At 42.2% G+C, this 56,008-nt stretch carries 61 protein-coding genes and 2 other annotated features (1 of these 63 cut by a window edge); of the genes, 13 read left to right on the top strand and 48 right to left on the bottom strand.

Annotated elements, in window-relative coordinates:
- A protein-coding gene (locus tag D8785_RS07505) for a Fur family transcriptional regulator (RefSeq protein ID WP_048687796.1) crosses the window boundary here: on the bottom strand, nucleotides 1-130 show its 5' portion. The gene continues 329 nt to the left of window position 1, outside the view; 130 of the gene's 459 nt are visible here — the first part of the coding sequence; its start codon is at nucleotides 128-130; its stop codon lies beyond the left edge, outside the window.
- A gap of 149 nt (nucleotides 131-279) precedes the next feature.
- Nucleotides 280-435 (bottom strand): hypothetical protein, encoded by a 156-nt coding sequence (locus D8785_RS09765; RefSeq protein ID WP_185759638.1) that lies wholly within the window; start codon nucleotides 433-435, stop codon nucleotides 280-282.
- A gap of 357 nt (nucleotides 436-792) precedes the next feature.
- Here D8785_RS09765 and D8785_RS07500 point away from each other — a divergent pair, with 357 nt between their 5' ends.
- From D8785_RS07500 to D8785_RS07480, 4 genes are all read left to right on the top strand, one after another.
- Nucleotides 793-1,560 carry a DUF4393 domain-containing protein gene (locus D8785_RS07500; RefSeq protein WP_125375015.1) on the top strand — a complete coding sequence of 256 codons (768 nt, stop codon included), beginning with the start codon at nucleotides 793-795 and terminating at the stop codon, nucleotides 1,558-1,560.
- 140 nt (nucleotides 1,561-1,700) lie between these two features.
- The gene (locus D8785_RS07490) at nucleotides 1,701-2,069 is read left to right on the top strand and encodes a S24 family peptidase (RefSeq protein WP_125375014.1); all 369 of its coding nucleotides are present in this window, start codon (nucleotides 1,701-1,703) and stop codon (nucleotides 2,067-2,069) included.
- A gap of 1 nt (nucleotide 2,070) precedes the next feature.
- On the top strand, nucleotides 2,071-2,781 hold the full coding sequence (locus D8785_RS07485; protein ID WP_125375013.1) for a hypothetical protein: 711 nt from the start codon (nucleotides 2,071-2,073) through the stop codon (nucleotides 2,779-2,781).
- Nucleotides 2,782-2,819: 38 nt separating this feature from the next.
- Nucleotides 2,820-3,275: a hypothetical protein gene (locus D8785_RS07480; protein ID WP_125375012.1), complete on the top strand. Its 456-nt coding sequence runs from the start codon at nucleotides 2,820-2,822 to the stop codon at nucleotides 3,273-3,275.
- A 395-nt stretch (nucleotides 3,276-3,670) separates the two neighbouring features.
- Here D8785_RS07480 and D8785_RS07470 read toward each other — a convergent pair whose 3' ends face one another.
- The 12 genes from D8785_RS07470 to D8785_RS07415 form a co-directional block, all read right to left on the bottom strand.
- Nucleotides 3,671-3,946 carry an HU family DNA-binding protein gene (locus D8785_RS07470; RefSeq protein ID WP_006596762.1) on the bottom strand — a complete coding sequence of 92 codons (276 nt, stop codon included), beginning with the start codon at nucleotides 3,944-3,946 and terminating at the stop codon, nucleotides 3,671-3,673.
- Between the two features lie 134 nt (nucleotides 3,947-4,080).
- Nucleotides 4,081-4,914 carry a DegV family protein gene (locus D8785_RS07465; RefSeq protein ID WP_125375011.1) on the bottom strand — a complete coding sequence of 278 codons (834 nt, stop codon included), beginning with the start codon at nucleotides 4,912-4,914 and terminating at the stop codon, nucleotides 4,081-4,083.
- An 83-nt stretch (nucleotides 4,915-4,997) separates the two neighbouring features.
- A complete protein-coding gene (locus tag D8785_RS07460) occupies nucleotides 4,998-5,729 on the bottom strand; it encodes a metallophosphoesterase (RefSeq protein ID WP_125375010.1) in 732 nt (243 codons plus the stop codon).
- 16 nt (nucleotides 5,730-5,745) lie between these two features.
- Nucleotides 5,746-7,410 (bottom strand): DNA repair protein RecN, encoded by a 1,665-nt coding sequence (recN, locus tag D8785_RS07455; RefSeq protein WP_125375009.1) that lies wholly within the window; start codon nucleotides 7,408-7,410, stop codon nucleotides 5,746-5,748.
- 7 nt (nucleotides 7,411-7,417) lie between these two features.
- Complete coding sequence (locus tag D8785_RS07450) at nucleotides 7,418-7,849, bottom strand: arginine repressor (RefSeq protein WP_048715457.1); 432 nt, start codon at nucleotides 7,847-7,849, stop codon at nucleotides 7,418-7,420.
- Nucleotides 7,842-8,657 carry a TlyA family RNA methyltransferase gene (locus D8785_RS07445; RefSeq protein ID WP_048715455.1) on the bottom strand — a complete coding sequence of 272 codons (816 nt, stop codon included), beginning with the start codon at nucleotides 8,655-8,657 and terminating at the stop codon, nucleotides 7,842-7,844. Before D8785_RS07445 ends, D8785_RS07450 begins: the two co-directional genes overlap by 8 nt.
- The gene (locus tag D8785_RS07440) at nucleotides 8,638-9,525 is read right to left on the bottom strand and encodes a polyprenyl synthetase family protein (protein WP_048715453.1); all 888 of its coding nucleotides are present in this window, start codon (nucleotides 9,523-9,525) and stop codon (nucleotides 8,638-8,640) included. The genes D8785_RS07445 and D8785_RS07440 overlap by 20 nt, the downstream gene beginning before the upstream one ends.
- Entirely contained in the window at nucleotides 9,522-9,734 is a 213-nt protein-coding gene (locus D8785_RS07435) for an exodeoxyribonuclease VII small subunit (protein WP_006596769.1), read from the bottom strand. The genes D8785_RS07440 and D8785_RS07435 overlap by 4 nt, the downstream gene beginning before the upstream one ends.
- Complete coding sequence (gene xseA, locus D8785_RS07430; protein WP_125375008.1) at nucleotides 9,712-11,052, bottom strand: exodeoxyribonuclease VII large subunit; 1,341 nt, start codon at nucleotides 11,050-11,052, stop codon at nucleotides 9,712-9,714. The genes D8785_RS07435 and xseA overlap by 23 nt, the downstream gene beginning before the upstream one ends.
- Nucleotides 11,053-11,164: 112 nt before the next feature.
- Nucleotides 11,165-12,019 (bottom strand): NAD(P)H-hydrate dehydratase, encoded by an 855-nt coding sequence (locus tag D8785_RS07425; RefSeq protein ID WP_125375007.1) that lies wholly within the window; start codon nucleotides 12,017-12,019, stop codon nucleotides 11,165-11,167.
- A gap of 131 nt (nucleotides 12,020-12,150) precedes the next feature.
- Nucleotides 12,151-13,005 (bottom strand): bifunctional methylenetetrahydrofolate dehydrogenase/methenyltetrahydrofolate cyclohydrolase, encoded by an 855-nt coding sequence (locus D8785_RS07420; RefSeq protein ID WP_185759636.1) that lies wholly within the window; start codon nucleotides 13,003-13,005, stop codon nucleotides 12,151-12,153.
- Between the two features lie 156 nt (nucleotides 13,006-13,161).
- On the bottom strand, nucleotides 13,162-13,392 hold the full coding sequence (locus tag D8785_RS07415; protein WP_006596773.1) for a DUF1797 family protein: 231 nt from the start codon (nucleotides 13,390-13,392) through the stop codon (nucleotides 13,162-13,164).
- Nucleotides 13,393-13,621: 229 nt separating this feature from the next.
- On the opposite strand from D8785_RS07415, the gene D8785_RS07410 reads away from it, so the two are divergent.
- From D8785_RS07410 to D8785_RS07395, 3 genes are all read left to right on the top strand, one after another.
- Nucleotides 13,622-15,889: an ATP-dependent Clp protease ATP-binding subunit gene (locus D8785_RS07410; protein ID WP_125375005.1), complete on the top strand. Its 2,268-nt coding sequence runs from the start codon at nucleotides 13,622-13,624 to the stop codon at nucleotides 15,887-15,889.
- A gap of 260 nt (nucleotides 15,890-16,149) precedes the next feature.
- Complete coding sequence (locus D8785_RS07400; RefSeq protein WP_006596775.1) at nucleotides 16,150-16,599, top strand: NUDIX hydrolase; 450 nt, start codon at nucleotides 16,150-16,152, stop codon at nucleotides 16,597-16,599.
- 67 nt (nucleotides 16,600-16,666) lie between these two features.
- Nucleotides 16,667-16,969, top strand: coding sequence for a DUF1827 family protein (locus D8785_RS07395; RefSeq protein ID WP_006596776.1), 303 nt, complete (start codon nucleotides 16,667-16,669; stop codon nucleotides 16,967-16,969).
- 83 nt (nucleotides 16,970-17,052) lie between these two features.
- Here D8785_RS07395 and D8785_RS07390 read toward each other — a convergent pair whose 3' ends face one another.
- From D8785_RS07390 to typA, 14 genes are all read right to left on the bottom strand, one after another.
- Complete coding sequence (locus D8785_RS07390; RefSeq protein ID WP_125375004.1) at nucleotides 17,053-17,487, bottom strand: GNAT family N-acetyltransferase; 435 nt, start codon at nucleotides 17,485-17,487, stop codon at nucleotides 17,053-17,055.
- A gap of 61 nt (nucleotides 17,488-17,548) precedes the next feature.
- Nucleotides 17,549-20,341 carry an isoleucine--tRNA ligase gene (gene ileS, locus D8785_RS07385; protein WP_125375003.1) on the bottom strand — a complete coding sequence of 931 codons (2,793 nt, stop codon included), beginning with the start codon at nucleotides 20,339-20,341 and terminating at the stop codon, nucleotides 17,549-17,551.
- A 51-nt stretch (nucleotides 20,342-20,392) separates the two neighbouring features.
- Nucleotides 20,393-20,609 (bottom strand) — a binding site (T-box leader).
- Nucleotides 20,600-21,445 (bottom strand): DivIVA domain-containing protein, encoded by an 846-nt coding sequence (locus D8785_RS07380; RefSeq protein ID WP_125375002.1) that lies wholly within the window; start codon nucleotides 21,443-21,445, stop codon nucleotides 20,600-20,602. It overlaps the preceding feature by 10 nt.
- A gap of 9 nt (nucleotides 21,446-21,454) precedes the next feature.
- Nucleotides 21,455-22,243 (bottom strand): YlmH family RNA-binding protein, encoded by a 789-nt coding sequence (locus D8785_RS07375; RefSeq protein WP_125375001.1) that lies wholly within the window; start codon nucleotides 22,241-22,243, stop codon nucleotides 21,455-21,457.
- Complete coding sequence (locus tag D8785_RS07370) at nucleotides 22,240-22,500, bottom strand: YggT family protein (RefSeq protein ID WP_125375000.1); 261 nt, start codon at nucleotides 22,498-22,500, stop codon at nucleotides 22,240-22,242. The genes D8785_RS07375 and D8785_RS07370 overlap by 4 nt, the downstream gene beginning before the upstream one ends.
- A 1-nt stretch (nucleotide 22,501) precedes the next feature.
- A complete protein-coding gene (locus tag D8785_RS07365; protein ID WP_125374999.1) occupies nucleotides 22,502-23,131 on the bottom strand; it encodes a cell division protein SepF in 630 nt (209 codons plus the stop codon).
- 9 nt (nucleotides 23,132-23,140) lie between these two features.
- A complete protein-coding gene (locus tag D8785_RS07360; protein WP_125374998.1) occupies nucleotides 23,141-23,809 on the bottom strand; it encodes a YggS family pyridoxal phosphate-dependent enzyme in 669 nt (222 codons plus the stop codon).
- 2 nt (nucleotides 23,810-23,811) lie between these two features.
- Nucleotides 23,812-25,089 carry a cell division protein FtsZ gene (gene ftsZ, locus D8785_RS07355; RefSeq protein ID WP_120701160.1) on the bottom strand — a complete coding sequence of 426 codons (1,278 nt, stop codon included), beginning with the start codon at nucleotides 25,087-25,089 and terminating at the stop codon, nucleotides 23,812-23,814.
- Nucleotides 25,090-25,104: 15 nt separating this feature from the next.
- On the bottom strand, nucleotides 25,105-26,457 hold the full coding sequence (ftsA, locus tag D8785_RS07350) for a cell division protein FtsA (protein ID WP_125374997.1): 1,353 nt from the start codon (nucleotides 26,455-26,457) through the stop codon (nucleotides 25,105-25,107).
- Between the two features lie 140 nt (nucleotides 26,458-26,597).
- Nucleotides 26,598-27,806 carry a cell division protein FtsQ/DivIB gene (locus tag D8785_RS07345; RefSeq protein WP_125374996.1) on the bottom strand — a complete coding sequence of 403 codons (1,209 nt, stop codon included), beginning with the start codon at nucleotides 27,804-27,806 and terminating at the stop codon, nucleotides 26,598-26,600.
- Nucleotides 27,803-28,873 (bottom strand): UDP-N-acetylglucosamine--N-acetylmuramyl-(pentapeptide) pyrophosphoryl-undecaprenol N-acetylglucosamine transferase, encoded by a 1,071-nt coding sequence (locus D8785_RS07340; protein ID WP_125374995.1) that lies wholly within the window; start codon nucleotides 28,871-28,873, stop codon nucleotides 27,803-27,805. The genes D8785_RS07345 and D8785_RS07340 overlap by 4 nt, the downstream gene beginning before the upstream one ends.
- 1 nt (nucleotide 28,874) lies before the next feature.
- Complete coding sequence (gene murD / locus D8785_RS07335; RefSeq protein WP_125374994.1) at nucleotides 28,875-30,227, bottom strand: UDP-N-acetylmuramoyl-L-alanine--D-glutamate ligase; 1,353 nt, start codon at nucleotides 30,225-30,227, stop codon at nucleotides 28,875-28,877.
- A 178-nt stretch (nucleotides 30,228-30,405) separates the two neighbouring features.
- On the bottom strand, nucleotides 30,406-30,672 hold the full coding sequence (locus tag D8785_RS07330; RefSeq protein ID WP_023026447.1) for a DUF3165 family protein: 267 nt from the start codon (nucleotides 30,670-30,672) through the stop codon (nucleotides 30,406-30,408).
- Nucleotides 30,673-30,694: 22 nt separating this feature from the next.
- The gene (typA, locus tag D8785_RS07325; RefSeq protein WP_125374993.1) at nucleotides 30,695-32,542 is read right to left on the bottom strand and encodes a translational GTPase TypA; all 1,848 of its coding nucleotides are present in this window, start codon (nucleotides 32,540-32,542) and stop codon (nucleotides 30,695-30,697) included.
- A gap of 238 nt (nucleotides 32,543-32,780) precedes the next feature.
- Between typA and D8785_RS07320 the strand changes: the two genes are divergently transcribed.
- The gene (locus D8785_RS07320; RefSeq protein ID WP_125374992.1) at nucleotides 32,781-33,506 is read left to right on the top strand and encodes a pseudouridine synthase; all 726 of its coding nucleotides are present in this window, start codon (nucleotides 32,781-32,783) and stop codon (nucleotides 33,504-33,506) included.
- Between the two features lie 36 nt (nucleotides 33,507-33,542).
- Here the strand turns inward: D8785_RS07320 and D8785_RS07315 are convergent, their stop codons facing one another.
- The 3 genes from D8785_RS07315 to D8785_RS07305 form a co-directional block, all read right to left on the bottom strand.
- A complete protein-coding gene (locus D8785_RS07315) occupies nucleotides 33,543-33,887 on the bottom strand; it encodes a rhodanese-like domain-containing protein (protein WP_125375085.1) in 345 nt (114 codons plus the stop codon).
- Between the two features lie 38 nt (nucleotides 33,888-33,925).
- The gene (locus D8785_RS07310; protein WP_023022447.1) at nucleotides 33,926-34,144 is read right to left on the bottom strand and encodes a YqgQ family protein; all 219 of its coding nucleotides are present in this window, start codon (nucleotides 34,142-34,144) and stop codon (nucleotides 33,926-33,928) included.
- 123 nt (nucleotides 34,145-34,267) lie between these two features.
- Nucleotides 34,268-34,795 (bottom strand): Dps family protein, encoded by a 528-nt coding sequence (locus D8785_RS07305; protein WP_006596795.1) that lies wholly within the window; start codon nucleotides 34,793-34,795, stop codon nucleotides 34,268-34,270.
- Between the two features lie 153 nt (nucleotides 34,796-34,948).
- Between D8785_RS07305 and D8785_RS07300 the strand changes: the two genes are divergently transcribed.
- Nucleotides 34,949-35,608: a prepilin peptidase gene (locus D8785_RS07300; protein WP_125374991.1), complete on the top strand. Its 660-nt coding sequence runs from the start codon at nucleotides 34,949-34,951 to the stop codon at nucleotides 35,606-35,608.
- 6 nt (nucleotides 35,609-35,614) lie between these two features.
- On the opposite strand, the gene trpB is transcribed toward D8785_RS07300, so the two are convergent.
- From trpB to rsmD, 13 genes are all read right to left on the bottom strand, one after another.
- Nucleotides 35,615-36,802, bottom strand: coding sequence for a tryptophan synthase subunit beta (gene trpB, locus D8785_RS07295; RefSeq protein WP_125374990.1), 1,188 nt, complete (start codon nucleotides 36,800-36,802; stop codon nucleotides 35,615-35,617).
- A 121-nt stretch (nucleotides 36,803-36,923) separates the two neighbouring features.
- Nucleotides 36,924-37,164: a binding site (T-box leader), on the bottom strand.
- A 72-nt stretch (nucleotides 37,165-37,236) separates the two neighbouring features.
- Nucleotides 37,237-37,767 carry a VanZ family protein gene (locus tag D8785_RS07290; RefSeq protein WP_125374989.1) on the bottom strand — a complete coding sequence of 177 codons (531 nt, stop codon included), beginning with the start codon at nucleotides 37,765-37,767 and terminating at the stop codon, nucleotides 37,237-37,239.
- Nucleotides 37,748-38,836: a dual-specificity RNA methyltransferase RlmN gene (gene rlmN, locus D8785_RS07285; protein ID WP_125374988.1), complete on the bottom strand. Its 1,089-nt coding sequence runs from the start codon at nucleotides 38,834-38,836 to the stop codon at nucleotides 37,748-37,750. Before rlmN ends, D8785_RS07290 begins: the two co-directional genes overlap by 20 nt.
- An 18-nt stretch (nucleotides 38,837-38,854) precedes the next feature.
- Nucleotides 38,855-39,433 carry a YutD family protein gene (locus tag D8785_RS07280; RefSeq protein ID WP_125374987.1) on the bottom strand — a complete coding sequence of 193 codons (579 nt, stop codon included), beginning with the start codon at nucleotides 39,431-39,433 and terminating at the stop codon, nucleotides 38,855-38,857.
- 585 nt (nucleotides 39,434-40,018) lie between these two features.
- Nucleotides 40,019-41,731, bottom strand: a complete 1,713-nt coding sequence (locus D8785_RS07275; protein WP_125374986.1) for a cache domain-containing sensor histidine kinase — start codon at nucleotides 41,729-41,731, stop codon at nucleotides 40,019-40,021.
- The gene (locus D8785_RS07270) at nucleotides 41,728-42,462 is read right to left on the bottom strand and encodes a response regulator transcription factor (protein ID WP_125374985.1); all 735 of its coding nucleotides are present in this window, start codon (nucleotides 42,460-42,462) and stop codon (nucleotides 41,728-41,730) included. The genes D8785_RS07275 and D8785_RS07270 overlap by 4 nt, the downstream gene beginning before the upstream one ends.
- A 58-nt stretch (nucleotides 42,463-42,520) precedes the next feature.
- Nucleotides 42,521-43,642, bottom strand: a complete 1,122-nt coding sequence (msrB, locus tag D8785_RS07265; protein ID WP_125374984.1) for a peptide-methionine (R)-S-oxide reductase MsrB — start codon at nucleotides 43,640-43,642, stop codon at nucleotides 42,521-42,523.
- Between the two features lie 12 nt (nucleotides 43,643-43,654).
- Nucleotides 43,655-44,215 (bottom strand): TlpA family protein disulfide reductase, encoded by a 561-nt coding sequence (locus tag D8785_RS07260; RefSeq protein WP_125374983.1) that lies wholly within the window; start codon nucleotides 44,213-44,215, stop codon nucleotides 43,655-43,657.
- A 65-nt stretch (nucleotides 44,216-44,280) separates the two neighbouring features.
- Nucleotides 44,281-44,586, bottom strand: a complete 306-nt coding sequence (locus tag D8785_RS07255) for a hypothetical protein (protein WP_125374982.1) — start codon at nucleotides 44,584-44,586, stop codon at nucleotides 44,281-44,283.
- 26 nt (nucleotides 44,587-44,612) lie between these two features.
- Nucleotides 44,613-45,323, bottom strand: a complete 711-nt coding sequence (gene ccdA2 / locus D8785_RS07250; protein ID WP_125374981.1) for a thiol-disulfide oxidoreductase-associated membrane protein CcdA2 — start codon at nucleotides 45,321-45,323, stop codon at nucleotides 44,613-44,615.
- Nucleotides 45,324-45,636: 313 nt separating this feature from the next.
- A complete protein-coding gene (locus D8785_RS07240; protein WP_125374980.1) occupies nucleotides 45,637-46,743 on the bottom strand; it encodes a SepM family pheromone-processing serine protease in 1,107 nt (368 codons plus the stop codon).
- A gap of 5 nt (nucleotides 46,744-46,748) precedes the next feature.
- Nucleotides 46,749-47,222 carry a pantetheine-phosphate adenylyltransferase gene (gene coaD / locus D8785_RS07235; protein ID WP_125374979.1) on the bottom strand — a complete coding sequence of 158 codons (474 nt, stop codon included), beginning with the start codon at nucleotides 47,220-47,222 and terminating at the stop codon, nucleotides 46,749-46,751.
- Nucleotides 47,212-47,751, bottom strand: coding sequence for a 16S rRNA (guanine(966)-N(2))-methyltransferase RsmD (rsmD, locus tag D8785_RS07230; protein WP_125374978.1), 540 nt, complete (start codon nucleotides 47,749-47,751; stop codon nucleotides 47,212-47,214). The genes coaD and rsmD overlap by 11 nt, the downstream gene beginning before the upstream one ends.
- Nucleotides 47,752-47,933: 182 nt before the next feature.
- Between rsmD and D8785_RS07225 the strand changes: the two genes are divergently transcribed.
- Genes D8785_RS07225 through D8785_RS07210 form a run of 4 tightly spaced genes read left to right on the top strand, consistent with a single transcriptional unit; the run spans nucleotide 47,934 to nucleotide 50,680 of the window.
- Entirely contained in the window at nucleotides 47,934-48,611 is a 678-nt protein-coding gene (locus D8785_RS07225) for a helix-turn-helix domain-containing protein (RefSeq protein WP_125374977.1), read from the top strand.
- 2 nt (nucleotides 48,612-48,613) lie between these two features.
- The gene (locus D8785_RS07220; RefSeq protein ID WP_125374976.1) at nucleotides 48,614-50,026 is read left to right on the top strand and encodes a Y-family DNA polymerase; all 1,413 of its coding nucleotides are present in this window, start codon (nucleotides 48,614-48,616) and stop codon (nucleotides 50,024-50,026) included.
- A complete protein-coding gene (locus D8785_RS07215; RefSeq protein ID WP_125374975.1) occupies nucleotides 50,023-50,394 on the top strand; it encodes a hypothetical protein in 372 nt (123 codons plus the stop codon). The genes D8785_RS07220 and D8785_RS07215 overlap by 4 nt, the downstream gene beginning before the upstream one ends.
- Complete coding sequence (locus D8785_RS07210) at nucleotides 50,375-50,680, top strand: DUF5960 family protein (RefSeq protein WP_123160002.1); 306 nt, start codon at nucleotides 50,375-50,377, stop codon at nucleotides 50,678-50,680. Before D8785_RS07215 ends, D8785_RS07210 begins: the two co-directional genes overlap by 20 nt.
- Nucleotides 50,681-50,697: 17 nt before the next feature.
- Here D8785_RS07210 and D8785_RS07205 read toward each other — a convergent pair whose 3' ends face one another.
- The 4 genes from D8785_RS07205 to D8785_RS07190 all read right to left on the bottom strand — a co-directional run.
- Nucleotides 50,698-52,290, bottom strand: a complete 1,593-nt coding sequence (locus D8785_RS07205) for a hypothetical protein (RefSeq protein WP_125374974.1) — start codon at nucleotides 52,288-52,290, stop codon at nucleotides 50,698-50,700.
- A gap of 77 nt (nucleotides 52,291-52,367) precedes the next feature.
- Nucleotides 52,368-53,588: a DNA cytosine methyltransferase gene (gene dcm / locus D8785_RS07200; RefSeq protein ID WP_125374973.1), complete on the bottom strand. Its 1,221-nt coding sequence runs from the start codon at nucleotides 53,586-53,588 to the stop codon at nucleotides 52,368-52,370.
- Nucleotides 53,589-53,614: 26 nt separating this feature from the next.
- The gene (locus tag D8785_RS07195; protein ID WP_125374972.1) at nucleotides 53,615-54,478 is read right to left on the bottom strand and encodes a DNA adenine methylase; all 864 of its coding nucleotides are present in this window, start codon (nucleotides 54,476-54,478) and stop codon (nucleotides 53,615-53,617) included.
- A gap of 29 nt (nucleotides 54,479-54,507) precedes the next feature.
- On the bottom strand, nucleotides 54,508-56,008 hold a 1,501-nt coding region (locus D8785_RS07190), incomplete at its 5' end, for an AAA family ATPase (RefSeq protein WP_125374971.1).

The following is a 56,008-nucleotide window of genomic DNA, read 5'->3' as shown; positions in this document are numbered from 1 at the left end:
GACTTTTGACAAGATAGGAAAGGACAGCCCGACGCGTCTCTGTAATCCGTACAGATTTTTTACGCAAGTGTTGCAATACATCTTCCACTTTTTCTTGTTGAACGGAATCGAGCGTTAAACAAGCTAGCATGGTCTTTCCCCTTTCTGTCTCTTCTTTAAAACTATTATATCACGAATACCACATTTTGCCTAATTAGAATGTTTGTAAATAAGAAAAAGTGCAGGATTAAATTAGCTCGAATCAAGCTCCTTTACTCCCACACTTTTTTATATCTAATCTTAACTTCCCCAACTAAAGATCCATCTCATAGTTCCTAGTAAAATTTTAACAAAGAGGAACATAAAGAAGAGTTCCACCATAAACCAGAGACCTTTCAATAGATAAAGAATTGGCTTAATCATGAGCAGAACAAAGATTCCAACAATCCATCTCATGGTCCACCCTCCATTTCTCACTTTTTTCTATTATACTCCTATTTATAGGCCCTGTCTAGAAAGGACTCCAAAACAAAAAAACGATAGATTCCAGCAGGTCCGATATCTGCTTTTAAACAAAGTTTATAAACTGTCCAATTTTCTGAAATTTTTTCCCAAAGCATGGCCTCTAATCCTTATCTAACTTTATTTGTATTATTTCCATTATCGCTCTCCCTGTTATACTATATATTGTGTAACAAAAATCAAAACAATTTTAAGGAATACAATATATTGACATACAATGTTTATTATCGTATAATATATCTTGACCAATGTATCTTACAGTTTTAGTCAATATATGAAGAAAGAAAAATTATGGACCCTAACCAACTTAAAGACTTCCTTCCTCTTTTTACAGGATTTTTAGGAGGAGCTACTTCAGCCGGTGTATTTGCTGGGCCTATTCAAACATTGCAAGATTGGTGGTATGTCAATTATGGCCACGACGTTTCTAATCAAGCAGCGTTATTGCGTGCAAAAAACGAAATTGATGTCGAGAATCTCAGAAATAGCACACTTCAAGAAGTAGCAACTATCCCACCAGAGAATGTCCAAGAACCTCCTCTAAAAATATTAGGCCCTGCATTGGAAGCATCTAAATATTATATTGAAGAAGAAGAGTTGCGTTCTATGTTCGCTAAAATATTAGCTAGTTCATTTGATAATCGAAAGAACTCGATTATACACCCATCTTTCGTTGAAATTATCAAGCAACTAGACGTAACGGATGCACGTATTCTCCAATTTTTAAAAGGACAGAATCCCCTAGCAGGATCCCCAATCCCTATCATGAAAGCTGTTATAAGATCCGATAGTGGCTACAAAATAGTATTCCCAATCATATACTTTATAAATGGCACTGAAGGGATTAATGAATTATCTTCATCTTTAACGAACTTAGAGCGACTAGGTCTGTTAAAAATTGAAGATGATAAATATTCCACAATTGATTCAGACTATGATTTCATCAGAAATAACTTCACTGTTCAACAAGTTCTTCAATACCATCCAGATATTAGTTTTGAAAAAATGTGTTTTTCTATCACTCCCCTTGGGATGAATTTTTTGGAAGTTTGTTTATGATGTCTTCAGCAAATTTCTTAACACTTGATGTTTCGAAATCCATATATTTCTTGTATAGTTCATTTACTTTATAAATGTAGTAATGCATCAGAGTGTATATCACTATTAAAGATATCAGAACTGATCTAATAAATGTTTCCATGATTCCTCCTCGAACTGTGGTTGTTAGAGAACTATCTACACAACGAAGTACAGATAGAGAGACAATTCAGTTGTCTATGAAGGTGGACGATGACTTCGTTACGCCTATTTACGGAGATTCGTTGGAACCAGATTACAAATTTAGGGATTATATGTATGTTAAATTGGCGATAGAGCTTCCAAGTGAAACAGTTGAAGTGTTTGACTACGAGGGAGAGGCTTATATCAAGCAGCTCATTATCGAAAAGGACAAAGCTTATTTAAGAAGCTTTAACAAGAAATACAAAAAAATAACGATTAATTCAAACAGTGATTTTAGTTTCATTGGCAAAGTTGTAGATGTGTATAGAGAAGAAAGTGAGAAATGATATGGGATTTTTTGATTTTCTCTTCAAAAAGAAAAATAAAAGAACCTTGCCGGAAAAAATGAATGTTAAAACAACTATTTCTGCTGGCCCTGACTACTATACGAAAGAATACGTAGAGCTACTTTTGAGAAGGCCGACAATACAAGATTTTTGGGATAGATCTTTTGATTTTCCTCGTTATACCGATAACTTTCAGACATCAGAAGGTTATAAATTGAGAGAGTTGCTTCTGCTTGTATGGTGGGGGAATACTAAAACGGGCAGAAAATCATCAATATCCATCCCGAAATACTTTTTTTCTGACTATAACCTAGATGCAGAAAAATTGACGAAGGAATTCAAAGACAAAGGCTTGTTGTTAGATAATGGAGAGCGAACGAAACCGAGCGAAGAAGTAAAAGAGATAGCTGATAAATATCATGCTCTATGGGAAATTCACTCTGTCAAGAACTTTCCCGTTAATCTTGATGTTGATTTTCCTAGATGGGATAAGCAAAAATTTGAATTAAATATTTTGATTTCAGAGCTTGCATACTACAACGAGCATGCTCATTTTTGTAGAAATATTATCAATTACTTTCAAAACATCAGTGGATACAACAATTACAGCGATATTAGTAACGAGGTTAATTATTACATCAATAATCTAAATAGTGATGTTGCAAAGATAAACGACCTCAATGAAAAGATCCAAATTATAGAAAACAAATAAAAAAGGCACCTCGAAAGATGGCTAGAAAGGAGAACTATATGAAAATAGGTGTTAGAAAGCCGAGCCTTTCAAAAAGTCTAAAAGCCAGAACTACTTCAAAATGGAAAAGGCAAATGAAAAAAGCAGTCATCCCCACATACGGACAGAAAGGCACTGGAATTATCAAAAATCCAAAACGTGCTTTATACAATAAAGTTTACAATCAAACGACTGTAGATGCTTTCGGAAGCATGAAAAAAAGGCAATCGAAGAAACAAGAACAAGCGATTTACACACAAAAAGGTAGAAAAATTCAACCTGCTTCTTCTTGGTATTTTCCCGTGGGTTTGCTTGCGTTCTGTACCATCTTGTATTTCACGATAAATCTAGCTATTGGATTATTTCTTCTGATTTTGACGATTTTCATGTATATCGTAAACATCAAAAATAATCCTTTTAAAACAAAAAAAGACATCCAAGATGCTTTGAATGAACTGCAGGAACATGAAGAATAGGCCTCGTATTGGAGAGATGATGAACAATGTGGATTGAAAAACTCAAAAACGGGAAATACAAATTTTTGAGAGATACGAAAATCCTTATACAGAGAAGTGGAAACGGCTAACGGTCTCCCAAATAACTGCTTGATAGTCGTATAGAAGAAGTTCTGATCGAATCAAGACAACAGATGAGCAATATAGTCAGATTCTTGACGAATGTTAAACCTTTGGGACATTCTGATTCTCGTACCACTAAAAAAATTTACACGCATGTGACGAAGAAGATGGATGACAACATTCTGGATTTGCTGGATAATTTATAATACTTTGTCCCTCATTTGCCCTTCGGACACAAAAAAAGCCTGTCACTAAGCTAAAATGCTTGATACAACAGGCTTTTTAAATCACAATTATTTAACTGCGTCTTTAAGAGCTTTACCAGCTTTGAATGCTGGAACTTTAGAAGCAGCGATTTTGATTTCTTTACCAGTTTGTGGGTTGCGACCTTTACGAGCTGCACGTTCACGAACTTCGAAGTTACCGAAACCGATCAATTGAACTTTTTCACCTTTTGAAAGGTATTCTGAAACAGCTGCAAATACAGCGTCAACTGCTGCTGCTGAGTCTTTTTTAGTCAATTCTGTAGCTTCTGCCACTTTTGCGATCAAATCTTGTTTGTTAGCCATTTAACAAATCCTCCAAATTTTTTTAGGTTTTACCCTTAACATCTCTATCATATCTAAAAAATGCTTTTAGGTCAAGTACTAAACTTGTTTTTATCAACATTTATCTAGGAATAAATTCCTTTATTGACGGGCTTCTATGCAAATCGAACAAGAACTGCCCAGGCATCTTCACCAGTGTGGGTTTGAATGATTGAACCTGTCTCCAAAACAGAGATTGGAGCTGCAACCAAAGGCTGTAATTGTGCCTTCATTTGGTTAGCAAAGTCAGGTCCACCAGCATAGGAAATCCCTATCTCGGCGATTTCTTTACCAGATAAGTCTTGTATCAACTCGTCCAACCATTTTTTAAAGGTCTTCTGTCCGCGTCCTTTGACAATCGGTTGCAGTTCATCGTTCTTCATTTCCATGACAACCCGAATATTCAAAAGGGAACTCAATAAACCAGTTACGCGGCCAATCCGGCCTCCTTTCACCAGGTTTTCCAGAGTAGAAACCCCAATGTAGAGTCTAGATTTTTGCTTGACCTCTTCAATGCGGGCTACAATTTCCTCTACGCTAGCTCCTTCTTGAGCCATTTTCGCTGCTTCTACCACTTGGAACTTCATGGCTTGGTCTGTAAAGCTACTATCAATCACCGTGACATCTGCATTGGCTAAGGTAGCGCCTTGACGTGCAGCTTCCACTGTACCAGATAAGGCATGAGACATATGGATCGCAATAATTTGCGACCCTTCTTCAGCCAAACCTTCGAAGGCTTCCGCAAACACACCTACTGGAGGTTGACTGGTCTTTGGAAGGTTCTTACTGGACTTCATCAACTGAAGGAATTGTCCTTCTGTTAATTCCGCATCTGAATAGAGGACACCGTCCACCATAACAGAGAGGGGAACGATGGTAATTCCGTATTTTTCAACAACTTCAGGCTCAATCGTTACGGATGAGTCTGTAACAATTTTTACTTGTGACATAACATTCCTACAATCTTTTCTTAGATATATCCACTCTATTATATCAAATTTTCTAGGCTTTTGTGGGACAAAGTCCTTTTTACTTAATCATCGATAGCTGCAAAGCCATCATTGACCAAAGCAACATCGGCCTTCATTCCACTTTCATCAAAGAGAATGCCATGGAGGACGCCACCATATACAGCCCCGCCATCCATGCCAATCTTCCCATCTTTGGTCACCCAGAGCTCCTTGGTTCCAATCTTTTGATCCAAGAGATAGTGAACCGGGGTATGGCCGAAAACAATGGTCTTTCCTGTCTGATTCAAAGCTTCATGGAAGGGTTGGCGAATCCAGACCTTTTGGTAATCCGTGGTTTCATGCCAATCAGGCAAGGTCAAGTCAAGGCCAGCATGCACAAAAATATAGTGTTCAGTTTCATAGACAAAAGGAAGCGAACGGATGAAAGCGACGAGATCCCCACAAGTCTCTTGCACGCGCCGAGCATCCTCCACGCCATCTACTGGAGCCGTGAGGGGACGACCAAGTAGAGAGTTGATGGTCGTGTCACCACCATTTCGTCGGTAATGGTCATAGCGCTCTGTTGGGTTATCGATCCAGGCTAGAAACATGTATTCGTGGTTCCCAGAGAGACAGATGGCTCCTTGCTGTTCGACAGCATCTTTGACCAGTTCGATAACCTTACGACTGTCTTCTCCACGGTCTATCAGATCTCCGAGAAAAACCAGCTGGGACTGACCGTCCCAATGGGTCATCAGTTCCTTCAGCATACCGGCTTTCCCGTGAATGTCTCCCACTACGAAATAGCTTTCCATATCGGTTCCTTTCTTCTTAGGACGGCCGTTTTAGCAATTGCTCTGCCTGCATACGGGCTGCTTCTGTCACATCTTCACCAGCAAGCATCTTAGCGACTTCTTCGACTCGCTCTTCATAACTGAGCAAGCGAACGGTCGAAACCGTTGAAAATTCATCGCTCACCTTTTCGATAAAGAATTGGTAATCGGCTACTGCAATGACCTGAGGTAAATGAGAGATGGCTAGCACCTGACCATAACGTCCAATCTTATAAATCTTCGAAGCAATGGCCTGCGCCACCCGACCAGATACCCCTGTATCCACCTCGTCAAAGACAATACTGGTCTTGCCTTCTTTACGTGAAAATGCTGACTTGATGGCCAACATAAGACGGGACAACTCCCCACCTGATGCGACTTTTACCAAAGGTTTAAAGTCCTCTCCAGGGTTGGTTGAAATATAAAACTCAACCGTTTCGTTTCCTTCCCGATTAAACTTAGATGGGGTAAAACGCACTTGGAAACGAGCTTTTTCCATATAGAGATCCGCCAATTCCTGCTGGATCTCTGCTTCCAGCTCTTGGGCCAAGGTATGACGCCCTTGACTCAGTTCTTTAGCCAAGGCAACCAACTGTCCTTCCATAGACTTGAGTTCTTTTTCCAAGTCTTCAGAAGAGGTTCCCCCTCCTGTTAATAGGCTATATTCCTTGCTAATTTGCTCCAGGTAATCAAGGACATCCTTTACCTGACCACCGTACTTACGAGTAATTGAATGGATCAGGTCTAGTCGAGCTTCCACCTGCATCAAACGGTTACCATCAAAGTCCAATCCATCTACCAGATCCTCCAAGCGCTTGGTCAAATCCTCCAGAGTATAGTAGGTCTCGGCCATTTGGTCAGACAAGGTCTTGTATTCTGCATCATACTCTTCGATGCTTTGCAGATCATTCATGGCCGACCGCACATTGCTAAGACTGGAGAAGTCTTCTGCATCCAGCATGGCATAAGCATTGCTTAGGGTATCTGCAATCATCTTATGGTTGAGCAGGCGTTGCCGTTCTTGCTCTAACTGGACATCTTCATCTAGGGACAGGGCTGCCGCCTCGATTTCCGAAATCTGGTATTCCAACATTTCGATCCGAGCTTGGTTTTCCTGGTTATTTTTTTGGATCTGTAAGACCTGCTTGCGCAAGGCCTTGTAATTCTCAAAGGTCTCTCTATAGGCCTTCTTAGTCGCAAAAAAAGTATCCTCCCCAAAGCTATCCAGCATAGCGATATGCAAGGGAGCCCGCATCAGTTCTTCCTGATCGTGCTGGCCATGAATATCCACCAAATGCTGGCCAACAGCCTTGAGAACGGAGAGGTTGACCATCTGCCCATTGATCCGGCTGACACTCCGACCATTCTGGAAAATTTCCCTGCGAATAATCAACTCCTCTGCCCATTCTAAGCCCTGCTCTTCAAATAACTGTTGAAGGGCAGGGTTTTCGTCAATGGCAAAGAGGCCTTCAATCTCAGCCTTAGGAGCACCGTGACGGATGACATCAGTCGTCGCCCGACTCCCCAGCATCATATTCATAGCATCGATAATGATGGATTTTCCTGCTCCAGTTTCACCGGTTAAAACCGTCATCCCTGTTTCAAAATTCAGAGCGATTTCTTCAATGATGGCAAAGTTCTTAATTGAAATTTCTAATAGCATCTCTCTCCTACCATTCCATCAATCGTTGTTCGATAAACTGAGCCTTTTCTTCCGAGCGGGCCACAATCAAAATACTATTGTCGTCTGAAATCATGCTAAAGATGATGTCATCAAAATCTTCTTGTAGATGCCGCTTGACTAGATAGGCTGTCCCTGGGACAAGCTTGAGGGTCAAAAAGCTCCCCATGCGTTCAAAGGATTGAAGATTATTTTCTGCTAATTTTCCACTATGTTGGACGCGTGGCAATTCATAGACATAGGCAGAACCTTTTAAAGGCGTCTTAATAATCCCCAACTCTTTAATATCGCGGGAAACAGTCGCTTGTGTCGCAGAAATTCCAGCTTCCCTCAGATGTTCGACAATGGCATCCTGAGTACCCACTTTATTTTCTCGGATAAAGCGGCGTATTTTTTCTAATCGGTTTTGTTTACTATTCATGTTTAAAATCAGTGTGGGCTTTTTCGACAACTGCCGCAAACTCTTGCAGTTGAAGACGATCTTGCCCAGTATTTTTTTCTAAATAAAGTAAAAATTCAATATTGCCATGGCCCCCTTGGATCGGTGAATAATCCACACCCAAGACGGAGAAGCCATGTTCTAAGGCAAAGCCTTGAACCTGTTCCAGGACGGACAAGTGGACCTTGGCATCCTTGATAATCCCATTTTTCCCAATCTGCTCCCGACCAGCTTCAAACTGGGGTTTGACAAGGGCGACCATCTGGCCTCCCTCTTGTAAAATCCCATGGAGGGCTGGCAAGATGAGGTTGAGGGAAATAAAGCTAACATCAATGCTAGCAAAGCTTGGAGTTTGCTCAAAATCCTCAGACGTCGCATAGCGGAAGTTGAACTGCTCCATCGAGATGACCCGAGGATCCTGACGAAGCTTCCATGCCAACTGATTGGTCCCCACATCCACTGCATAGACCAAGGCGGCTCCATTTTGGAGCATGACATCCGTAAAGCCTCCAGTAGAAGCCCCAATATCCAGCGTGACCTTATCCTTCAGGTCAATCTCAAAAAGGTCCAAAGCCTTTTCTAACTTGAGACCACCACGACTGACATATTTGAGTTTTTCACCCTTGAGTTTTAATTCTGTCGCTTCATCAATTTTTTCGCCTGGTTTATCGAAGCGCTCGCCATTATGGACCGCAACGACCAAACCAGCCATCACACCGCGTTTGGCCTGCTCCCGGGTTTCAAAAAGTCCCTGCTTGTAGGCCAGTACGTCAACTCTTTCCTTCGCCATGAATTCTAAGTCTTTCTATAATCTTTTTGATTCCAGTCCCATCGAAGTCTACCTGCTGTGAGATGCGATCGAGCAAGTCCTCACAGGCATCCAACTCCCGGTCCAAATAAGCCTGAGCTCCATCTAGACCAAGGAGGGCAGGATAGGTCGATTTTTCAGCTTGCAAGTCCTTCTGAGGGGTTTTCCCTAAGGAGGCAAAATCAGCAGTCACATCCAAAATATCATCCCGAATCTGGAAAGCCAAGCCTAAATGGAGGCCAATTTCCTCTAAGAGAGTCGCAACAGCTGGCTCAAGCTCTAAGAGGATCCCCGCAGCTTGGAAAGGATATGCTAGCAGTCGTCCCGTCTTATTGGCATGGATGACTTGCAACTGGTCCAAGGTCAGGCTCGCTCCTTCCCCTTCCATATCCAAGACTTGGCCTGCCACCATCCCAGCTGTCCCTGAAGCATCCGATAATAAGGCGATCAGTTGCACCCGGATAGAAGCTGGAAGATCCGCCTCTGCCACACAGCCAAAGGCATCTAAGAAGAGTGAGTCTCCTGCTAAGATGGCTAGGTCTTCCCCAAACTTTTTATGGTTGGTCAATTGACCACGACGATAATCATCATTATCCATGGCTGGTAAATCATCATGGATCAAGCTTCCCGTATGAATCATTTCAAGAGCGGCTGCCACCTGAAAATGAGCCTCAAGGATTGGAGCATGAAAGGCCTCCAACAACTCCAATAAGAGCAAAGGTCGAATCCGTTTCCCCCCTGCATGGACTGAATAAAGGATGGATTCTACCAAGCGGGGAGCGATTTGTTTAGCCTCGTAGAAGCCTTCTATCGCTTTTTCGACCCCTTGCAGTTTTTCTTCTAGAATCATACTAGTTCCGTTTCTGAGCCATCTGCTTGCATCACCTTGACCAAGGTCTTTTCAGCCTGATCAAGTGTTTCTTGCAAGTCTTTTGATAGCTTCATTCCTTTCTGAAACTCTGAGATGGCCTCTTCGAGGGGCACTTGCCCACTTTCCAACTTTTGGACAATAGCTTCCAAATCAGCTAAATTTTCTTCAAATTTCTTTTCTTTCGACATGCTTTACCTCTACTTCTACTTGCCCATCCCGCATGACTAGCGTCAAGGCATCCTTTTCTTTGATTGTATCCACGCTATCCAAAACCTGATTTCCAGCCTGTACCAAGGCGTAGCCTCTAGCCACGATGCGACTGGTATCCAGCATCAAGAGAGCTTCCGAAAGGCGCTTGGCATCTGCTGCTTTTGTCTGATAGAGCTCCTTGATTTTCAAGGTCAGCAATCGCTCCATCTGGAAAATCTGGTCTCGATAACGCTCGAGCTGATGCTGTGGTGTTTGAGAGGCCAATCGATGACGGAGTTCTTGTAACTGGCGGCTATTTCTGGTAACCGACTCTGACACAGCCTGTTTCAATCGCAACTGAATCTGATCCAGCTTTTGCAGATAAGAATCATACAGCCGCTCTGGCTGACGGAAGATGACCGATTGGCTTAGTTTTTGCAGGCGTTCTCGATGATAGACCAGGCGGTTACGCATAGCGGTTGCCATCCGCCCTTCCTGCTTCTGCAAATGATTGAGCAGGTCCAACTTGGTCACAGGCGTTGCCAACTCAGCCGCAGCTGTAGGAGTTGCTGCCCGGCGATCTGCGACAAAGTCTGCTAGAGTAGTATCTGTCTCATGCCCCACACTGGAAATAATGGGAATTCTAGACTCAAAAATAGCCCGCACAACTGGCTCTTCATTAAAGGCCCATAGGTCCTCGATGGAGCCACCACCACGACCGATGATCAAGACATCTAGGTCCGTCCGATCATTGGCCTTTTGGATATTGGCGACAATTTCTTGGGCAGCTCCCTCTCCTTGTACCTTGGTTGGAAAAAGGAGAATCTCCACGCCCGGAAAGCGTCGCGAAACAGTAGTAATAATATCGCGAATAACGGCCCCACTCTGACTGGTAATAACCCCGATTTTCTTGGAGAACTGAGGAATGGCCTGTTTAAATTTCTCTTGAAAAAGTCCTTCTTCCTGGAGTTTCTTTTTCAACTGCTCAAACTGAATAGCTAAAGCGCCGACGCCATCTGGCTCCGCCTTTTCGATGACAATGGAATAACTGCCACTTGGCTCATAGAGTTGGATCCGACCGATGACATTGATCTTCATGCCTTCTTCTAGCTCAAAGCCGAAACTCTTATAAATCCCTGCCCAGACAGTCGCCTGGATCACAGCTTTTTCATCCTTTAAAGAAAAATACTGGTGATTGGGACGCTTACGGAAATTCGAGACCTGACCTGTCAAATAGACCCGCTCCAGATAGGGGTCCTTATCAAATTTTAACTTGAGGTATTTGGTCAGACTGGATACCGATAAATACTCTGACATAGATCCCCTTTCACACGGAAAATTCTAGTATAAATTATACCAAAAATAAGCGGAAAAAGCTGATTCTACCTACGGAAAAAGCCCCAGATTTCATCATCTGAGACTTGATTGTTTATTGGCAGTTGGAAAGGCAAATTCCCTTCATCCATTTTGGAATTTCTCGACTAATCGCGGTCGGTAAAACCACGTAGGCATTCTTGCTCAAGTCTTCTGCAATAGCTGAGTGAAGGTGACTGGCAACTACCACGCGCTCATAGAGTCCAACTTTCGGAAATTGACCCGCAAAGCCCGCAATCATGCCTGCTAAAGTATCGCCCATACCACCCGTTGCTTGATAGGGGCCACCAACCGATAGTTGGTAATAATCTGTCTGACCTTGTTGCCAGATCTTAGTCTGGGGACCTTTTTGGACTAGAATACTTGCTGGAGGAAGTTGGGACAGAGACTGCCTTGTTGCTTCTTCCCCTTGGTCTCCAATCGCTAGACCTGACATGGCCTCCCATTCTTTTTGATGAGGGGTAAAGACTAATTGAGCTGGAGGAAGAGGAAGTCCTAAGCGAGTATAGAGGCTAATAGCTCCACCATCTAGAATGAGCACTTGATGAGGTTGAACTCTTTCGCAAACTAGCTCTACAAGGTGTGCCCCTAGCTCATTAGCATTGAGTCCTGGTCCCAATAAAATGACGCCTGCTTTTGCGATTTGCTCAACCAACAATTCTTGGTCCGTCACAGCAAAAGACATGGCTTCAGGTAGCTGACTATGGAGGGCAGGGATATTCTCGCGGTCTGTTGCAACCGTGACAAGGCCCGCTCCACTATGAACCGCTGCGAGGGCTGCCATGATGATGGCTCCACCGTAAGGATAAGTCCCTCCTATCAAGAGCAGACGCCCATAGTCTCCCTTATAGGAGTCTGACTGACGGCTAAGGATAACTTGTTGCAGCAATGTTTGGTCAACTCTTAACATAAGCGTCCCTTCTTTCTCCCTCTATTTTACCACGTTTAGGCTAAAAAAAGCAGGAAGCGAAGTTCCTACCTTAAAAATTTTTCTAATCATTCTACAGCTACAAATACTGTCCCGAATCCATCCAAGTTCGCCTATTTTTTCAACGCCCGAACAGCTGCCTCATAGGTCTGAGACATGAGCATGGTAATGGTCATAGGACCAACACCACCTGGAACCGGAGTGATGTGACTAGCCAGAGGAGCTACTTGTTCATAGTCGACGTCTCCACAGAGCTTGCCATTTTCATCACGGTTCATCCCGACATCGATAACGACTGCTCCCTCTTTAACAAAGTCAGCTGTAACAAATTTGGCACGACCGATCGCCACCACTAAGATATCGGCTTTTCTAGCAATTTTTGCCAAATGATGAGTCCGCGAATGGGTCAAAGTCACCGTTGCATTTTTTGCTAGGAGAAGCTGGGCCATCGGTTTTCCAACGATGTTTGAACGGCCAATGACGACTGCATTTTTCCCTTCGACATCGATATCATATTCCCGGAACATCTCCATAATCCCTGCTGGTGTAGAGGGAACCATGACTGGATTTCCTGCCCAAAGATGTCCCATATTGAGAGGGTGGAAGCCGTCGACATCCTTATTAGGATCAATGGCTAACAAAACTGCCTCATCGTCGATATGGGCTGGTAGAGGCAACTGGACTAAAATACCATGCCAGAGTGGATCCTGATTGTAGCGGTCAATGAGGGCCAACAAGTCCTCTTGGGAAATGCTTTCTGGTACTCGAACCACTTCACTTCGAAATCCTGCTGCCAAAGCTGACCGTTCTTTATTGCGGACATAGACCTGGCTAGCTGGGTTTTCTCCCACCAAAATCACTACCAAGCCTGGGACCTGACCAGTCTCAGCCTTTAAGCGAGCGGTTTTTTCAGCCAATTCCCCCTGCAATTTTACTGCCAAGGCCTTCCCATCAATTACATGTGTCATCTCAATCTCTTTTCTATTCAATATCTTCTCTATTATATCAGATTTGTGAACCTGCTCCTAACACTTCTTGATTAGACAAGGTTATAAGAAGAAACTATAACTATTTTCTTCCAACAAAAAAGAGACTAGATGGTCTAGACTCTTGATTGATACTTCTTAGTACAACAATTCGTAGATTTCCATTGCGATTAAGTCAATGCTATCGAATGTATAGGTCTCACGCGCTTCTACATCACGAAGAGTAAATACTGATCCATTTTCTTCATCATAGTTGTAAGCTACTTCAGCAACTACAACTCCTTCACGTTCAAAATTACGTTTTAAGTTTCCACCGTCTTTCGTCATCGCTTCCAAACGGCTGATAATTCGTACCAAATGTGATTCCATTTTGATTCTCCTATTTACTTTCTACTCTCCTATTTTATCATAAAAGAAGGAGGAAATTCCAATAAAAATCAACTTTTCCGCTATTTTCCTCTTTATTCCATGCCTAAAACCGGACTTCATACTAAATTCTTGCAAACTTTTAGAATACTGCTATAATGAAACTATAAAAGTTTGACTATTTCTGACCAATAGTTTTTACACTTTTTACCCTAGAGAAAGAGGTAAGAGAATGCTTTGTCAAAACTGTAAAATCAATGATTCAACCATTCATCTTTATACGAACGTGAATGGCCACCAACAACAAGTAGACCTTTGCCAGAACTGCTATCAAATTATGAAAACGGATCCTAACAATAGTCTGCTCGCAGGATTAAACCAACAAAATCGCGGAGGACGGGATCCTTTTGAAGATTTCTTCAATCAACTAGGAAACTTTCAGACTCCGCAAGAACCCCAAACTCCACCAACTCAATCTGGAGGGGGCTATGGTGGCGGAAATGGCTACGGTTCAAATGGGAACGGTCGTTCTTCAGGACCGAATAGAGCCCAAGCCAAACAACAACCAAAAGGCCTCTTAGAAGAGTTTGGAATTAATGTTACTGAAATTGCTCGCCGTGGGGATATCGATCCGGTCATTGGCCGTGACGATGAAATTCTTCGCGTCATTGAAATCCTCAACCGTCGAACCAAGAACAACCCTGTCCTGATTGGAGAACCTGGTGTCGGAAAAACAGCTGTCGTAGAAGGCCTGGCCCAGAAGATTGTCGATGGCGATGTCCCTTATAAATTACAAGACAAGGAAGTCATTCGTCTAGACGTTGTTAGCCTGGTTCAAGGGACTGGGATTCGTGGACAATTTGAAGAACGGATGCAACAATTAATGGAAGAAATCCGTCGCCGTGAAGATGTCATTTTGTTTATCGATGAAATCCATGAAATTGTAGGAGCAGGATCTGCAGGTGATGGCAACATGGATGCAGGAAATATCCTCAAACCGGCTCTCGCTCGTGGTGAATTGCAATTAGTTGGTGCCACAACACTCAATGAGTATCGTATTATCGAAAAAGATGCTGCTCTTGAACGCCGGATGCAACCAGTCAAGGTGGATGAACCAACGGTTGAAGAAACCATTACCATCCTTAAAGGCATTCAAAAGAAATACGAAGACTACCACCACGTCCACTACACAGATGGTGCAATAGAAGCTGCAGCACTCCTTTCCAATCGCTATATCCAAGACCGCTTCTTGCCAGACAAGGCCATTGACCTCATGGACGAAGCAGGATCTAAGATGAATTTGACCCTCAATTTTGTTGATCCCAAAGTCATTGACCAGCGCTTAATTGAAGCCGAAAATCTCAAAGCCCAAGCGACGCGGGATGAAGACTTCGAAAAAGCAGCCTACTTCCGTGACCAAATCGCTAAGTACAAAGAAATGCAAGGGCAACAGGTCACCGACCAAGATACACCCGTTATTAGCGAAAAGACTATCGAACACATTGTTGAGCAAAAGACCAATATTCCAGTTGGAGATTTGAAAGAAAAAGAACAGTCTCAATTGATTAATTTGGCTGCTGATTTAAAAGCTCATGTCATCGGCCAAGATGAGGCTGTTGAAAAAATTGCTAAGGCTATCCGTCGTAATCGGGTAGGACTTGGAACGCCAAACCGTCCAATCGGTAGCTTCCTCTTTGTTGGACCAACTGGTGTCGGAAAGACAGAGTTATCCAAGCAATTGGCCATCGAACTCTTCGGTTCTGCTGATAGTATGATTCGCTTTGACATGAGTGAATACATGGAGAAACATGCCGTTGCCAAATTGGTCGGTGCTCCTCCAGGTTATGTCGGCTATGAAGAAGCTGGCCAGCTGACTGAAAAGGTACGTCGCAACCCTTACTCTCTTATTCTCTTGGATGAGGTAGAAAAGGCCCATCCTGATGTCATGCATATGTTCCTCCAAGTCTTAGATGATGGTCGCTTGACAGATGGACAAGGCAGAACGGTGAGCTTCAAGGATACCATTATCATCATGACTTCCAATGCGGGAACTGGAAAAGCGGAGGCCAACGTCGGTTTTGGGGCAGCTCGTGAAGGTCGTACCAATTCGATCCTAGGTGAACTTGGAAACTTCTTTAGTCCAGAATTCATGAACCGATTTGATGGTATTATTGAATTCAAAGCCTTGTCTAAAGAAAACCTCCTTCAAATCGTCACTCTAATGCTCGATGATGTCAATCAACGCCTGGCCCACAATGATATTCACCTCGATGTTACCGATAAGGTCAAGGAAAAATTGGTTGATTTGGGCTACGATCCGAAAATGGGAGCTCGTCCTCTTCGACGCACCATTCAAGACTATATCGAAGATGCCATTACAGATTACTACCTAGAAAATCCTAGTGAAAAAGATCTGAAGGCTGTCATGACCAGCAATGGAAAGATTTGCATTAAAGGAAAGAACAAACCAGCTAATGCGACAGAAAAAGTAACTGAATAATTGCATTTAAAAGAGGCTAGGACAGAAGTCCTAGCCTCTCAATTGTCTTTGGATTGTCGAGCAAGACGCAGTGGTTGAGTGGGCTCTACTACACTGATTTCATCAGCTTTTACAGCCCTACTCAACTGTGAGGAGGTGGGACGACGAAATCGAATTCTAACGAATTACCGATTTCTGTCCCACTCTCTTATTTTTATCTCCTACTGCTTTTTATGTCCTTCTATGTTATAATGATAAAAAAATAAGAAGCGAGTTTTAATATGACTGTTGCAACTTTTGGGACAAAAGAAGAAAATGTTGACTATGTCAATCGTTATGGAGTCTATGCGGTGATTCCAAATCCAGCCAAGGATAAAATCATCCTAGTCCAAGCACCAAATGGAGCTTGGTTCCTACCAGGTGGTGAAATCGAGGCAGGAGAAGATCATTTCTTGGCACTCGAGCGCGAACTGATCGAAGAATTGGGCTTCACTGCGACCATCGGCGAGTATTATGGCCAAGCTGACGAGTACTTCTATTCTAGTCACCGCGACACCCACTACTATAATCCTGCCTATATCTATGAAGTAACTGACTTTGTAGAAGCTCAAAAACCGCTAGAGGATTTCAATAACATTGCTTGGTTCCCAATCGACGAAGCCATTGACAGATTAAAAAGAGGAAGTCATAAGTGGGGCATCAAAATGTGGAAATCTGCCCAAAAATTGTAAGCGACTTCTTTCACAAAATAAAAAAAAGTGCTATAATAAATGGAGAAAGAGCTTAGGAGGATCTCACATGAAGCTTATGAATACAACAAATAGTCATGCTACTCTGGTCAAAAGTCAATTAGAAAGTACCGATGCTACCCTTGTTGAGGTCTATTCAGCTGGTAACACCGACGTTATCTTTACCAAAGCTCCTACACATTACGAATTGCTGATTAGTAACAAACACCGGGCCATTCGTGAAACAGAAGTTGAAAAAATTCGTGAGTTCTTTTTAAAACGCAAGATTGATCTTCAAATCATTGACCAATCTGCTATAAAGACCCTCTACTCTGATAAACTGATCGAAATTTCTTTCCCAATTGCTAAGTAAGGTCCTTCTACCTTACTTTTGCTTTGGGATTTTTATTAAAAACAAAACATCCGTTCATCTCATTATCGAGGTGAACGGATGTTTTATTTCTGATAGATCATTTTTACGTGAGGGGTAGAAGCCAAGATAAAGGGCTCGCTCACCCTTTGAAACCCTAACTTTTCATACAAGCCAACCACCTGTTCTTGGGCCTCAATTTCAATGGTCCGTCCAGGAAAGCTCTGTTCACACAGGTCCAAAATCTGCTCCACTATGGCCTTTCCCAGTCCTTGGCCACGACTGTCTTTAGCTACAGCCACACGGCCAAAATGAATCGTAGCCCCCGTCTCAAAGATCCGTGCATAGGCATCTACGCGTCCTTCCTCATCTTGATGAAAAAGATGGATAGATCGATAATCAACATCATCGAGATCATTGTAGATTCTTGTCTGTTCCACGACAAAGGTTTCCAAACGCAATTGAACGATCTCGTAAAACTCTTTCAGTTCTAGTTCCTTAAATTCTTTCTGGTACCACATTAGTTCCTCTTTATTGAAAAGTCGCAAGGAGACTCACTCCCTGCGACTTTTTCATTTCTTATTATTTGGATTCAAATCCTTCTGCTACTGCGTCTGCAAAGTTTTCTTCTACGATGCTTGCACAGTGGTCACAGATGGTTGCGTTGTAGCTACGTTCTGCTGTACTTGGATCGATGCGGCGGCAACGGTCACAAACCTCACCAGCTGCACGTTCAACAGTGAAGGCAACATCTTCGAAGGCCACTGCACCTTCTGGAGCTGGACCTTCTGCAATGGTCAATTCTGAGACAATCAAAAGTTGAGCAACATTGCTATCCACTGCTCCAAGAAGAGTCTTCACTACTTCATTTGGATAAACTGTCAAATGAGCTTCAAGAGATTTACCGATCACTTTTTCGTTCCGTGCTTCTTCTAAAGCTTTTTGAGCTTGGCCACGGAAGTCCATGAAGGCTGACCAGGCATCCAAGATTTCTTCTTGGTTAGCAAATATCTGTGCTTCTGGTAATTCTGACAATTGGACGAAATCTTCAGATTCAAACTCAAGATATGACCAGATTTCTTCCGCAGTGTGAGGAAGGATTGGTGTCAAGAGTTTGGTGATTTTCACAAGAATGTCATAGAAAACAGTCTGCATTTGACGGCGTTCGAGAGATTTTGCACCTTCAATGTAGACAACATCTTTGGCAAAATCTAGGTAGAAGGCAGACAAATCAACATTGATAAAGTTCACTAAAGCCTTGTAGATGGTCAAGAATTCAAAGTTTGCATAAGCATCACGAATGGTCTTAACAAGCTGGTTAAAGCGAATGGTCATGTACTTATCGACTGAACGTAGCTCTTCATAAGCTACTGCATCCTCAGCTGGGTTAAAGTCAGATGTGTTCGCAATCAAGAAACGAAGGGTGTTACGGATCTTACGGTAAGTTTCAGAAACTTGACTCAAGATATCCATAGAGATCCGTACGTCGTTACTTGAGTCTACACTGGTTACCCAGAGACGCAAGATTTCCGCACCAAATTGTTTTTCAACATCGCTTGGAGCAATGGTGTTCCCAAGAGATTTGGACATCTTCTCGCCTTTACCATCCAAGGCGAAACCTTGAGACAAGATTTGTTTGTATGGTGCAACACCATGGTTTGCTACAGATGTGATAAGAGAAGAGTTGAACCAACCACGGTATTGGTCTGAACCTTCAAGGTAAAGATCTGCTGGGTATTTGAGTTCTGGACGGTTAACCACGACCCCATTCCATGATGAACCTGAATCAAACCAGACGTCCATGATATCTGTTTCTTTCTTGAACTCACCATTTGGTGAACCTGGATGGGTAAATCCTTCAGGCAAGAGGTCTTTAGCATCACGTTCCCACCAGATGATGGAACCATGTTCTTCAAAGAGTTGAGCTACATGCTCGATGGTTTCAGCTGTCATGATTGGTGTGCCATCTTCAGCGTAGAAGATTGGGAGTGGCACACCCCAAGCACGTTGACGAGAGATAACCCAATCGCCACGGTCACGGATCATGTTGTACAGACGGACTTTCCCCCACTCTGAGTGGAACTTGACTTTTTCAATTTCGTCCAAGATTTCTTGACGGAATTTAGATACTGAGGCAAACCATTGAGGCACGGCACGCCAGATGATTGGTTTTTTCGTACGCCAGTCAAATGGGTAGGAGTGAGAGATTTCTTCTTGAGCAAGAAGTAAATCACCTAGTTTCTCAATAACTGTTGGCACAACCTTGTCGTAAAATTGACCTTCGAACTCTGCACCAGCATTGGCCATCATGATCCCGCGTTCGTTAACAGTGACTGCAACTTCGAGACCATTGGCAACACCGACATTGTAGTCATCCTCACCAAAACCAGGGGCTGTATGGACGATACCAGTACCAGAGTCTGTTGTAACGTGATCACCGAGAATCACCAACTCATCGACAGCTGTATCCCATGGGTGTTCTGTGACGATGTGGTTTAATTCTTGTCCACGGTAAGTTGCTAGGACTTGAACATCAGACCAGCCAAACTTCTCTGACAAGCTATTCAACAATTCTGAAGCAACTACAAACTTACGAGCTTCGCCAACTGGTTGCACCAAGACGTAATCAATATCCGCACCAACCGTCAAACCACGAGAAGCTGTGATGGTGAATGGTGTTGTTGTCCAAACAACGATGTATGTGTCTGTGTCTAGGACACCTTTTCCATCTTTAACCTTATTGGCATAGTAAAGAGATGTTGAAACCAAGTCATGGTATTCAATTTCCGCCTCAGCAAGAGCTGACTCAGATGACCAAGACCAGTAAACAGGCTTCGCTCCACGATAGATATAGCCTTTATTAGCCATTTCACCAAAGACACGAATTTGCGCTGCTTCATAGTCAGGTGTCAAGGTTACATACGGATTTTCCCAGTCACCTGAAACACCCAAACGTTTAAAGTCTTCGCGTTGTTTATCTACTTGAGAAAGAGCATATTCACGGCAAAGCTTCAAGTATTCAACCAAGTCCATCTCTTTGCGTTTGACACCTTGTTTTGCCAAGACTTGCTCGATTGGCAGACCATGAGTATCCCAACCTGGAATGTAAGGTGCGTAGAATCCTGACATAGATTTTGAACGAACAATGATATCTTTTGAAATCTTGTTCATAGCATGTCCTACGTGGATATTTCCGTTAGCATACGGAGGGCCATCATGCAAGGTGAAATGAGGTTTCCCTTGGTTCAATTCTTGACGGCGTTGATAAAGTTTTGCTTCATCCCATTTTTTTTGCCATACTGGTTCTTTTGTGGGAAGACCTGCCCGCATCGGGAACTCTGTCTTACCTAAATTTAGTGTCTCTTTGAGTTTCATGGAGTCTCCTATAAAAAATTATGATACAAAATAAAAGACCACGACCTCGCCAAAAAGGACGACAAGTCGTGGTACCACCTTCATTCAAGAAAGAGACTGCTCTCTTTCTCCTCTTTTGTCGCTAACGCTGACAAGCGTCAGTGGTTACTCATTTCACCACTAAGATTTGTAAAAGGATCAATCTTAACAAAGGGAGTACAGGTCTTTCACCATCACCTGCTCGCTAAAACTATTTGCTAAAATCACTGTTTTTACAGATTATAAAATTGAAACAGATTCCCGTTGTTCTTCGCCTTCTGGAGCATTGATATCAGCAACTTCAGGAGTTTCTACAACAAGATCATCGATAGACTCTTGATCTATATGAGTTTTTTCAGCTTCTTTTAAAGCAGATTGAACTTTTTCATTCAATCCTTCAAACGCTTGTGTTGCACCCAATTCTAAGTTAGCTACTTCAATGCGTTTTTGTAATTCTTCAATTTCAGCTGGAGTAAATTGACGCGTCAAGTCAATGTTATAGTCTTCTGCATAATGATGAACAGATTCACCCAATGCTTTTTCGACTACTTCACGGAAAGCTTCATCACTTGTTTGAATATACATAGCAGTTGGTCGAAGAATTTCATCCCATTCTGGTGTATCAATGATGCTCAATTGGCTTTCGATGGTTGATTTCAAACGTTGGTGGAAGACGCGTGTCTTGTTCTTCAATTCTTCCGTTTCTACAGCAACTTTCTTAGCATTGTCTGTAGCATGACGGAGAATTTCATTCGCTTTCGCTTTCGCTTCTTCAACTAAATGATGAGCATCTTGCTCAGCTTGACGAACGATCGTTTCTGAGCGTTCATTTGCTGCATGTTTCACACGTTCAGCTGTATCTTGAGCGATCAATACTGATTGACTCAAAGAGTCTTTCATTTCATCAAAGTAATTCAAGCGCTCTTCCAACGCACTAATTTTTGTTTCCAATTCATGATTTTCACGAACTAATTTTTCATAGTCTCGGTAGACCATGTCTTGAAACTCTTCAACTTCTTTAGCATCGTAGCCTCTAAATTTTACATAAAAGCGTTTATCTTTAATTTCTAAAGCTGTAAGTGCCATAGTTACTCCTTATTTTCTACTGGAAAATACTTCAACTGTTAATTTGTATTTCCCGCTTTTTGATTGGCCGTTTTCTGATAGAAATTTAAAGCGACCATATTTTCGAACACTAATTAAATCTGCTACTTGAATCATCCGACTAGGATTATCAATTGGCGCATAATTGACTTTTACTTGGCCAGACTGAATCAATTGAACAGCTACAGACCGAGCAAGTTTAAAAGTCGAGGCTACTAGCTTATCAAGTCGTACACTAGTAACCAATAGGTCTTTGATTTTGGATGGTTCTTCTACAAAAATCCTGTCTCGACAGTCGATCTCACGAATCTTCACAGAGGCTTTTGCAATTTTTCTTAGATTCTCTTTGAAGTAGGAAGAGAAACGTACATCCACATAAATATGAATTTTCCCCTGCCCAACCACGATATCTCCAAAAGATTTTCTTTCCAAGCCTAGCTGATGGAGAAGTGATCCCAAAACTTGAGAATGACTTAATCGATAGAATTTATCCGGATAGAGAACTTCTAATAAGGCAATCTCAAAATCAGATGCATCTAACACATAGTAGCTAGGAGCAAGAATCACCCGTGCATATTCTGTGGGATAAATTTCTGAACTTGAGAATACCTGCAAACCGTGGTGGGCACCAATTTGTCGTAAAATATCAACCTGATGTGGATTTAAAAAAGTAGTCAGTTCAAAACTATACTGTTGCTCCACCCGAGCCACTAATTCTAGGACTCGATCGATAAATACGTGATCTTCTTGACTATAGTGTTGATAAAATCCCTTTGTCATAGGAACTGCACCAAGAATTGAAGGACAAATCGTTCCACTACGGACAGAGCAAGTAAGGCAAACATGACCGTAAAGTCTAACCCACCAAGTTGCATAGGTATCTTTCTAAATAGGCTCAAAAATGGTTCGACGATCCGTTGAACCATTTTAGCTAAAGCCGATTCTGATGCATTTGGAAACCAACTAAGCAAAGCATAGATGATTAATACTAGCTCAAAAACCTGAAAGAAATTTCTAACTAATTGTAGGACAAACATATTAACGGTTTCGTTTCATATCAAAGTCATATTCAGCAATTTCGACATCATTTGGAAGGCGAATATCTTCAATATTCACAACGACATTGATTGGTGTTAGTAAGTACATAGTACTTGCAACACGACGTAGATTCCCAGCTAATACATAGCGAGCACCATCCAAATAATCCAAACATCTTCTCGCCTGAACTTCAGTCATGTATTGGAAGTCAATGAGAATACTTTCGTTTGCCAACAACAAGTCAACAATTTCAGTTGCTTCTTCGTATTTACGAGGATAGCGGACATCAATTGTAATCTTTTCATCTGCAGCAGAACGATTTTTTGCCAACTCTTGTTGACGTTGATGAAGTCGAGTAATATTTTCAGAAGGTGATTTTTGAGATGAAGCGGATTCAACCACTGCTGTTGAAGTTACTTGTGGACGACTTGCTGCAACAGGAGTAGGTTTCTGCTCCTTGACAGCTACTACCGCTTTTTGACGTGGTTTTGATGATGCTTGTACTGGTTTAGAGGATGGTACAGGTTGGCTAGCACCGACTGCTTGAGCAGGCGCTTCTTGCACATCGTATTCATCTCCATCTTCAGTAAAATACTCAATCATTCGATCAAATTTATCTTTAAATGACATAATTCTTCCCTATTTGAAAAATGAGGTCCCAATTCGCACAAAAGTCGCACCGTTAGCAATTGCTACATCATAATCACGACTCATTCCCATGCTTAACTCTGTAAAGGGCATATTTTTCAACTGTTTCTTTTGTAATTCTTTTTGAAGTTGGTGAGTTGCTGCGAATATGGCTTGCAACTCGTCCTGACTTGCCTCAAAAGGAGCCATCGTCATTAAGCCAACAATTTGTAAGTTATCCAAGCTTTCCATTTCTGGAAGAAGAGCATCGAGCTCTTCAGGAGCAAATCCATGCTTGCTTTCTTCTCCAGAGATATTGACTTGTATAAAACATTTAATTGGGTGACTCGCCCTTTTTTGAATTTCTTGGGCAAGCTTCATAGAATCTAAAGCATGGAAGTAATCTACATAATTGATAACTTCTTTTACTTTACGACGTTGGAGACTACCGATCAAATGCCAGGTAAGTCCCTCATCTTTTAGAGCTTGGTATTTTTCTAGAAATTTATCAACACGGTTTTCACCGATATGACGGACTCCTGTATCGACCAGAGCCTTAGCTTGGTCGATACCGACATACTTAGTAACAGCAATTACATTCACCTGATCAGTGCGGTTTGCTGTTTCCATTGCTTGTGCAACCTGCGAGAATATACGCTCTTTATTTTCAATCAGATTCATTCTTAACGATTACGGAAAAATGGTGGTGTTTCCAACTCATCATCTTCTGAAGAAGAATCCACATAGCGCTCAACTTGACGACCAGTGCTAGTATCAGACTGACGCACAATGTTTTCACGACGAATGTCCCAATCTCCAAACGCAGATCCACGAGGTTTTTCTTGTTTAGCACGTGATTGAGGAGTAGGCATGTCGATTTCTTCCTTTAAATCAAATTCGCGATCAAATTGTGGAGTTTGTGGACGTTGTTCACGTGGTCCAGTTTGATAATAACGTGCTGAACTTGGTGCATGAGATGCAATTCCACTAACTTTTTCAACCTTGTCCTGACGAACACCAGTTGCGACAACCGTTACGCGAATTTCATCTTTCATTGATTCATCAATAGATGTACCGAGCCAAATGTTTACGCCATGACCAGCTGCTTGGTTAACAATTTCAGAAGCTTCTTCTGCTTCAATCAAGGTCATATCCAAACCACCAGTAACGTTGACGATCACATCTTCAGCACCGTCAATGGTTGTTTCAAGGAGTGGTGAGTAGATGGCTTTACGAGCTGCTTCAATCACACGCTCTTCACCATTACCAACACCGATTCCCATCAAGGCATTTCCTTTGTTTTCCATAACAGTCTTCACGTCAGCGAAGTCAAGGTTAATCAATCCTGGGCTTGTGATCAAGTCAGTGATCCCTTGAACCCCTTGGCGAAGGACATTATCTGCTTCACTCAATGCTTCAAGAAGTGGTGTTTTCTTATCTACAATTTCTAACAAGTTGTTGTTAGAAATGATCAACAAAGTATCCACATGCTCGCGAAGTTCATTGATCCCTTCGATCGCATAGTTGCTACGTTTGGTTCCTTCAAATCCGAAAGGACGAGTCACAACGGCTACTGTCAAAGCACCAACAGCTTTAGCAATACGCGCAATAACTGGTGCAGCACCTGTACCAGATCCTCCACCCATTCCTGCAGTGATGAAGACCATGTCTGCACCTTGCAATGCTTCCGTCAATACTTCTTCACTTTCTTCTGCGGCTTTACGACCAACCTCAGGTTGACCTCCAGCACCCAAACCACGAGTCAACTTAGGACCCAATTGGATAACTGTTTCTGCTTTTGCACTTGAAAGTGCTTGTACGTCTGTGTTTGCTGCGATGAATTCTACACCAGCAACTCCTTCGTCAATCATGCGGTTGATGGCATTACCGCCACCGCCACCGACACCGATTACTTTAATAACTGCACCTTGTGCCGCTGCTGTGTCAAATGAAAATGTCATAAATACTTACACTCCTTAATCAAACATATTACCGATAAAATTCTTCATTCGGTCTGTAAAGGTAGTTTTTTCTTCTTGTTTTTGTTCTTCAACTGGATGTTGTTGCTCGACGTTTACTACAGGTTCAATTTCGTCCGGTACATATGCTGGAACTACTGGTTGCTGTGTTGGGCGTTCGAACTGAATTGGTTGCTGACGAAGACGTTGGTCCCCATGTACAGCAGCTTGAGCAAGAATATCTACATCTGTTAGATTTCCTGCATATTCAGACAAGCTAATCACGTGGGCAAAAGCTGGATTGCGGATACCAATTTGATTTGGAACGTACAATTTCACATTTACACCAAAGACTTCTTGTGCCAACTCTTCAATACCAGGGAGAATAGCACCACCACCGATGATGACAATTCCTCCAGGCAAATCAAGCAAATGTCTTCTTTCAAGATCTTGTTTGATTTGGTCGAAGATGTGTTTGATCCGAGCTGAAATAATTTCTGCCAAATATTTTTCAGATACTTGAACAGGTTCTACTTCACCAATCACTTCAACATGGAAGACTTCATCACCAACTGCAGGAACATAAGCTGCTCCATAGTTGAACTTCAAACCTTCTGCTAATTTTTGAGAAGTTTTCAATACTTTAGAAATATCCTTAGTAACGTAGTCGCCACCTTCTTGATAGATATTTGTAAATTGAAGTTCTTGATTACGAACAGAAGCTACTGTCGTTTGTCCTCCACCTAAATCAATGACAGTCGCACCAAACTCACGTTCTCCTTCGTTTAATACAGACTTAATCATTGCAAGCGGTGAAATAATGATGTTTTCAACTTGTAAACCAGCACGTTCGACTGTTTTCCGTAAATTATGGAGGACAGTTCTTGGACCAGTATACAAGAGTCCACGCATCTCCAAACGAATCCCCATCATACCACGTGGGTCACGAATCCCTTGGAAACCATCGACTGTGAATTCTTCTGGAATAAAGGTAATGACTTCACGGTCAGGCGTCATACTCTTCGTCAAAGCAGACCGTACAACATTTTCCACGTCTGCATCCGTAATTTCTTTTGAATCACTGGTTACAGGAATCATTCCTTGAGTTGCTTCAATTTGAAGAAGGTTCGCTGGCAATCCAACGTTGACAAGATTGATTGAAATTCCTGCTTTTTCTTCTGCCTGACTTACTGCATTTTTAATCGCATTCGAAGCAGCCTCAATATCAACTATAATTCCATCTTTGACGCCAGCACTTTTCGCATTGCTGACTCCAATTACATTCATTTCTCCATTGACATGTTCTGCCACCAATACTTTTATTGAACTAGTACCGATATCTAAACCTGTAAAAAAGCCGTTTCTAGCCATTACACCAGTCCTCTCTCTTTTGTTTTCCTATACGTCAGTTAATAGCTCCATTTAGTTAGAACTATCCAAATTTCATTATAACACAAATATGCCCATAGTGGGCATATTTTCTTCATTTATTTCAGATAATTTATGAGGGCTTACTCAGCGGGAACTTCTTCGTGTTGCTCTGTTGCGACTGCACTCTCATCAGAATCTGTCGAGTTGGCGTCCGCTTCCTCCGTTTTGTTCCCTTCCCCTTGTTCCTTTTCTTTCTTTTCCTGAGCTAAAGTGGCCATGGTTTCTGCATTATAACTGTAGATACCTGCTTCCATGTCAATGACACTGTTATCTTCAATCAACTTACGAATCTGATTGTAATAAGGCAATTTACGTTTGATCTGAGATATAGGCACCAGAACCTTGGTGCCATCCTTCATGGTGAGCGTCACCAAATCCTTGGTCACCTTGCTCGGTGCCAAATCCACCGACTCAATTTCATCGCGTACAGAGGATGGTATTTTCCCTAGTTGTTTGACAAATTGTCGGACCAATTCTCGATCAGAAAAACGAACGCTTAGGTAAGACTTGGGAAGCTGATCCGTAGCAACCGGTGTCTCCACGACTTCTCCATTCTCTAAAATGGGATAGTGGTCTTCCTCAGTCACATAGTAACCAAAAACCTGGTATTCCTCAACCTGAACCTTGAAAGTCGTAGGGAAGGCATAAGTCATTGAAATATCCTTGACCCATGGACTCGCCACCTTCATATTAGCAACATAACGGTCCCGATTCAAGAAAGTTGTCAAGGTATAATCTTGATTTTTTATTTGGCTTTTTTCGAACAACAAGGTCTGATCTGCATTTTTATTCCCTGAAAATTCGACGACTTTTTGCTTGGCTAGGGGCGTTAAAAGATAGGCAGAAAAGAGAGCAATCAGGGTACTGATAACCAAAACTGGAATAGCTCTGTAGAGGTGACGTCTCGCAATTTGGCCTTCCTTTTTAGCCTTCTTCGCTAGTTCCTCTTCTTCTAACATAGCTTCTGAAGGTTCTGCTAGGTAGATGATTTTTTCTTCTTCAGCCTCTTCTTCTACTTCTTCAGGAAGAGTTTCTTGTAATCCCTCCTCCGCTACATCAGCCACATTCTCTTCTTCTGTAGTCTCAGCATTTTGCTCTTCTGCATCTAGATTTTCAGAGGGAGTTTTTTGATTCAGAAATTCCTGTCTTTCCTTCTCTTCTTGTGCTTTCTTTTCTTTTTCTTCTTGCTCTTCTAATTGTTTTTTCTTTTGATACTCCTGGTTTCGTCTCTGCCACTCAGAGAGCTTAGTGACTTCCTTAGGAGTTTTTTGGTTCTTCTTATCCGTCATTTTTTCCTTTTATTAATTTCTTGATGGACCAGACTGTAAAATTCATCCAAAGAAAGTAGCTCATTCGAAGACTTCATCGCTTGATGATAGCTTTCTGCCCCTTGGAACATTTTATCCATCGTATTTTGCAAACGATCCATGCTCAATTCTGATTCAGCGATGGTTTCTGCATAACCTTTCTCAACGAAATATTGAGCGTTTTCGATTTGATCTCCCCGACTAGCTTCTTTTCCTAGAGGAACGATGATATGTAGCTTATTCATGGCCAAGAGTTCAAAAATCGTATTGGCACCACCACGAGTCACCACTAGGTCTGCCTGCTGGAGCAAAGGAAGATAGTGATCCGTCACGTAATCCACGCGATAAAGATGAGGGGCTTGTTCATTTAAGGAGGAGTCCCCAGTCAAATTAATGACATTGTAGCTTGCCAACAAGGCTTCTCGATTATTTGTGACAAACTCATTGAACACGCGTGCACCAGCAGAGCCACCCACAAAGAGAAGGGTTGGCAACTGTGGATCAAATTGAGCGAATACTGCTTCCAATTCTACTGGGGTTGGAACTTGCTCACGATGAACCTTGGTCACAGCTCCTACATGTTGGGCTTTCACTAGACTCTTCGGTTGCTCAAAGGTCGTAAACATTTTCGTCGCAAACTTATAAGCAATTTTATTGGCCAAGCCCATGGAACGATCTGATTCGTGTACCAATACAGGTACAAAACAAAGTCTTGCAGCCACTACCGGAGGAACCGAAACGAAGCCTCCTTTAGAAAATAAGACCTGTGGCCGTACACACAGCATGATCCAAATCGATTGGAGAATCCCCCAGAAGACCTTGAAGACATCCAACATGTTTTGCCAAGAGAAATAACGGCGCAACTTACCCGTCGCAATCGAGTGGAAATGAATGTCCAAGCCAGACTTCAAAATCTCTTGGTGCTCAATCCCCTTCTTGTCCCCAATATAATGAACTTCCCAACCATCCTCGATGAAGCGAGGGATGAGGAGAAGGTTCAAGGTGACATGCCCGACTGTACCTCCCCCTGTAAATACTATTTTTTTCATACTATTTTTTCAACTCTTCTACTGTTTTTAGGAACTCATCGCCCCGCACTTCAAAATTCGCATACATATCCCAGCTAGCATTGGCTGGACTAAGCAAGACGATGTCGCCTGGCTCAGCTATTTCAAAGGCTTTGCGCGTTGCGTCCGCTACATCCGTCGCATCTAGATAGGCCACACCCGCTTGATCCGCTGCTCGTTTCACCCGTTCAGCAGACTCTCCAAGGATGACCATTTTTTTAAGGCCGGTAATATCTGGCACCAATTCATCAAATTCATTGCCTCGGTCCAAGCCACCAGCGATTAAGATGACATGAGCGTTATCAAATCCAGACAAGGCTTTTTGGGTTGCTAAAATGTTGGTAGACTTACTATCATTGTAAAATTTTATCCCTTCAATCTCAGCCACATACTGCAAGCGGTGCTTCACCCCGCCAAAGGCTGATAAGGTTTCTTGGATCGTTTGATTGTCAATACCACGAAGTTTGGCCACTGCAATGGTAGCTAAGGCATTTTCTACATTGTGGCTACCTGGTACTCCGATTTGATCTGCCCGCATAACGGCTTCACCTTGGAAGTAGAGGACACCATCTTCCAAATAGGCCCCATCCACTCTTTCTTGGGTTGAAAATGGAACAACACTAGCTTGTGTTTGTTGAGCCAAGTCTTTGGCTAGATCTTGGTTAAAGTTTAGCACCACAAAATCCTTGGCAGTCATATTCTTTTGTATAGCCCATTTTGCAGCTACATAACCTTCGAAGGATCCATGATAATCCAAGTGGGTCGGCATGAGATTGGTGATCACTGCGATTTCTGGATGGAAGGCTTCAATCCCCATTAATTGGAAAGAAGATAATTCCATCACCAATGTGTCTTTAGCTGTCGCTGTTTGAGCGACTTGACTAGCTGGAAAACCAATATTCCCAGACAAGAGACCATTTTGTCCAGCAGCAGTTAACACTTCCCCAATCATGGTAGTAGTGGTTGTCTTTCCATTTGAACCAGTGATGCCGATGATCGGCGCTTCTGAAATAAGATAAGCCAATTCGACCTCAGTCAAAACAGGGATGCCTTTTTCAAGGGCCCGTTGGACCATGGGATTCGTGTATGGAATTCCAGGATTCTTCACCATCACCGCAAAGTCTTCATCCAAGAGTTCCAGAGGATGTCCTCCTGTCACAACTTTGATTCCTTCTTCCAGTAAACTCTGGGCTGCAGGATTTTCTTCAAAGGCTTTTCCATCATTCACAGTTACGATAGCTCCTAGGCGATCTAGTAAACGTGCTGCAGATTCTCCGGATTTCGCCAATCCTAAAACAAGGACTTTTTTATTTTTAAATGTTTCAATGATGTTCATAGCTTTTTTACTCCAATTTGTTCACCTTCTATTTTACCCTTTTTTAGACAATTTAAAAAGCCTTAAGACAGCAAAAGAAGCAACACCTTACAAAAATGACCTCTTCCCCTTCTTTCATAAAAAAGTCGCCATGATTTTACATCACAACGACTCTATTTCTGGAGAGAAAATCTCCAGTTTATTCTGATTTATCCAAGCGTTTAGAAGACTTGGTTGGCAACCGCGAGATATCAACGAGGGCCAGGTAGCCTACAAAAGCAAGGAAGGCACCAACAAAAAATTCTGAAGGCAATTGGAAAATTTGGAAAATTGCTAAGCAAAGGAGAATCACCAAAGAAACCAACAATACGACCAGGGTTACTACATTCAGAGTTCCTCTAATGCTCTTTGGAGCTGCAAAAAGGTAAAAAAGGAGGATCAAAATACCTATAATTAAATAAACCATTTTGTCACTCCTTTCTTATTTCTTATTCAGCTGCAGCTGATTTTTTCTTTTTGTTTGCTTTTTCACGCTCTGCCTTGTTCAAGATTTGCTTACGCAAACGGATTGATTCAGGCGTTACTTCCATGTATTCATCGTCATTCAAGAACTCAAGTGATTCTTCAAGCGTTAAGATACGAGGAGTCTTGATAACCGCTGTTTGGTCCTTAGTAGCTGAACGAACGTTAGTCATTTGTTTAGCTTTCGTGATGTTTACGGTCAAGTCATTTTCACGAGAATTCTCACCGATAATCATTCCTTCGTAAACTTCAGTACCTGGGTTGACAAAGATCGTACCGCGTTCCTCAATCGACATGATCGAGTAAGTTGTTGCTTTACCAGCATCGATAGAAACGAGGGCACCACGGTGACGTCCACCGATTTCACCTGGAATCAATGGCAAGTATTGATCAAAAGTATGGTTCATGATTCCGTAACCACGAGTCATTGACAAGAACTCAGTTGAGTATCCAATCAAACCACGCGCAGGAACTAGGAAGACCAAACGAGTTTGCCCGTTTCCAGTTGCAATCATGTCCAACATTTCACCCTTACGTTCAGAGAGACTTTGGATAACAGATCCTTGGTATTCTTCTGGTGTGTCGATTTGCACACGCTCAAATGGCTCACATTTGACACCGTCAATCTCTTTTACGATAACTTCTGGACGAGATACTTGAAGCTCATAGCCCTCACGACGCATAGTTTCGATCAGGATTGACAAGTGCAATTCCCCACGTCCTGAAACAGTCCATTTATCTGGCGAGTCAGTTGGTTCTACACGAAGAGAAACGTCTGTTTGCAATTCTGCTTGAAGGCGCTCTTCAACCTTACGAGAAGTTACCCACTTACCTTCACGACCAGCAAATGGTGAGTTGTTGACCAAGAAGGTCATTTGAAGAGTTGGCTCATCGATGTGAAGAACTGGCAATGCCTCAACTGCGTCTGTAGGAGTAATCGTTTCACCAACGAAGATATCTTCCATACCTGAAACGGCAATCAAATCACCAGCTTTTGCTTCTTGGATTTCACGACGTTCCAAACCAAAGAAACCGAAGAGTTTTGTAACACGGAAGTTCTTGGTTGTACCGTCCAATTTAGAAAGGGTAACTTGGTCACCAACTTTTACTGTCCCACGGAAGACACGTCCAATACCAATACGACCTACGAAGTCATTATAGTCCAAGAGTGACACTTGGAATTGAAGGGGCTCATCTGAGTTATCAATCGGAGCTGGGATGTGGTCAATAATGGTATCAAAGATTGGCGCCATCGTCTTTTCTTGATCTGCTGGATCATCTGACAAGGAAGATGTTCCGTTGATAGCTGACGCATAAACGACTGGGAAATCAAGCTGGTCATCATCTGCACCAAGCTCGATGAAGAGTTCCAAGACTTCATCTACAACTTCTGCTGGACGAGCTGATGGTTTGTCGATTTTGTTAACGACAACGATTGGGACAAGATCTTGTTCCAAAGCTTTTTTCAATACGAAACGAGTCTGTGGCATAGTCCCTTCGTAAGCATCTACGACCAAAACAACTCCGTCAACCATTTTCATGATACGCTCAACTTCTCCACCGAAGTCCGCGTGTCCTGGCGTGTCCATGATATTAATACGAGTTCCGTTGTAGGCAACTGCTGTATTTTTAGCAAGGATTGTGATTCCACGCTCTTTTTCAATATCGTTTGAGTCCATTGCACGCTCAGCTAATTCAGTACGTGCATCAAGTGTTTCAGATTGTTTCAATAATTCGTCAACAAGGGTTGTTTTTCCGTGGTCGACGTGGGCGATAATCGCGATATTACGGATATCTTCTCTTAATTTTGTCATGATTTCCTCTACAGTATTCAAAAATTTATTTTCTAACTGAGCAATTATACCACAATTTTAAGCAAATGGCATAACTCAGACAAGTGTAAATGTTTTCATGCTTTCTTTCGGAAATCTTCTTTCTCATTCCCACTCCTAACCACTCTATTCATGAAAATCTTTCAATTCTTCAATCCCTTTTCTTCTCCCTTTTTCCGAATACTTGTGATTCTCTTCATTTCATGCTATTCTGTCTTCTATGAGACTAGATCAATTACTGGCCCACTACCAAATTCCTCGCAAAGAAATCAAACAGAGCCTGGCTAAAAGGCAGATTCTGGTCGACGGACTTGCTGCAACAAAATTATCCCAAAATGTAGATACAGGCCTCCAAGAAGTTCGCTGGAAAAATCGGGTCCTTACCGACTGTTCCCATCATTATTTTCTTCTCCACAAGCCCCAAGGGCTGGTGACAGCTACCAAGAATGCCCAGCATGCTACGGTACTTGACCTCCTTCGAGCAGAAGACCGAACACCCAATACTTATCCTATCGACCGGCTAGATCGGGATACCTCCGGTCTGCTCTTACTCACAGACAACGGACCTCTAGGTCTCCAACTCCTTCATCCCCGATACCATATCGAAAAAGAATACGCGGTAACAGTCAACGGCCCTCTCGAACCCGCTCATATCGATCGTTTTCAAGAAGGGATCACTTTTTTAGACGGGACCAGGTGTAAGCCAGCCAAACTCGAAATCCTTACCTCCAGTCCCAAAGAAAGCCAAGCACTGGTCACCCTATCTGAAGGGAAATTCCATCAGGTGAAAAAGATGTTTTTAGCCATTGGGGTTAAAGTCACTGCCTTAAAACGCGTTCGCTTTGGACCTTTTACCTTAGAAGATGGACTGAAAGAAGGCCAGTATCGTCCTCTCACATCACACGAATGTGAAGCAATTCGCTCTTTTCTAGAAGAAACCCGCTAAAAAACTCCAGAAGCTTATACTTCTGGAGTTTTGATCTTAGTTCGTTTTTACTTTTCCATCCCATGAATCCAAACCGTAAGACAAGATATAAATATCCTTATAACCCTGTTTTTTCAAGAAGAGGGCCGCATTGGTCACACGGGAACCACGACTGTTCTCATAGAGCAAGACAGGTTTATCTTTTCGAAGGGCACCCAGGCTCACTTTCAATTGGTTGGATGGAATGTTCCGAGCCCCTAAAATATGCTTAGCGTGGAATTCATTCGGATCACGCAAGTCCACTAATTGACCTTTGCGGATCAATTCTTCAAACTCTACATTGTCCACAATTTTTGCAGCACGACGGATACGGAAGTAATTGTAACCCATCCAGCCGAACATTGCTAAAACAATCAACCATACTAAAATATTTACTAAACTCACTTTTCTTTATCCTCTTCTAAATAACGTAATTCCTGTGCGTGTTCTCTGCGTAAGACAGCTTCTGCTTCTAGATAATCTAGCTTTTCCATCAGCCCAGCGTCATAGATCCTTTTCAATTCAATCTTCATCAATTCGATGTCGTAAAGCCGTTTTCCGACATAAATGATGATTCCAAATTTTTTCAGAAATTGTTGAACATCGTACAGGGTTTTCATGTGCTTATTCTATCAAATCTTTCAAGTATTTTCAAGTTAGCTCCTGTTTTATTTACAGGAAAAATCTCCTCCAAACAAAAACGAGCCTCCCAATCAAGGAAGGCTCATTTGTTTATTTTCAGATTACAAACCTGGTGCTTGACCTAATTCAGCGGCAATCATCCAGATATGTTTTTCCAATTCAGCTTTGGCACCAACAAAGATATCGTTGGTCACGTCATCTCCTTCAGCATCTGTGATATCCAAGGCTTTTTGATAAAGACTTACCAAATAGCGGAAGATAGAAAGGACACGTCCCAAATTTTCTTCCATAGAGCGTTCAAATGAACCTTTTTCTTCTTGGATATTGCTGTGTTCCAAGAACTCAACCATGCTAGCATATGGGGCACCACCCAAGGTAATCAAGCGTTCACTCACTTCATCAAGAGTCGCATCCAAGCTTTCCATGTACTCATCCATTTTTGGATGCCATACGAGGAAGCCACGACCACGCATATACCAGTGTACTTGGTGCAAGGCAATATGAGCGACATAAAGGTCTGCCACCACTTGATTCAAAACCGCTTTTGTATCGGTCAGACTCTTGCTTACTTCGCTGATGGTTGCAAATGTTGCTACGTCTTTTGCTGCTTCTTTTTTAATTGTTGTCATAAATAGTTTCTCCTTTTTTAGAATTATTCTAATTTAGTTATATTATAATCCTTCTAATTAAGAAATGCAAGAGAAAATGCTTAAATAAGAAAAGTTAGAAAATTATTTCATTTCTAATCGTCATTAGTCATCTTTTTTACGAATATTATAAGTATGATCAACTTCTATTTTTTTACAGTCGGCGCCTGTATCGCCTCCTTTTTAGGTCTTGTGATTGACCGCTTTCCAGAAAGCTCCATCATTCGTCCAAGGAGTCATTGCGACTACTGTCAGCAGACCTTAAGACCTCTGGACCTGATTCCTATTCTTTCGCAATGTCTTTTTCGATTCCATTGCCGTTACTGCCAGAGCCCCCTTCCTTATTGGTATGCCCTTTTTGAAGCCTGGAGTGGCCTCCTTTTTTTGCTGTGCTATCAGGGGATTCTTCCCATCCCTCATCTGCTCCTTCTTCTTGGCAGTTGCGTTTTGGCCATCTATGATTTGCGCTCCATGGAGTATCCGCTCCTCCTCTGGCTAGTACTTCACGCTCTTTGCCTGTTTTTCACCAGCCCTACCCTCTTGATGGGAGTCTTTCTCTTCTTAGGAGTCCTATCAGCTGTTTACTCCATCGGCATTGGCGCAGGGGATTTTCTCTTACTGGCTACTTTTTCTTTGACCCTCTCAGCTGTCCAAGTCCTCTTAGTCATGCAAGGGGCTTCCCTCATTGGTCTCCTGGCCTTCCTCTTTAAAAAAGAAAAAGACCGGATTCCTTTTGTTCCCTGTCTTTTTCTGAGTTATCATGCTTTACTGTTTTTTACAATTTTTAGCAGATAAGATTTCTTATTTTGCAGCTTTCGCTTCCAGATAATCTGCAATCGCAGCTACGTCCTTATCTCCACGTCCAGAAACATTGATGATGATAATCTTGTCTTTATCCAATTGTGGAGCACGTTTGACAGCTTCTGCAATCGCATGTGAACTTTCAATAGCTGGGAGGATTCCTTCTGTCTTACTGAGGAGGAGAAGAGCTTGAACTGCTTCATCATCTGTCGCCGCCACATATTCGACACGACCAGAATCTTTAAAGAAGGCATGCTCTGGTCCAACCCCTGGGTAATCCAAACCGGCAGAAATCGAGTACACTGGTGCTACTTTTCCATCTTCGCCAAAGACAGCATAGGTCTTCATTCCATCGACAACTCCTACAGTCCCCTTGGTCATGGTCGCTGCGTGCTGATCTGTATCCAAGCCATGTCCTGCCGCTTCAACACCGACCAATTTGACTTCCTCATCGCCTACATATTGGGAGAAGGCACCAATGGCATTGGATCCACCACCGACACAGGCAATGACATAGTCTGGCAAACGACCTTCTTTTTCTAAGATTTGGCGTTTTGATTCTTCACTGATGACTTTTTGGAATTCATGCACAATGGTTGGATAAGGGTGAGGGCCAACAGCAGAACCCAAGACATAAAAAGCATCCAGATCCGCCATCCATGCTCCAAAAGCAGCATCTACGGCATCTTTCAAGGTCTTCGTACCTGTTTCAACGGCATGAACAGTTGCCCCCATCATTTCCATGCGGAAGACATTGAGACGTTGGCGTTCAACGTCTTCTGCCCCCATGTAGACATCACATGCCATGCCGAACTTAGCTGCCGCAGCTGCTGTAGCTACACCATGTTGACCGGCTCCTGTTTCAGCAATCACGCGGTTTTTGCCCATGCGCTTAGCCAAGAGAATTTGCCCCAAGACGTTATTCAATTTATGCGAACCTAGGTGATTCAGGTCTTCACGTTTCAAATAAATTTTCGCCCCACCTAAATGCTCTGTCAAACTTTCTGCAAAGTAGAGCGGTGTTTCCCGTCCAGAATAATCTTTCAGATAATGCTTGTATTCTGCGATAAATTCTGGGTCATTTTTGTACTGTTCAAAGGTTGCCTCTAATTGATCGAGCAAGTTTTGAATAGGTTCTGGTACGAAAGACCCACCAAATTGTCCGAAATAGCCTTTTGTTTCTGTCATGATTGTGTCCTCTTTTCTATATCTTCAATTCTGTTTATGATCTTTTTCTCTCTCTGGTCCTTTGAGCTGCAGTCTCACAGGGTCCTTTTGAGATACAAAAAACCTCACACAGAAAAATCTGTGTGAGGACGATTCGATACCGCGGTGCCACCTCTATTGTAGGAAGACATTCTTTCTCCTACATCTCTGACCTGTCTAGCAACAGGCTGCACGATAAGGTGTGCTCACCGAATTTTTATTGTTTCAAATTCATCATCATAAACGCATCAGCCCATTTCAAGATCCACCACTGCTTGTTCACAATGACCACAAGCTCCCTGGAAGTGAGAAAAATCTCTACTTTTCTGATGTCTTGTAGCTATTATAGCTTCCTACCTATCGTTTGTCAACCCAAAATTTGAAATCATCTTCAATCGTTCGGATTTTGTACAAAACTAAGATGGCTTGTCCTTACTCATAGAAGCTTGTAGCCATTTAAAACACAGATAGGCTAGGTAACCTCCCAGGGTATTGGTCCATAGATCATCTATCTCAAACACCCGATTGAAATCAAATAAGAGGTCTAGGACAATCTGACTGAGCTCGATCCACAAACTCATCCCCAGACTAAAGCAAAGGACCCGTTTCCGAGTACCTAACCAAGGGCAGAGCCAAAGCAGTTGAAAGACCAAAGGGAATAAAAGAAAGATGTTGGCTATATTTTGTACAAGCACCTTGATCAGCTGGACCAGACTGGTCACTTGACCTAGGTTGATGAGGGAATTAAAGGGAATCAGCAATACGACTACTCGCCCAAAATGTTGGATACCAGGTGTTTCCATTCCTGATTCAGGCCGTTGGGGGAGAAAACACATGAGACAGAGCAGAACAAAATAGAAGAAACTGCCACCTAGTAGCAGTTGTCTTCCTTTATTTGTTAATTGCCCTTGTTCTATCAGCCCGTTGTTACGGTTGAATTTGTTCAACAATGGCTTTCTCCCGGTCTCTTTTCATCGTATTAGAACGCAATTGACCACAAGCTGCATCGATATCCGTACCATGCTCTTGACGAACCACGCAGTTGACTCCGTTTTTCTTCAAGGTGTCATAAAAGGCCATCACGCGCTCTCTTGGGCTCCGACTATATTGGTCATGCTCACTAACTGGGTTGTAAGGAATCAAGTTGACATAAGATAGCTTCTTGATCTTTTTAAGGAGTTCTGCCAATTCCAAGGCTTGCTCCACCCCATCATTGACTTCATTGAGCATGATGTACTCGAAGGTTACCCGACGGTTGGTCGTTTCGATATAGTACTCAATCGCCGCAAATAATTTCTCGATTGGGAAAGCGCGGTTGATTTTCATGATGCTGGAACGCAAGTCATTGTTGGGAGCATGAAGTGATACTGCCAAGTTGACCTGAACACCTTCATTAGCAAAATCACGAATCTTATGAGCCAAGCCAGAAGTTGAAACGGTAATGTGGCGGGCACCGATAGCCAGTCCCTTGTCATCATTGACCGTACGGACAAAGCTCAAGACATTCTTGTAGTTATCAAAGGGCTCACCAATTCCCATCACAACGATATGGCTGACACGCTCGTCTTGACCACGTTCGTCAAAGTACTTTTGAACCAGCATGATTTGGGCAACGATTTCCCCACTGTTCAAGTCGCGTTGTTTCTTGATCAAACCAGATGCACAGAAGGTACAGCCGATGTTGCACCCTACCTGAGTGGTGACACAGACTGACAAGCCATAATGTTGGCGCATCAAAACTGTCTCGATCAACATGCCATCTGGCAATTCAAAGAGGTATTTGACAGTCCCATCTGCTGATTCTTGCACGATCCGTTGTTTCAAAGGATTGATCACGAACTGATCATTCAATATTTCGATCAAGCTCTTAGATAGGTTGGTCATTTCTTCAAATGACTGGACACGTTTCCGATAGAGCCATTCCCATATTTGGGTTGCTCGGAATTTCTTTTCACCATGTTCTTCTGCCCACTCGATCAGTTCTTGTCGAGTCAGGCCATAAATTGAAGGTTTCATCTTATCTCTTTTCTCTCTTTACTTTTGACGGATGACAAAGTGGCGTTCTTGCTCACCCTGTGCATCTTTTTTTCTAGACCGCTGACGGTTCTTTTTCTTTGGTTGAGAAGTCTTTTGTTTTTGCTCTTGTTCACGTTCTCGTTGCTGATTTTTAGAACGATTTCGGCGATTTTGACGACCGCCACGCTTAGCAGATCGATTGCCCTCTTCCTGTTGCTTCGGAGAAGATTTCTTGTCAAAGGATGCTCTACGGGGTTCTGCATTTTCTAGGACAAAATAAGCACAGCCATAGCTACAGTATTCTAATAAATAATCTTCCAGGCGGCTAATTTTCTCTGCATCTGTGACCGGACGATCATCTTTATAGAAGCCACGTAGACGCAGCTGTTCATTGCTCCAATCACCGACAATATAATCAAATTTGGTTAAAACCTCTGAAAAACGCTGACCAAAGACCGTCGCATCAAAGGCTTCATTTTGGTTCTCAACCAGCTCAAATGTCAATTGTTCTGCTAGCACTTGATTGCCGACCAGATGAAATTCCGGTCCAGGATATTTATTATAATTAAATAATTCAGGGGATATTTCTTTGCGCATAGCCTTCCTTTATTCATACCTTTAGTTGTAACACTTTATTTTATCATAAATCCCTATCTTTAGATAGAATTTCAACGGAAAAGAGAGATTCTGTAAAAAGTCTGACGATTTAATTTACCTCTTCTTCCTATCTCATCAGAAAAGCAGACTTTAGAATGTAGACAAATTTTTTACAGAAAATAACTAGGCGATTCTTCAAAAAAAGGATTCTATTTTTTGAGTCATTTAAGCGGATCTAAAACTTTCCGCTGTGAGAAAAGTGCCTGAAACCTAATTGTTTCAGGCACTCGGGAGTTTTGAGACCCTAGGCTCAAAACTAAGTCATGAAACTTCGTAGAAGTTCGCTGACGTCCGTACTCACCTAAGGAAAGTTTTTTAGAAGACTCTATTTTCATTTTGAACGTAAAAAGGAGGCTGGGACAAAAGTCCTAGCCTCTCAATTATCTTTGGATTGTCGAGCAAGACGCTGTGGTTGAGTGGGCTCTACTACGCTGATTTCATCAGCTTTTACATCCCTACTCAACTGTGCGGAGGTGAGACGACGAAATCGAATTCTAACGATTTACCGATTTCTGTCTCACTCTCCTATGAATGTTCATCACGTGATGTGAGGGGCAAATAAAGAGTGATTTTCGTATAGCTATTAGCCTTAGAATCAATCTGCATATGATAGCTAGCCCCAAACTGTAGCCGCAAGCGTTGATCCACATTTTTCAAACCAACACCTCCTAGTCGAAGAAGAGTTTGGTCTGTCGACTCAGACAAAGCAAAGCCTCGTCCATTATCATAAATCGTCAGGACCACTTGTTCTTCTTTGATTTCCGAAGTGACTCGTATCATGCCCGGCCGATCCATCTCCTTGATGCCATGATAGATGGCATTCTCCACTAAGGGTTGTAGGACCAGTTTAGGAAGCTGATAGTCTCCCAACCTTCCCTCTTCTAAAATTTCATAATTCAACTTATCCCCATAGCGTTGTTTCTGAATGAAGAGATACTGGCGCACATGGTCTATTTCATCCTGAAGACTAATTTGTTCTTGTCCTTGATTGAGAGCAAGGCGGAAATATTTGGCTAGGGACTTAGTCAGGTCAACCACGCGCTGACCATCATTAAACTCAGCCATCCAGACAATGGTATCCAAGGTATTATAGAGGAAATGAGGATTAATCTGGGCTGAAAGAGCTCGCAGTTCATAGCGTCGTGCATTTTGTTCCTCTTCTTTAACCAATTGCATAAGGTTTTCAATTTGATCCAACATACGGTTGAAGGCTTGAGCAAGATCTACCAATTCAGGTGATCCCTTAGTAGTCGCCCGCAAGTGGGAATCACCAGCTCCTATTTTCAGAATGACGGCCTGCAAATCTTGTAGGGGTTTGATCCATAAGCGCAGAATGAACCAGATTCCCAGCCAGCACATGATGAGGACGAGAGCTCCTAAACCTATAAAGGAATAGAGCATTTGCGATTGAAGCATCTGTAGACCTTCCAGAGAAGCCACTCCAATTAAGGTCCAATCACTCTCTGGTATAGCAATTTGGTAGACAAAGTTCTGCCCCTTTTGGGCATAGCCATCCTTGACAGCAATATAGGGTTGCATGGCCTGCATTTCCTGACTGGAAGAATAGACTGTCTTTTTAGGATGGTAGACAAATTCATGCTTCTGATTGATGATGAAACTAAAGCCTTTTTTGCCCAGTTGGAGATGATCCAGATAAGCTTCTAGGCTCTGATAGCCAATATCTAAGCGCAAAACTCCTAGATTTTGACCAGAAGCATCCACCACTTCCTGGGTGATAGAAATCACCCACTTGTCCTTCTCTGAAGACAAGGATTCCTTTCGGGCTGGCGTCAAGACAGGGATGGCCCTCTTCTTGATAGCCTCCTGATACCAGCTTTCGTTCATCATATCCGATGAGGTCTGCATGCTAATTTGAGAATCCGTAGCAACAAGGCGTCCATCCTTAGTTACTAAGACAGCCGAAACCAGATCTGGGTCTGTCTCAATAATGGTTCGCATCAGACTTTGAACGGCTTCTGGGCTCTCCTCCTTGTCTTGAGCAAACTGACGAACGGTCTCTTCTTTACTGAGGATCGAGGTGGTCTGCTTCAATTTTTTCAGATAGGAGGTGATAAACTGACTACTCTGGTCGATACTATTGCGGGTTGTTCGCTCCGTCAGTTGGCCAATGGTTGCTGAGCTAGTTTGATAGTATAGACTACCGACTAAACCCAAGAGCAAAAGAATGAAGACAAATACATAGACAATCAGCTGAATCAGCAAAGGGTATCGTTTCATTCATACTCTCCTTTTTTGTATTGTCTTGGGGTTACACCGACTACTTGTTTAAAGCGTTGAGAAAAATAGTTCATATCTTCAAAACCAACCTGGTCTGCAATCTCATAAATCTTGAGATCAGTCGTCAAGAGTAAAAGTTTGGCCTTCTTCATCCGTTCTTGGATCAAGTATTCTTGAAAAGGAAGTCCCAATGTTTTCTTGATTAGGACACTCAGATAAGAGGGACTAAAACCCAGTTGAAGAGCCAAGTCCTTAAGGGTTAATTGGGAATCCGCTAAGCGGGAATGAATAGCCTCTTCCAACTCTGTCGAATGCCCCTGATCCACCAAGGTTTCAACCTGGGCTTTCTTTCCTTCCTCGTCTAGCTTATTCTTGACTTTCCCCAGCATCTCTTCAATATCTGCTTTTGAAAAGGGCTTGAGGAGATAGTCATCTGCTCCGAGTCGAATGGCTTTCCGAGCAAACTCAAAATCATCATAGCCTGTTAGAAAGATGATATGGCAGGACGGAGCTTTCTCTCGGACTAGTTGGGCCAAATCTAAGCCATTCAACTGTGGCATATTGATATCAGTCAAGAGAAGATCAGCCGGTTGTGCTTGAAATTTTTCCCAAGCTATTCGCCCATTTTCCGCTTGGTCAATGACCTTCATCCCAAACTGTTCATAATTCACTAGAGAAGTAAGTCCCTGCCGAACCAGCTCTTCGTCTTCTACAATCATGATTGAATACATGTGTTTCACCTACTTATCCTTGTTATACTCATTATATCAAAGTAGGTCGCAAAAAGTCTCAGACATAGTCCAACAAATAGCCGTAGCCCTTTTCTACCATCTCTGCTTTAGGAATGAATTTAATTGACAAACTATTGATACAGTAGCGAAGGCCACCTTTTTCCTTAGGTCCATCAGTAAAGACGTGGCCTAGATGGGAATTTCCTACTCGACTCCGAACCTCTGTCCGAGTCATATTGAAACTCTTATCTTCCTTGTAGGTTGCCACATCGGGACTGATCGGCCGGCTAAAGCTTGGCCAACCACAACCGGAATCAAATTTATCTTTTGAGGAGAAGAGGGGCTCTCCTGTTACGACATCCACATAGATGCCCGCTTCAAACTTATCCCAATAGCGGTTAGAAAAAGCACGCTCTGTATCATTCTCTTGCGTCACTGCATATTCTTCGGGCGATAACTTCTTCTTGATCTCTTCATCGCTTGGTTTTGGATAACGACTAGCGTCAATAACCGGATAAGAAGCTTGATTCACATCAATGTGACAATAGCCATTCGGATGTTTCTGTAGATAGTCCTGATGGTAGTCTTCCGCCTTGATATAATTAGCAAGTTCTTCTTTTTCTACAGCCAAAGGCTTATCATATTTCTTTGCCACTTCTTCAAATACTTGGTTTATGGTTGGCAAATCTGCTTGATCGGTGTAATAAACTCCTGTCCGATATTGACTGCCCTGATCATTTCCCTGACGGTTTTTTGATGTTGGATCAATAATCCGGAAATAGTGTAGAAGCAGTTCTTTCAAGGAAACCTTCTTGACATTATAGGTGATATGTACCGTTTCGGCATGCCCTGTTTGGTTGACCAGTTCATACTTGGTAGTATCCCCTTTTCCATTGGCATAACCTGATTCGGCATCAATGACACCTGGAACACGGGAAAAATACTCTTCCACACCCCAGAAGCAACCACCAGCTAGATAGATTTCTCGTTGGTCTTCAGGATTGACTTTTTCTTCCTTCTTTTTGTTTGCTACTGGTGTCTGACTCATGGACGCTTTTTTGATCTGCTCAGTCGTCGCATCTGATGTATCCAAGGCCATGGATCCTTTGATAAGGAAAAAGAGTCCAAAACAAAGCAGGCCCACTAAAAGAACGGAAATGAGTTTCCATTTTGTTTCCATTTTATGTCCTCCTTACTTCATTTCTTTTAGAGTCTGGACGATGTCTTCCTTACTCATATAGCCGATATGGGTCTTGGCGAGAGTTCCATCGCTCGCAATAAAGAGAGCAGATGGATAAGAGCGAATCCCGTACTCTTTGAGCAAGTCGCCCTTACTATCCATCAAGACTGGGAAATCTTTGTAGTCCAAAGCCTGGTACCAATTTTTAAAGTCATCGGCTGATTTTTCCCCATTAAATGTCGGAGCGACAACAGTTAGAACTACATAATCTTTACCCTCCTCTGCCTTTGCTAAATCATTTGTGTCACCTAATGTTGAAAGACAGATTGAGCACCAGGAAGCCCAAAACTTGAGATAGACTTTCTTCCCTTTGTAATCTGATAAGCGGTAGGTCTTGCCGTCTACTCCTTGCAGGCTAAAATCCAGAACCTTCTTGCCAGCTTGCTCTGAACCTCCCGTTTTGGCTGTCTGCTTAGTCTCGCTTTTATTGGATGACTCCATCCCCTGGGCGGAGCAGGCCCCTAACAATCCTACACAGAAAAGTCCTGTCGCTATTAAGGCCATTTTTTTCATGTCTTCCTCCTCTCTAAATTGGGAGAAAGTCGCCCAAGCAGACGACCTCCTCTTCCTATTGTCCTTTATTGGTCTGATTTCATGTCAGATGAGTCACTCATGTCGTCCTTCATCTCTGAATCGCTCGATTTCATCTTATCTTCTTTCATGTTGTCTTTCATTTCAGAACTGCTGTCAGACATCATAGATGAATCTTTCATATCGTCTTTTTTCATTTTATCATCGGACATGGACGAATCCTTCATATCGTCCTTCTTCATCATACTACTATCGTCCGTTTTTTTCATATCTGAATCAGATTTTTTTCCAGAACAAGCTGCTAAAGTGACAAGGCTAAGCGTAGCAATGGTAAGTGTAAGAATTTTTTTCATGATTTTTCTCCTTTAATCATTCAAGATTAGTGAAACAGGGATGCTAGGCTGTTGAGATTACCCAGCATCAGCAAGATGCCCATCAAGACGATGAGAGCACCACCGATTTTTTTCAAGGTCCCCATATGAGGCTTGAGTTTGGCAAAGCGTTGCAAGACCCAGCCTGAAGCCAGGGCCAAGAGTAAGAAGGGAAGAGCTAAGCCCAAGGTGTAAACCAGCATGAAGAGCGCTCCTTGTAGAGCACCATTTCCTCCAGAAGCCGCAAGCGCTAAAACCGAGCTTAATACAGGTCCGACACAAGGAGTCCAGCCAAAACTAAAGGTCACTCCAATTAGAAAGGCATTGAAGAATTCGTTGCGTTTTTCGTCCTTCTTCAGTTGGATACTCTTTTGTTTTTGGAGTTGCCGAAGATTGATGAGGCCCATCTGATGGATTCCCAATAAGATGACAATCCCTCCTAGTAGGTAACGGAACCAGGGAGCATAGAGTACCTGACCAAGGGCCCCTGCACCATAACCTAGGATGAGAAATACGGTTGATAGACCAGCAATAAAACAGAGGGTCTTGACCAAACCATACCAAGAAATATCTCTTCCAAAAATACGCACCGTTTTTTCATGCTCAGAATCTAATAAGATCCCTACATAGACGGGCATCAACGGTAAAATACACGGAGAGAAAAAAGATAGAATCCCCGCTAAGAACACTGAAATGGAAAACAAACTATTTTCAATCATTCCAACTACCTCCCTTACTTTCTGACACTAGTATAAAGAAAAAATCTCTCTAAAAATAGAGAGATTGATATGCAAAAACTTGAATTTGATTGGGAGATGAATATCCCTATCTACCAATATCGAGGCTGGGACAAAAGTCCTAGCCTCGATATTGTCTTTGGATTGTCGAGCAAGACGCAGTGGTTGAGTGGGCTCTACTACGCTGATTTCATCAGTTTTTACAGCCCTACTCAACTGTGCGGAGGTGGGACGACGAAATCGAATTCTAACGAATGACCGATTTCTGTCCCACTCTCTTTTCGAGCAAGCTACTTTAATTCTTTTTCAAATAATCAATAGCATCCTGCAAGGTTTTGACAGGTACAATTTTCATCTTGGTCTTAATTTTTTTAGCTGTTTCTACCGCTTCGTCGTAGTTGCTCTTGGCATTAGGATTGTTCTTTTTAACTTCCTCTGTCACCGGATTATCAGGGGCAAAGAAGATTTCAGCACCAGCGCGATCTGCCGCCACAACTTTCTTATCCACTCCACCGATATCTCCGACAGTTCCATCATGGTTAATGGTCCCTGTCCCCGCGATATGGCGTCCCTTACGAAGGTCTGGGTCCGCTACTTGGGTATAGATAGACAGACTAAACATCATCCCGGCACTTGGGCCACCGATGCCAGCTGTCGCAAACTCAATTGGCACGTCGCTCTTCACCTCTGTTCGGTCAATCAAGCTAATCCCAATCCCATTCTTGCCATTGACCAGCTTAATAATCTTTCCTTCAGCTGTCTTAGTCTGGCCATCTTCTGTGTAGGTCACTGAGACCTTGTCCCCAATTTTTTGGGAACCAACATACTCGATGAGTTCTTTTGAGCTCTTGAAGGTTTTGTCATTCACAGCCGTAACCGTGTCCGCAATATTTAGAACGCCCTTGAAAGTAGAGTCTTCTGCTACTTGCATGACATAAACACCTAAGAATTCCATCTCTGTCTCTTTACCAGCAGTTTTTAATCCTTGGTATTTGGCAGTATTTTGAGAGGTTTCCATATAAAATTGATTGATACGGAAAAATTCCTCACTGGAACTGCCACCAGTCATTTCTTGTTCAGAGTGGATATCTGTAAAAGGAGTCACCCAGGCATAGACTATATCCGAGAAGGTCGCTTGCTTGACGGCAACAGTGACAAAATCATACGAACCAGATGCTTCATCATTTTTTTGGTTGACGCGCATCACTTGGCGAATATCTTCTGAACTCCCGGGCATTTCCAGATAATAGGGCAGGGGAACAAAGAAAGCTAGCAAGGCCAGAATCAGAAGCAAGGTCCCAATAATCGGCCAGCGATAGGTTCTCCACACACTATCTTTTTTGCGTACAGGTTCAAATGGGCTTTCTGGTAACTGAGCCCTTTGTTTCTCAAATTCATTCATTCCTTTTATTTCATCTCCTTTATAACACTCTCTGGGACATAGGCACTGACATCTTGCTGGAAGGTCAGCAACTCGCGGATTCTCGTCGAGCTCAAGGCCTGGTACTGGGGCTGGGCACAGAGATAGATGGTCTCAAGCTCTGGAGCCAGCTGGTGATTGAAGTAGTCCATGTTGCTTTCATAGAGGAAATCTTGGCTATTTCGCAGGCCTCGAACCAAGCTCGTCACTCCATACCGTCTAGCCACTTCTACTGCCAACTCTGCCTCTGAGGTGATGACTCTTACATTGGACAAATGAGCCACAGCCTCTGTCACCATGGCCTCTCTTTGCTCAATGGTAAAATAGCCCTTCTTCTCATGATTAAAGAAGATGCCTACATACAAGTGATCAAACAAGCGACTAGCTCGCTCTATCAAATCCAAGTGTCCCAAGGTCATTGGGTCAAATGAACCTGTAAATAATCCGATTTTATCTGACATAAACCGTCACCTTACTAATTCCGTAGATTTTTTCTTTCCAGATTCCTAGACAAGCAATCTCCTCAGGCAAATCCACTGCCTTGTCTGTCTCACAGACGACCATGACCTCTTCTCCCAGCAAGTCTCGTTCAGCCAAGGTTTCAATATCGGCTACGATCTGCTCCTTAGCATAGGGAGGATCTAATAAAACAAGGTCAAAGGTCCCCTGCAATTGGCCGAGAGCTTGGTGAGCCTCCATCTTCAGCAATTGAAATTTGTGACTTTCCTTGGTCATTTGAATATTGCTGGCAATAATTGCTTGAGCCCTGCGGTCTTTCTCGACCAAGACAGCCTGCTCCATCCCACGAGATACCGCTTCGATGGACAAGCCGCCTGAGCCTGCATATAAATCCAAGACCCGCCCCCCATCAAAATAAGGACCGATCATATTAAACATAGCCCCTCTCACCTTATCTGAAGTGGGCCTCGTTGTCTTTCCTTCAAGCGTCTTAAGAGGACGCCCTCCATAGGTACCTGATACAATCTTCATAGAGATTATTATATCAAAATTTGGATAAAAGATACAAAAACACCTACTCTCTCCAGTCTGAGATCTGCTGAACCACATCCCTTTCGTTGCCAAAGAAAAATCCTCTCACTTTTCTCTTGAAGTTCGAATTTATTTTTGCTATACTATACGTAACTTTTAAAACGTTACATAGGAGAATGCAGATGTTTGATGCAAAAAAATTAAAAGACAGGCGACTGGAGCTCGGTCTAACCCAAGCCCAGGTCTACGAATCCTTAGAGATTAGTCGCAAGACCTACTCTAGTTGGGAGAATGGCTTAGCAGAGCCACACGATAAAAATCTCAGGAGGTTGGCCAAGCGCCTCTCCGTTAAAGAGGACTACTTTGTCGACAAGAGCTCAGCGCTTTTCACCTACCCTTTATTAACCCCACCCCATCAAAAAAAGGTCGATCTCTTGGCTAGCCAACTCTTAGCAGAGCAAGAGAAGGTGGTCTCTTTGGTCCCTTACCGTGTCCTCTCTATCGACTTGGCAGCTGGACATGGTCATACCTTTTATGACAATGAGACCGACTACGAGACCGTTTATTTTGACCAAGAGATCCAACACGACTTTGCCTCTTGGGTCTCTGGAGATTCTATGGAACCAAGCTATCCAAACGGTTCCGTTGCCTTGATGAAACAGACAGGATTTGACTATGATGGAGCGGTCTACGCCCTTATGTGGAACGGGAATACCTATATCAAAAAAGTCTATCGGGAAGAGGAGGGCCTCCGCCTAGAGTCTATCAACCCAGCCTATGATGACCTCTTTGCACCCTACGAAGATGAACCAAAAATCGTCGGTATCGTGGTCGGCCACTTCCTCCCTCTGGAGGTCTAGACATGCTTTTTGATTATTCACGTGAGCCAAGGTCTGATATTGCTTTTGTGGATATGAAAAGTTTCTATGCCAGTTGTGAATGCGTCCGCCTCGGCCTCAATCCCTTGACGACTTCTCTTTGTGTCATGAGTCGGAGCGACAATTCTGCTGGCCTTATCTTAGCCAGTTCCCCCGTTTTTAAGCAAGTCTTTGGAAAGAAAAATGTCGGGCGTAGCTACGATCTGCCCTTTGATCTCAAGACGAGGAAATTCAATTACTACCTGGCCCGTAAGCAAGGCCTACCTACAGATCCAGCCTTTGTCCACTACATCGAAAGTTGGGCCAAGCGCACCTTTATCGTGCCCCCTCGCATGAATGCCTATATCCAGGTCAACATGGAAATCCAACAAGTCTTTCAAGAATTTGCTGCTCCAGATGACATCTATCCCTATTCCATCGATGAGGGCTTTATCGATTTGACCAGCTCTCTCAACTACTTTATTCCCGATCCCCAGCTAGACCGACGCTCCAAGCTGGACCTCCTTTCTGCTCGGATCCAAAAACGCATTTGGCAAAAAACTGGGATCTATGCTACTGTCGGGATGAGCAATGCCAATCCCCTACTGGCCAAACTGGCTCTGGACAACGAAGCCAAGCACCAGAAAACCATGCGGGCTAACTGGTCTTATGAAGACGTCCCCAATCGAGTCTGGCAGATAAAAAAACTGACCGATTTTTGGGGGATCGGCCAGCGAACAGAAAAACGCCTGAACAAACTAGGTATTCACTCCATCTATGAACTAGCCCAGGCCAATCCAGACCAGCTCAAAAAAGAATTTGGAGTCATGGGCGTCCAGCTCTGGTTTCATGCCCATGGGATCGATGAAAGCAATGTCCATCGCCCCTATCGACCAAAGTCTCACGGTCTAGGAAATTCGCAAATCCTTCCCCATGACTACCACTGCCAAAGCGATATTGAACTGGTCTTTCGAGAGATGGCTGAGCAAGTCGCTATCCGCTTGCGTCGGGAAAAGAAAAAGACACAATTGGTCTCCATCCACGCCAGCTACTCCAAACAGGAACAGCTTCCCTCCATCCACTGCCAGCGAAAGATTGAGCCGACAAACTCTACCGCTCAATTAGCCAAGGAAGTCATCCAGCTCTTTCGCTCCCACTACCAGGGAGGAGCCATCCGGCAGATCGGTGTCTTTTATGGGAAGCTCGTAGAAGAGAGCTTCCAGCTGATCTCCCTATTTGATGACCCTGAGCAAACCCAAAGAGAAGAAGCCCTCCAAGAGACCATTGACCATATCCGTGACCGATTTGGCTTTGCTTCTCTACAGAAGGGATCTGCCCTATTAGAAAATTCGCGCGCTCTAGCTCGAAGCAAACTGACCGGAGGCCACTCTGCAGGAGGTTTAGATGGCTTAGCATGATTGATCGTTCTTATCTCCCCTATCAGTCGGCACGCGACTTCCAAGACCGGGGCATGGCCAAGTGGGCCGGCTTCTTCCTCTCTGAGCATTCGACGGCCTTACAAACAAACCAGCTCTCTCTCGAAGAGCTTCGCCTCCTCTCAAACCAAGAAATCCGTCACCTCCTCGAGCAAGCCTACCAGCAAGAGACCTCCCTCTCCCTCTCTACCCTCCAGGACAATCAAGTCGCCGTCTACTACGGCCAGGTCTATACCTTAAGCCCTTCCGAAGTCCTCATAAAAAATGGCCAGCACTACCACTCTCTCCTTCTTTCGACTATTTTTTCTATTGAACCAGGAGATTCTAGCTATGAAACCAGCCCTGAATAAACACGAACTCCAATTCGATTATTTTTCAGACAATTACCAGCAGTTCGAGCACGATTTTTACCGATTGGCAACGACTGCGACCCCCTTGGTCTTTTTAGAAGATGACCTGCTGAGATCCATGTCGACAGGCCAGCGCAACTATTTCAGACTCCACCACACCCAGAGTCGCGACCACCGTGACCACTACTTTCACTTTCGCGTATCCACCCATCCCCAATCCCCACTGACACGGATTTATACCTACCTAGGCCACAGTCCTACCACAGAATACAAAGCAACCTCCTAGAAAACTAGGAGGTTCTTTTATCGTGTGGATGAAGAGGATTTTGCAACCCAACCAATCGCATCTGCAGGAGGATTGTCCACATCGATCCAGATGAATTCCATACCAATTTCACCGTTTTTGAATTTGGAAAGACGGATACCATTGATTTCTAGCTGTGATAATTTCTTACCCGTTAAGATCTCTCTGTCTTTTAACTGAAAGACCCCACGAAGAATCCAATTTCCAAGGATTTCTTGCTTATCAGTTGATTGAATGGCCTTCCCAGCTTCTTGGTTGATATAGGCAGTAATCACATCACCTGATGATAAAAATCGTAGCTTAAAGGTCCGTTCTTCTTTTGGGAGGGCAAGTTTACTCGTACCTGGCTCAAACCTTCCAATCCCTTTACCAAAAAAGTCTGGACGCTCCTCATGGAAATGTTTGGAGTCTGGAAGAGGGATATACACTTCACTGACTGGACGATACACTAGCTGTTCAATTTCTTTGATTAGTTTTTCATTCCCCGTCTCGTGTACAAAGTGAATCAAGTCCTCGCGAATAGACTTCATCTGAGCTTTTTCTTCCTTGGTAGACCATTTTTTCAAGAGGATTTCTTCCAAAGAAAAGGTCACAAAAGCTAGTTCTTCTGGAGCGAGACTGTCTTTAAATTTGTCCTGAATCTTTAAAATCCGTGGCAAGCGATCCTTCTTAGCCAACTTTGAACCACCATTAAAAGCATTAAAGCCAGAATTTTCTTCTACATTTCCATGCTTATCTGTGATCACCCACGACACCGTCTCGAGAATCTCCGAATCACTTTTTTCTGAGGTCAATAAGTGAAGGTTTTCAAAGAGATAAAAGGGATCCTCAACATAATTCACATCCCAAGTATCAACCACAATCTCCCTATTCCTAAAGGTCATATGGAGCTGACTATCTGCAGCCGTGTATTTGTAGTCATGCTGGCCGTCCGTAAAACGGAAATTTGTCGGATTGTTCTTGGTCGTTGAGCCAAGAATTTTGAGATTGTCTAAATCAACCGGCAGATAAGTTGTCTCTCCTACATGGATCTGCGGTTTGTGACCTTTCGAGGTCGGCATCAAGACATGATAGACGGCTTCTACATGACTAGAATCAGAATGAAATCCCTTAATGAGAGCTTTAGATGATTCAATCCGTTGATTTCGCAAAGACGCAATCTCACGGGCCAGTTTTTCATAGCGAGCTTGATTTTCTTTATCAGCTGTTTCCTTGTCCGGTGAAATAGCAGCCTGAAATCGAATTTCACTCAACAACTCGTTCCAAGACTGTGAATCTTTCTTGAACTGAGCAATTTTTTGATCCCCTGAGTCCAAACCAAAGGATTTAATCCCAACCAAATACTTATGTTGCTCATCAACGACAACCGAAGCATCATAAGAAGTATTAGCAATATCCTCACCAACTGCATGAAAAGCTTTTTGGAAAACAGTCTCTTGGAATTTTGAATTAACAATCGGAGCAACATAGCTTTCTCGATCATCAGAATCTTCACCCTCTGCTTTTTGAGAAAAGGCCTCACTTAGACTAGCAAAGTTGGTAATGAGAGTCTTGTATTTTTCCTTTTGTTCTTGTTTTAGGTATTCCCACATCATTCAATCCTCACTTCTTATTTAAGTATATCAAAAGAAGACTAGATTTTCACTAGTCCTCTTACTTATATAATTCGTTAAATAATGCTGTAAAATTCAAAATTTCCACGTTTTTTTACCAATCTGAAATAATCTTCATCCGATAAAATAGCAAGACCATCCTCATAGGAGGCAATCTTCTTCTCTGCTTCCTCATAAGTGGAGACAAAATCTTTCACATAAGACTGGCCTTCAAACTGACCATTCATCTTGGTATAGATTATCGCGAATTTTCCGGAGCGATCCAGTTGAGACGACCCATTGCTCTCATTAAGGGCAAAAGCAATCCGCTCTGCAATGCGTTTAATCACGGGCACAACTACACTGTTTCCAGCTTGTTTGTAGAGTTGACCATTGGAAACCCCCTCAGGCAACTTAAAGGACTTTGGATAACCTTGTACATTGAAGGTCTCCTTTGGTGTTAATTTACGAATCTCCCCACTATCTGTCAGGATAAGAGGGACATTATGCCCACCTGTTCCCATATTAGCTGTTAAAGTAGGAACAACCCCATTTTTATTCTCACGAACGTATTGACGACGCCACTGATAGACCGTGTCTTGACTAGTCACGTTGGCCTTTAGGTCAGCGAAGAAACTCTGCTTGCCTTCTCGATAATAGTAAGCCTCATCAGGCTTGGCACCAAAATCAATAACATCAGCCAAGGTCGTTGTCAGTTTGATTTCCTCTGGAAACTCAAACAAGTCGTAGGCTTCTTTAGTATCAAAACCAACGATGTAGATCCGCTCACGGTTTTGAGGGATATTTCCGTAGTCTTTTCCGTTGAGAACCTTCCACTTGATAAAGTAGTTGTTCTCAGTCAAGGCTTCACGAATAACCTTGAAGGTATTGCCATGGTCATGACCGACCATGTTCTTGACGTTTTCGATGAAAATAGCGCGAGGTTTGCATCCCTCAATCATGCGAAGTAATTCGAAGAAAAGATCGCCACGATCATCATCAAAGCCCTTGCGATAACCCGCAATACTAAAGGCTTGGCAAGGAAAACCTCCCATAATCACATCCACGCGCTCAGCCGGAATATCCTCTGGATGAACATCGTGAATATCACGACCATCCAAATAGGTATCTGGATGGTTTAATTGATAAGTCTGACGCGCATACTTATCAAATTCATTGGCATACACCACTCTGAACTCGTTGGTCTGTTCAAATCCCAACTCAATTCCCCCAACACCTGAGAAGAAAGCTGCAATGTTGTACTTCTCAGGTCGGTTCGAACTTACAGAATTTGTCATGTAGTAACCTGCTTTCTATTTTATAACTATTCTACTATATTTAAATAAATCTCATCATTTACTTTTTTTAAATAATTTGAATAAAAAATGTATTCAATTCCTTTGCCAGGTCTCGCAACTGAATAATTAAGGTAATACATTTTATTTGAGTAATCTTGATACATTCTAAATATTTCGTCCGAAAGATCATAGGTTAAAATCCAATTCTTATATTTCATACTACTTTTTATTATTTCAGAAAGTGACAAATGATCCTCATGATTATAAAAATTTGTATATAATCCTGGTCCTTTTTTATAGTATGGTGGATCAAAAAATGTAAATGAATCTTTCGTTTTACTTATGTTTCTTCTAATAAAAACTTCAGCATCAAGATTGTATAATTTAATTCTTGATTTAAAGCTTGCAATTTTTTTAATTTTTTTGATTAATTCTACTTTATTAAATCTACAATCCAGTTTATAATTCCCTTCTTGTGATTTTCCTCCAATAACCCCTGCTTTTAAAATTCCAGATCTATTTGTTCTGTTTAAAAATAATGTTGCAAATCCTAATTCCAAAATAGAGTTCGAATTTGATTTCTTTTCATATATATTTTTTTGAATGTACCATTCCTCCATAGTTATCGGAGTTTCTTCGATTTTCTTAACCAATTCATCAGTGTAATTTAGTACTGAATACCAAAAAGAATAAATAGCCTTATCAAAATCATTAATCATAATTTTTTGAACATCATTATTGAATAGTAACTTTAATGCAACACCAGCACCACCAGCATATGGTTCAATGTATGTTTTGCAATTATTTACTTTTATTAGTTCTTTAACCAAAAGATATAATTTTGTTTTTCCACCAGGATAACGTAACGGTGTGACTATACTTTGAGCCATTTTAATCCTTTCTTTATGGAGTTATATAGTTAATAGTTTTTTGATTTTTCTCTTTGAAGTAGAATATTAATTTGGGAATAGACTTTTAGACAAAAATCATTCAACTCATCAATTATATTTTCTTCCATTAGATAATTAAATAACTGTGTATCTGTAATAAACTTTTGTAATTCTTGTAATCGTTCTAATGATCTTATATCATCATTTTTTGTATCGTCTTTAATATTAATTTGATTTAAGATTTCATTTATCCTACTTTTTGTATATAATCGCGATTCCTCTCTATCTTCCAAATCTTTCCAAAACTTATTATAATTTTCATTATCAACAATCGTTTTAACTACATAGTATATGAATGATTCGGGAGCCAAAAATGTCGGAAGGGCAATGACATTTTGGGGTAACTCATTGGTCTTAACTCCCTTTATCAACTTTTTATCTTCAGTTATATATGGATATAATAAATTCTTAGAGTTTGTCTTTGTATCTCCGTCAACTATAATTAACACATCCTTAAAATGTGAATCATATTCTGGTAATTTTAACAATTGCTTACAGCCTAAATGAATAGGGATAACTTTATAAATATCAGATTTAGTATCAGGATGCAATCTTTTATACGCTTCAATCAATTCGTTAAAAAGAAATTCTGTCATATCGTCTTCACAGTATATTTTTACATATGGACGATAAGGTGTCATTTTATCAAACATATCAGATTTGATATCAGCATAATATTCAATTGAACTTAATCTCGGAAGTTCTGGGTCCACAAAATATACAAGACGATAATCTTTAGGTGAACGATTTTGTTTTTTAATAATTTTCTTTAAAATTGTCAAGGAATGAGTGGTAACAAAAATCTGTAATTCTAATTCCTCACTTAGTCTATCCAGTAAATCAAAAAGTCTCAATTGAGCATTAGGATGCAAAGAGGCGTCTATTTCATCGATACATAAAATTCCGCCGTTATAATTTTCTGTTCTTTGTTTGTGTAGATAAAAGTCTACTAACGCAGAAACAATATATCCAATATTATCTTGCCCAACAGACTGAGTTTCTGGTAACGTCTTGTTTAAAGGCATATGTATTATTGTTCGATTTTTATCAATATCTTTAGTGATATTGATTACTTCTTTTTCTGATATAGAGTCGGGCAGTATTTCATTATACCACTTTTTATACATCTCGTATGCATCAGAAGTTATAATTATATTATTACTCCGGACATTTTTTTTACTCACTAATGTTTCACCTATAGGGAAAAGCCTCGATAAACTAATAAAAATAGAAGGTAGCGGGATCCTTTGATCCCCCCCGATATAAAAAGTATCTTTTGTTTCTTTTTTTACTTTACTTAACTTTTGGTCGGGAGTGAAATAATTTGTAGCTCTAGGTATTAACCTAATTCCACGTTCTTCTTTTGTATCATCTTTATAAGAATGTCTTTTTTGAATAAACGAGTCAATATCAGTATTGATTACGGTTAAATAAGATGTATAGTCGTCATATTCTTCCTCCTCAGGAAAA

Source organism: Streptococcus australis (genome assembly GCF_003943615.1).
In the GTDB taxonomy this organism is placed as follows: Bacteria; Bacillota; Bacilli; order Lactobacillales; family Streptococcaceae; genus Streptococcus; species Streptococcus australis_C.
Note: the sequence above shows the minus strand (reverse complement) of the source record. Positions and strands in the feature narration are given on the sequence as shown.

What these genes read in the sequence shown, in the direction of transcription:
- D8785_RS07340 (WP_125374995.1), bottom strand. Translation starts at nt 28,873, where the DNA reads ATGAAAAAAATAGTATTTACAGGGGGAGGTACAGTCGGGCATGTCACC.
- rsmD (WP_125374978.1), bottom strand. Translation starts at nt 47,751, where the DNA reads ATGAAGATTGTATCAGGTACCTATGGAGGGCGTCCTCTTAAGACGCTT.
- D8785_RS07260 (WP_125374983.1), bottom strand. Translation starts at nt 44,215, where the DNA reads ATGAAAAAAATGGCCTTAATAGCGACAGGACTTTTCTGTGTAGGATTG.
- xseA (WP_125375008.1), bottom strand. Translation starts at nt 11,052, where the DNA reads ATGTCAGAGTATTTATCGGTATCCAGTCTGACCAAATACCTCAAGTTA.
- D8785_RS07395 (WP_006596776.1), top strand. Translation starts at nt 16,667, where the DNA reads ATGAAGCTTATGAATACAACAAATAGTCATGCTACTCTGGTCAAAAGT.
- D8785_RS07225 (WP_125374977.1), top strand. Translation starts at nt 47,934, where the DNA reads ATGTTTGATGCAAAAAAATTAAAAGACAGGCGACTGGAGCTCGGTCTA.
- D8785_RS07360 (WP_125374998.1), bottom strand. Translation starts at nt 23,809, where the DNA reads ATGAATCTGATTGAAAATAAAGAGCGTATATTCTCGCAGGTTGCACAA.
- D8785_RS09765 (WP_185759638.1), bottom strand. Translation starts at nt 435, where the DNA reads ATGAGATGGATTGTTGGAATCTTTGTTCTGCTCATGATTAAGCCAATT.
- D8785_RS07195 (WP_125374972.1), bottom strand. Translation starts at nt 54,478, where the DNA reads ATGGCTCAAAGTATAGTCACACCGTTACGTTATCCTGGTGGAAAAACA.
- D8785_RS07300 (WP_125374991.1), top strand. Translation starts at nt 34,949, where the DNA reads ATGATCAACTTCTATTTTTTTACAGTCGGCGCCTGTATCGCCTCCTTT.
- D8785_RS07315 (WP_125375085.1), bottom strand. Translation starts at nt 33,887, where the DNA reads ATGTTCGGCTGGATGGGTTACAATTACTTCCGTATCCGTCGTGCTGCA.
- D8785_RS07480 (WP_125375012.1), top strand. Translation starts at nt 2,820, where the DNA reads ATGAAAATAGGTGTTAGAAAGCCGAGCCTTTCAAAAAGTCTAAAAGCC.
- D8785_RS07205 (WP_125374974.1), bottom strand. Translation starts at nt 52,290, where the DNA reads ATGTGGGAATACCTAAAACAAGAACAAAAGGAAAAATACAAGACTCTC.
- D8785_RS07255 (WP_125374982.1), bottom strand. Translation starts at nt 44,586, where the DNA reads ATGAAAAAAATTCTTACACTTACCATTGCTACGCTTAGCCTTGTCACT.
- D8785_RS07370 (WP_125375000.1), bottom strand. Translation starts at nt 22,500, where the DNA reads ATGTTTGTCCTACAATTAGTTAGAAATTTCTTTCAGGTTTTTGAGCTA.
- D8785_RS07500 (WP_125375015.1), top strand. Translation starts at nt 793, where the DNA reads ATGGACCCTAACCAACTTAAAGACTTCCTTCCTCTTTTTACAGGATTT.
- ftsA (WP_125374997.1), bottom strand. Translation starts at nt 26,457, where the DNA reads ATGGCTAGAAACGGCTTTTTTACAGGTTTAGATATCGGTACTAGTTCA.
- D8785_RS07465 (WP_125375011.1), bottom strand. Translation starts at nt 4,914, where the DNA reads ATGTCACAAGTAAAAATTGTTACAGACTCATCCGTAACGATTGAGCCT.
- murD (WP_125374994.1), bottom strand. Translation starts at nt 30,227, where the DNA reads ATGAACATCATTGAAACATTTAAAAATAAAAAAGTCCTTGTTTTAGGA.
- D8785_RS07220 (WP_125374976.1), top strand. Translation starts at nt 48,614, where the DNA reads ATGCTTTTTGATTATTCACGTGAGCCAAGGTCTGATATTGCTTTTGTG.
- D8785_RS07390 (WP_125375004.1), bottom strand. Translation starts at nt 17,487, where the DNA reads ATGTGGTACCAGAAAGAATTTAAGGAACTAGAACTGAAAGAGTTTTAC.
- D8785_RS07320 (WP_125374992.1), top strand. Translation starts at nt 32,781, where the DNA reads ATGAGACTAGATCAATTACTGGCCCACTACCAAATTCCTCGCAAAGAA.
- D8785_RS07310 (WP_023022447.1), bottom strand. Translation starts at nt 34,144, where the DNA reads ATGAAAACCCTGTACGATGTTCAACAATTTCTGAAAAAATTTGGAATC.
- msrB (WP_125374984.1), bottom strand. Translation starts at nt 43,642, where the DNA reads ATGGAAACAAAATGGAAACTCATTTCCGTTCTTTTAGTGGGCCTGCTT.
- D8785_RS07410 (WP_125375005.1), top strand. Translation starts at nt 13,622, where the DNA reads ATGCTTTGTCAAAACTGTAAAATCAATGATTCAACCATTCATCTTTAT.
- D8785_RS07305 (WP_006596795.1), bottom strand. Translation starts at nt 34,795, where the DNA reads ATGACAACAATTAAAAAAGAAGCAGCAAAAGACGTAGCAACATTTGCA.
- D8785_RS07420 (WP_185759636.1), bottom strand. Translation starts at nt 13,005, where the DNA reads ATGACACATGTAATTGATGGGAAGGCCTTGGCAGTAAAATTGCAGGGG.
- ileS (WP_125375003.1), bottom strand. Translation starts at nt 20,341, where the DNA reads ATGAAACTCAAAGAGACACTAAATTTAGGTAAGACAGAGTTCCCGATG.
- D8785_RS07490 (WP_125375014.1), top strand. Translation starts at nt 1,701, where the DNA reads ATGATTCCTCCTCGAACTGTGGTTGTTAGAGAACTATCTACACAACGA.
- D8785_RS07460 (WP_125375010.1), bottom strand. Translation starts at nt 5,729, where the DNA reads ATGGAAAGCTATTTCGTAGTGGGAGACATTCACGGGAAAGCCGGTATG.
- D8785_RS07470 (WP_006596762.1), bottom strand. Translation starts at nt 3,946, where the DNA reads ATGGCTAACAAACAAGATTTGATCGCAAAAGTGGCAGAAGCTACAGAA.
- dcm (WP_125374973.1), bottom strand. Translation starts at nt 53,588, where the DNA reads ATGACAAATTCTGTAAGTTCGAACCGACCTGAGAAGTACAACATTGCA.
- D8785_RS07485 (WP_125375013.1), top strand. Translation starts at nt 2,071, where the DNA reads ATGGGATTTTTTGATTTTCTCTTCAAAAAGAAAAATAAAAGAACCTTG.
- typA (WP_125374993.1), bottom strand. Translation starts at nt 32,542, where the DNA reads ATGACAAAATTAAGAGAAGATATCCGTAATATCGCGATTATCGCCCAC.
- recN (WP_125375009.1), bottom strand. Translation starts at nt 7,410, where the DNA reads ATGCTATTAGAAATTTCAATTAAGAACTTTGCCATCATTGAAGAAATC.
- D8785_RS07330 (WP_023026447.1), bottom strand. Translation starts at nt 30,672, where the DNA reads ATGGTTTATTTAATTATAGGTATTTTGATCCTCCTTTTTTACCTTTTT.
- trpB (WP_125374990.1), bottom strand. Translation starts at nt 36,802, where the DNA reads ATGACAGAAACAAAAGGCTATTTCGGACAATTTGGTGGGTCTTTCGTA.
- D8785_RS07435 (WP_006596769.1), bottom strand. Translation starts at nt 9,734, where the DNA reads ATGTCGAAAGAAAAGAAATTTGAAGAAAATTTAGCTGATTTGGAAGCT.
- D8785_RS07440 (WP_048715453.1), bottom strand. Translation starts at nt 9,525, where the DNA reads ATGATTCTAGAAGAAAAACTGCAAGGGGTCGAAAAAGCGATAGAAGGC.
- D8785_RS07445 (WP_048715455.1), bottom strand. Translation starts at nt 8,657, where the DNA reads ATGGCGAAGGAAAGAGTTGACGTACTGGCCTACAAGCAGGGACTTTTT.
- rlmN (WP_125374988.1), bottom strand. Translation starts at nt 38,836, where the DNA reads ATGAAACCTTCAATTTATGGCCTGACTCGACAAGAACTGATCGAGTGG.
- D8785_RS07425 (WP_125375007.1), bottom strand. Translation starts at nt 12,019, where the DNA reads ATGTTAAGAGTTGACCAAACATTGCTGCAACAAGTTATCCTTAGCCGT.
- D8785_RS07380 (WP_125375002.1), bottom strand. Translation starts at nt 21,445, where the DNA reads ATGGCACTTACAGCTTTAGAAATTAAAGATAAACGCTTTTATGTAAAA.
- D8785_RS07365 (WP_125374999.1), bottom strand. Translation starts at nt 23,131, where the DNA reads ATGTCATTTAAAGATAAATTTGATCGAATGATTGAGTATTTTACTGAA.
- D8785_RS07280 (WP_125374987.1), bottom strand. Translation starts at nt 39,433, where the DNA reads ATGCGCAAAGAAATATCCCCTGAATTATTTAATTATAATAAATATCCT.
- D8785_RS07215 (WP_125374975.1), top strand. Translation starts at nt 50,023, where the DNA reads ATGATTGATCGTTCTTATCTCCCCTATCAGTCGGCACGCGACTTCCAA.
- coaD (WP_125374979.1), bottom strand. Translation starts at nt 47,222, where the DNA reads ATGTCAGATAAAATCGGATTATTTACAGGTTCATTTGACCCAATGACC.
- D8785_RS07415 (WP_006596773.1), bottom strand. Translation starts at nt 13,392, where the DNA reads ATGGAATCACATTTGGTACGAATTATCAGCCGTTTGGAAGCGATGACG.
- D8785_RS07375 (WP_125375001.1), bottom strand. Translation starts at nt 22,243, where the DNA reads ATGACAAAGGGATTTTATCAACACTATAGTCAAGAAGATCACGTATTT.
- ftsZ (WP_120701160.1), bottom strand. Translation starts at nt 25,089, where the DNA reads ATGACATTTTCATTTGACACAGCAGCGGCACAAGGTGCAGTTATTAAA.
- D8785_RS07275 (WP_125374986.1), bottom strand. Translation starts at nt 41,731, where the DNA reads ATGAAACGATACCCTTTGCTGATTCAGCTGATTGTCTATGTATTTGTC.
- D8785_RS07400 (WP_006596775.1), top strand. Translation starts at nt 16,150, where the DNA reads ATGACTGTTGCAACTTTTGGGACAAAAGAAGAAAATGTTGACTATGTC.
- D8785_RS07345 (WP_125374996.1), bottom strand. Translation starts at nt 27,806, where the DNA reads ATGACGGATAAGAAGAACCAAAAAACTCCTAAGGAAGTCACTAAGCTC.
- D8785_RS07210 (WP_123160002.1), top strand. Translation starts at nt 50,375, where the DNA reads ATGAAACCAGCCCTGAATAAACACGAACTCCAATTCGATTATTTTTCA.
- D8785_RS07240 (WP_125374980.1), bottom strand. Translation starts at nt 46,743, where the DNA reads ATGAATGAATTTGAGAAACAAAGGGCTCAGTTACCAGAAAGCCCATTT.
- D8785_RS07270 (WP_125374985.1), bottom strand. Translation starts at nt 42,462, where the DNA reads ATGTATTCAATCATGATTGTAGAAGACGAAGAGCTGGTTCGGCAGGGA.
- ccdA2 (WP_125374981.1), bottom strand. Translation starts at nt 45,323, where the DNA reads ATGATTGAAAATAGTTTGTTTTCCATTTCAGTGTTCTTAGCGGGGATT.
- D8785_RS07450 (WP_048715457.1), bottom strand. Translation starts at nt 7,849, where the DNA reads ATGAATAGTAAACAAAACCGATTAGAAAAAATACGCCGCTTTATCCGA.